The sequence below is a fragment of the Corallincola platygyrae genome, from assembly GCF_039544265.1.
GTDB classification, from domain to species: domain Bacteria; phylum Pseudomonadota; class Gammaproteobacteria; order Enterobacterales; family Neiellaceae; genus Corallincola; species Corallincola platygyrae.
Genome location: NZ_BAABLI010000010.1, coordinates 1 through 57671, shown reverse-complemented (window position 1 = coordinate 57671; position 57671 = coordinate 1). Strand labels below are relative to the sequence as shown.

41 protein-coding genes, 1 pseudogene and 1 riboswitch (1 of these 43 running past the window's edge) are annotated in these 57671 nt (G+C 51.3%); of the genes and pseudogenes, 29 read left to right on the top strand and 13 right to left on the bottom strand.

What is annotated here, in order from left to right; translation table 11 throughout:
• The 4 genes from lpdA to ABEA14_RS09120 form a co-directional block, all read left to right on the top strand.
• Window positions 1-733, top strand: the 3' portion of a protein-coding gene (lpdA, locus tag ABEA14_RS09135) for a dihydrolipoyl dehydrogenase (RefSeq protein WP_345339647.1). It extends 695 nt beyond the left edge of the window; the window shows 733 of its 1428 coding nt (coding positions 696-1428); its start codon lies off the left edge, out of view; its stop codon occupies window positions 731-733.
• A 356-nt stretch (window positions 734-1089) separates the two neighbouring features.
• On the top strand, window positions 1090-2451 hold the full coding sequence (locus ABEA14_RS09130; RefSeq protein ID WP_345339646.1) for a CmpA/NrtA family ABC transporter substrate-binding protein: 1362 nt from the start codon (window positions 1090-1092) through the stop codon (window positions 2449-2451).
• 80 nt (window positions 2452-2531) lie between these two features.
• Window positions 2532-3548, top strand: coding sequence for an ABC transporter permease (locus ABEA14_RS09125; RefSeq protein ID WP_345339644.1), 1017 nt, complete (start codon window positions 2532-2534; stop codon window positions 3546-3548).
• A gap of 108 nt (window positions 3549-3656) precedes the next feature.
• Window positions 3657-4583 (top strand): ABC transporter ATP-binding protein, encoded by a 927-nt coding sequence (locus tag ABEA14_RS09120; protein WP_345339643.1) that lies wholly within the window; start codon window positions 3657-3659, stop codon window positions 4581-4583.
• Between the two features lie 107 nt (window positions 4584-4690).
• Here the strand turns inward: ABEA14_RS09120 and ABEA14_RS09115 are convergent, their stop codons facing one another.
• Window positions 4691-5098 carry a CARDB domain-containing protein gene (locus tag ABEA14_RS09115; protein ID WP_345339642.1) on the bottom strand — a complete coding sequence of 136 codons (408 nt, stop codon included), beginning with the start codon at window positions 5096-5098 and terminating at the stop codon, window positions 4691-4693.
• Between the two features lie 536 nt (window positions 5099-5634).
• Here ABEA14_RS09115 and ABEA14_RS09110 point away from each other — a divergent pair.
• Entirely contained in the window at window positions 5635-7029 is a 1395-nt protein-coding gene (locus ABEA14_RS09110) for a cyanophycinase (RefSeq protein ID WP_345339641.1), read from the top strand.
• 71 nt (window positions 7030-7100) lie between these two features.
• Here the strand turns inward: ABEA14_RS09110 and ABEA14_RS09105 are convergent, their stop codons facing one another.
• From ABEA14_RS09105 to ABEA14_RS09090, 4 genes are all read right to left on the bottom strand, one after another.
• A complete protein-coding gene (locus ABEA14_RS09105) occupies window positions 7101-8189 on the bottom strand; it encodes a GGDEF domain-containing protein (RefSeq protein ID WP_345339640.1) in 1089 nt (362 codons plus the stop codon).
• Window positions 8190-8357: 168 nt separating this feature from the next.
• On the bottom strand, window positions 8358-8990 hold the full coding sequence (locus tag ABEA14_RS09100) for an exopolysaccharide biosynthesis protein (RefSeq protein WP_345339639.1): 633 nt from the start codon (window positions 8988-8990) through the stop codon (window positions 8358-8360).
• Between the two features lie 30 nt (window positions 8991-9020).
• Window positions 9021-9728: a tellurite resistance TerB family protein gene (locus ABEA14_RS09095; protein ID WP_345339638.1), complete on the bottom strand. Its 708-nt coding sequence runs from the start codon at window positions 9726-9728 to the stop codon at window positions 9021-9023.
• A 227-nt stretch (window positions 9729-9955) separates the two neighbouring features.
• Entirely contained in the window at window positions 9956-11602 is a 1647-nt protein-coding gene (locus tag ABEA14_RS09090; protein ID WP_345339662.1) for a SulP family inorganic anion transporter, read from the bottom strand.
• A gap of 298 nt (window positions 11603-11900) precedes the next feature.
• Between ABEA14_RS09090 and ABEA14_RS09085 the strand changes: the two genes are divergently transcribed.
• From ABEA14_RS09085 to ABEA14_RS09075, 3 genes are all read left to right on the top strand, one after another.
• Window positions 11901-12950, top strand: coding sequence for an efflux RND transporter periplasmic adaptor subunit (locus tag ABEA14_RS09085; protein WP_345339637.1), 1050 nt, complete (start codon window positions 11901-11903; stop codon window positions 12948-12950).
• Window positions 12947-16039: an efflux RND transporter permease subunit gene (locus ABEA14_RS09080; RefSeq protein WP_345339636.1), complete on the top strand. Its 3093-nt coding sequence runs from the start codon at window positions 12947-12949 to the stop codon at window positions 16037-16039. The genes ABEA14_RS09085 and ABEA14_RS09080 overlap by 4 nt, the downstream gene beginning before the upstream one ends.
• Window positions 16040-16186: 147 nt before the next feature.
• Window positions 16187-17239: an aldo/keto reductase gene (locus ABEA14_RS09075; protein ID WP_345339635.1), complete on the top strand. Its 1053-nt coding sequence runs from the start codon at window positions 16187-16189 to the stop codon at window positions 17237-17239.
• 89 nt (window positions 17240-17328) lie between these two features.
• Here ABEA14_RS09075 and pulA read toward each other — a convergent pair whose 3' ends face one another.
• The 5 genes and pseudogenes from pulA to leuA form a co-directional block, all read right to left on the bottom strand.
• A complete protein-coding gene (pulA, locus tag ABEA14_RS09070) occupies window positions 17329-24375 on the bottom strand; it encodes a pullulanase-type alpha-1,6-glucosidase (protein ID WP_345339634.1) in 7047 nt (2348 codons plus the stop codon).
• A 318-nt stretch (window positions 24376-24693) separates the two neighbouring features.
• Entirely contained in the window at window positions 24694-25299 is a 606-nt protein-coding gene (gene leuD / locus ABEA14_RS09065) for a 3-isopropylmalate dehydratase small subunit (protein ID WP_345339633.1), read from the bottom strand.
• 12 nt (window positions 25300-25311) lie between these two features.
• Window positions 25312-26712 carry a 3-isopropylmalate dehydratase large subunit gene (leuC, locus tag ABEA14_RS09060; RefSeq protein ID WP_345339632.1) on the bottom strand — a complete coding sequence of 467 codons (1401 nt, stop codon included), beginning with the start codon at window positions 26710-26712 and terminating at the stop codon, window positions 25312-25314.
• 2 nt (window positions 26713-26714) lie between these two features.
• Entirely contained in the window at window positions 26715-27815 is a 1101-nt protein-coding gene (leuB, locus tag ABEA14_RS09055; protein ID WP_345339631.1) for a 3-isopropylmalate dehydrogenase, read from the bottom strand.
• Window positions 27816-29380 (bottom strand): annotated as a pseudogene (gene leuA, locus ABEA14_RS09050) (2-isopropylmalate synthase); the annotation flags it as partial.
• A 365-nt stretch (window positions 29381-29745) separates the two neighbouring features.
• Between leuA and ABEA14_RS09045 the strand changes: the two are divergent.
• Window positions 29746-33996, top strand: a complete 4251-nt coding sequence (locus ABEA14_RS09045; RefSeq protein ID WP_345339629.1) for a PAS domain S-box protein — start codon at window positions 29746-29748, stop codon at window positions 33994-33996.
• Between the two features lie 48 nt (window positions 33997-34044).
• Here the strand turns inward: ABEA14_RS09045 and narL are convergent, their stop codons facing one another.
• Together narL and narQ are read right to left on the bottom strand one after the other, a co-directional pair.
• On the bottom strand, window positions 34045-34680 hold the full coding sequence (narL, locus tag ABEA14_RS09040; protein ID WP_345339628.1) for a two-component system response regulator NarL: 636 nt from the start codon (window positions 34678-34680) through the stop codon (window positions 34045-34047).
• Between the two features lie 302 nt (window positions 34681-34982).
• The gene (gene narQ / locus ABEA14_RS09035) at window positions 34983-36731 is read right to left on the bottom strand and encodes a nitrate/nitrite two-component system sensor histidine kinase NarQ (RefSeq protein ID WP_345339627.1); all 1749 of its coding nucleotides are present in this window, start codon (window positions 36729-36731) and stop codon (window positions 34983-34985) included.
• Window positions 36732-36831: 100 nt separating this feature from the next.
• Window positions 36832-37000, top strand: a riboswitch (molybdenum cofactor riboswitch).
• Here narQ and moaA point away from each other — a divergent pair.
• The 15 genes from moaA to ABEA14_RS08960 all read left to right on the top strand — a co-directional run bounded on the left by moaA (window position 36988) and on the right by ABEA14_RS08960 (window position 48338).
• On the top strand, window positions 36988-37968 hold the full coding sequence (moaA, locus tag ABEA14_RS09030; protein WP_345339626.1) for a GTP 3',8-cyclase MoaA: 981 nt from the start codon (window positions 36988-36990) through the stop codon (window positions 37966-37968). (Overlaps the previous riboswitch by 13 nt.)
• A gap of 272 nt (window positions 37969-38240) precedes the next feature.
• Window positions 38241-38417 (top strand): periplasmic nitrate reductase, NapE protein, encoded by a 177-nt coding sequence (locus tag ABEA14_RS09025; protein WP_377776236.1) that lies wholly within the window; start codon window positions 38241-38243, stop codon window positions 38415-38417.
• A 3-nt stretch (window positions 38418-38420) separates the two neighbouring features.
• Window positions 38421-38912 carry a ferredoxin-type protein NapF gene (gene napF, locus ABEA14_RS09020; protein WP_345339625.1) on the top strand — a complete coding sequence of 164 codons (492 nt, stop codon included), beginning with the start codon at window positions 38421-38423 and terminating at the stop codon, window positions 38910-38912.
• Window positions 38912-39229 carry a chaperone NapD gene (locus ABEA14_RS09015; protein WP_345339624.1) on the top strand — a complete coding sequence of 106 codons (318 nt, stop codon included), beginning with the start codon at window positions 38912-38914 and terminating at the stop codon, window positions 39227-39229. Before napF ends, ABEA14_RS09015 begins: the two co-directional genes overlap by 1 nt.
• Window positions 39226-41721, top strand: coding sequence for a periplasmic nitrate reductase subunit alpha (gene napA, locus ABEA14_RS09010; protein WP_345339623.1), 2496 nt, complete (start codon window positions 39226-39228; stop codon window positions 41719-41721). Before ABEA14_RS09015 ends, napA begins: the two co-directional genes overlap by 4 nt.
• An 11-nt stretch (window positions 41722-41732) precedes the next feature.
• Window positions 41733-42197, top strand: coding sequence for a nitrate reductase cytochrome c-type subunit (locus ABEA14_RS09005; protein ID WP_345339622.1), 465 nt, complete (start codon window positions 41733-41735; stop codon window positions 42195-42197).
• A 7-nt stretch (window positions 42198-42204) separates the two neighbouring features.
• Window positions 42205-42792: a cytochrome c3 family protein gene (locus ABEA14_RS09000; RefSeq protein ID WP_345339621.1), complete on the top strand. Its 588-nt coding sequence runs from the start codon at window positions 42205-42207 to the stop codon at window positions 42790-42792.
• A 205-nt stretch (window positions 42793-42997) separates the two neighbouring features.
• On the top strand, window positions 42998-43633 hold the full coding sequence (gene mobA / locus ABEA14_RS08995; protein WP_345339619.1) for a molybdenum cofactor guanylyltransferase: 636 nt from the start codon (window positions 42998-43000) through the stop codon (window positions 43631-43633).
• Window positions 43634-43674: 41 nt separating this feature from the next.
• A complete protein-coding gene (gene moaB / locus ABEA14_RS08990) occupies window positions 43675-44223 on the top strand; it encodes a molybdenum cofactor biosynthesis protein B (protein ID WP_345339617.1) in 549 nt (182 codons plus the stop codon).
• Entirely contained in the window at window positions 44205-44690 is a 486-nt protein-coding gene (gene moaC, locus ABEA14_RS08985; protein WP_345339616.1) for a cyclic pyranopterin monophosphate synthase MoaC, read from the top strand. Before moaB ends, moaC begins: the two co-directional genes overlap by 19 nt.
• An 82-nt stretch (window positions 44691-44772) precedes the next feature.
• Window positions 44773-45024, top strand: coding sequence for a MoaD/ThiS family protein (locus ABEA14_RS08980; protein WP_345339615.1), 252 nt, complete (start codon window positions 44773-44775; stop codon window positions 45022-45024).
• Window positions 45025-45026: 2 nt separating this feature from the next.
• The gene (gene moaE, locus ABEA14_RS08975) at window positions 45027-45506 is read left to right on the top strand and encodes a molybdopterin synthase catalytic subunit MoaE (protein WP_345339614.1); all 480 of its coding nucleotides are present in this window, start codon (window positions 45027-45029) and stop codon (window positions 45504-45506) included.
• Window positions 45497-46345, top strand: coding sequence for a molybdate ABC transporter substrate-binding protein (modA, locus tag ABEA14_RS08970; RefSeq protein ID WP_345339613.1), 849 nt, complete (start codon window positions 45497-45499; stop codon window positions 46343-46345). The genes moaE and modA overlap by 10 nt, the downstream gene beginning before the upstream one ends.
• 20 nt (window positions 46346-46365) lie before the next feature.
• Window positions 46366-47064 carry a molybdate ABC transporter permease subunit gene (gene modB / locus ABEA14_RS08965; protein ID WP_377776237.1) on the top strand — a complete coding sequence of 233 codons (699 nt, stop codon included), beginning with the start codon at window positions 46366-46368 and terminating at the stop codon, window positions 47062-47064.
• Window positions 47061-48338 (top strand): ATP-binding cassette domain-containing protein, encoded by a 1278-nt coding sequence (locus ABEA14_RS08960; protein WP_345339611.1) that lies wholly within the window; start codon window positions 47061-47063, stop codon window positions 48336-48338. Before modB ends, ABEA14_RS08960 begins: the two co-directional genes overlap by 4 nt.
• Here the strand turns inward: ABEA14_RS08960 and ABEA14_RS08955 are convergent.
• Window positions 48301-49761, bottom strand: coding sequence for a DUF2867 domain-containing protein (locus tag ABEA14_RS08955; RefSeq protein WP_345339610.1), 1461 nt, complete (start codon window positions 49759-49761; stop codon window positions 48301-48303). The genes ABEA14_RS08960 and ABEA14_RS08955 overlap by 38 nt on opposite strands.
• A 559-nt stretch (window positions 49762-50320) precedes the next feature.
• On the opposite strand from ABEA14_RS08955, the gene ABEA14_RS08950 reads away from it, so the two are divergent.
• The 5 genes from ABEA14_RS08950 (at window position 50321) to moeA (ending at window position 57529) form a co-directional block, all read left to right on the top strand.
• Window positions 50321-50902 carry a Rossmann-fold NAD(P)-binding domain-containing protein gene (locus ABEA14_RS08950; RefSeq protein ID WP_345339609.1) on the top strand — a complete coding sequence of 194 codons (582 nt, stop codon included), beginning with the start codon at window positions 50321-50323 and terminating at the stop codon, window positions 50900-50902.
• Window positions 50903-50999: 97 nt separating this feature from the next.
• Window positions 51000-51314, top strand: coding sequence for a hypothetical protein (locus ABEA14_RS08945; protein ID WP_345339608.1), 315 nt, complete (start codon window positions 51000-51002; stop codon window positions 51312-51314).
• 500 nt (window positions 51315-51814) lie between these two features.
• Window positions 51815-54931, top strand: a complete 3117-nt coding sequence (locus tag ABEA14_RS08940; RefSeq protein WP_345339607.1) for an amidohydrolase family protein — start codon at window positions 51815-51817, stop codon at window positions 54929-54931.
• A gap of 2 nt (window positions 54932-54933) precedes the next feature.
• Window positions 54934-56247: an amidohydrolase family protein gene (locus ABEA14_RS08935; RefSeq protein ID WP_345339606.1), complete on the top strand. Its 1314-nt coding sequence runs from the start codon at window positions 54934-54936 to the stop codon at window positions 56245-56247.
• 49 nt (window positions 56248-56296) lie between these two features.
• Window positions 56297-57529 (top strand): molybdopterin molybdotransferase MoeA, encoded by a 1233-nt coding sequence (gene moeA / locus ABEA14_RS08930; protein WP_345339605.1) that lies wholly within the window; start codon window positions 56297-56299, stop codon window positions 57527-57529.
• The last annotated feature ends 142 nt before the right edge of the window (window positions 57530-57671 follow it).

The following is a 57671-nucleotide window of genomic DNA, read 5'->3' as shown; positions in this document are numbered from 1 at the left end:
GATGCTTGAAACCAAGGTAACCGCGGTTGAAGCAAAAGAAGACGGTATCTACGTTAGCTTCGAAGGCAAAAAAGCTCCTAACGCAGCGATTCGCTACGATGCGGTACTTGTGGCTGTGGGTCGTACACCAAACGGCAAACTGCTGGACGCTGAAAAAGCCGGTATTCAGGTGGATGAGCGCGGCTTTATCAACACTGATAACCAGATGCGTACCAACGTGCCTCATATCCACGCCATCGGTGACATCGTAGGTCAGCCTATGCTGGCACACAAAGGTGTGCACGAAGGTCACGTAGCTGCCGAGGTGATTGCCGGTAAGAAGCACTACTTCGAGCCTAAGTTGATCCCATCGATTGCTTACACACACCCAGAAGTGGCGTGGGCCGGTCTGACCGAGAAAGAAGCGAAAGAGCAGGGCGTTAACTACGAAGTATCTGTATTCCCATGGGCCGCGAGTGGTCGTGCTATCGCCTCTGATGCCGATAGCGGCATGACCAAGCTTATCTTCGATAAAGACAGTGGTCGTATCCTGGGTGGTTCTATCGTAGGTGTTAACGGTGGTGAGCTGCTGGGTGAGATCTGTCTGGCTATCGAAATGGGCTGTGACGCTGAAGATATCGCTCTGACAGTACACGCGCACCCAACACTGCATGAGTCTGTTGGTCTGGCGGCTGAGATCTTTGAAGGTTCAATCACTGACCTGCCAAACCCTAAAGCTAAAAAGCGTAAATAAACGCTGTATTTTTAGCGTAAAAAGCCCCGCCCAAGCGGGGCTTTTTTGTGTCTTTTTCTTCCTCTAGCTCGCCTGATTCGTAACCTTTGTACCGCATCTTTGAACTGAGGTTTCCCCCCTTGCCACGCACCAATGGCGATCTGGCTCTACCCCTATCGAGATATCCATGGATCATGGCTGGTGCAACTCTCTACCCCTTTAGGGAAGGTTCTATTTCTACCGTTTTTTGTTGTTAAAGCTATTTAAAACAATGTGTTAACTATATTTTTACAAAGTTGGTACGCATTGTGTAATACCACTCCCCAGAAAAGGTTCTGCACTTTTAACTTTCACAATACCTTTTTGGGGAGAGCAAAATGTCTAAGCAAAAGTTGTTTGCAAAACTTGCCTCAGCAACCTTGGTATCCAGTGCGCTGACACTGAATGCTTTCGCTGCTGAGCCTGAAAAAGAAGACCTGAAATTCGGCTTTATTAAGCTGACTGATATGGCACCTCTGGCTATCGCTTACGAGAAGGGTTACTTCGAAGATGAAGGCCTGTTTGTTGAGCTCGAAGCACAGGCAAACTGGAAGGTATTGCTCGACCGCACCATTACTGGTGAGCTGGATGGCGCGCACATGCTGGCAGGTCAGCCGCTGGGTGCCACCATCGGTTACGGTACTGAAGCACACATCATTACCGCATTCTCAATGGACTTGAACGGTAACGGCATCACGGTTTCCAACGACGTTTGGAAAGAGATGAAGAAACACATTCCAATCGGTGAAGACGGCAAGCCTGTTCACCCGATCAAAGCTGACGCGCTGAAGCCTGTAGTTGAGAAGTATGCTGATGACGGTAAGCCGTTCAACATGGGCATGGTATTCCCGGTTTCGACCCACAACTATGAGCTGCGTTACTGGCTGGCGGCCGGTGGTATTCACCCGGGTTACTATGCGCCACATAAAGGTGACACCTCAGGTCAAATCGATGCTGAAGCATTGCTGTCGGTAACACCACCACCGCAAATGCCTGCCACGTTGGAAGCGGGCACCATCTACGGCTACTGCGTGGGTGAACCATGGAACCAGCAGGCGGTATTTAAAGGTATCGGTGTACCTGTTGTGACTGATTACGAGATCTGGAAGAACAACCCAGAGAAGGTATTCGGTGTTTCTAAGAAGTGGGCTGATAAGTACCCAGAAACTCACAAGCGTGTTGTTAAAGCGATGATCCGTGCTGCTATGTGGTTGGATGAAAACAACAACGCCAACCGTCCTGAAGCTGTGAAGATCCTGTCTCAGCCTCACTATGTGGGAGCGGACTACGACGTAATTGCTAACTCTATGACGGGCACATTCGAATACGAGAAAGGTGATAAGCGTGATGTACCTGACTTCAACGTATTCTTCCGTTACAACGCAACCTATCCATTCTACTCAGATGCTATCTGGTACCTGACACAGATGCGTCGCTGGGGTCAGATCTCTGAGCAAAAACCTGATAGCTGGTACATGGATGTGGCGAAGAAAGTTTATCGTCCAGACATCTACATGGCGGCAGCAAACGAGTTGATTAAGGAAGGCAAAGCGAAAGCCTCTGACTTCCCTGGTGCAGACGAAGATGGCTTCCGTCCACCGCAGACTCACTTCATTGACAACATCGTCTACGACGGTACCCAGCCTAACGCTTACTTGAAGAAGTTCGCGATAGGCCTGAAAGGTGACGTCCAGCTGTAACCACTCTTTCAAGAGTTGGGTGACTTATCTAAGCCTGTGGGGGCTGCAAAGCCCCCACATTGAATTGCAAGGGGGCAATCATGGCAACAGCAGTATTAGATAAATTGGAATCGATCGGTGGTTTTTCACCTCTGGTCAAACTGGCTCGCGGTCAACAGCCACTCGAGCAGATCAACACCATGTTTCGCGCTGTTGGTGTACCTATTCTCGCATTTCTCATCTTCCTGATGCTTTGGAGTGCAGCAGCCAGCCAGGTAAATACGAGCTTGGGACAATTACCAGGTCCTGCACAGGTTTGGCACCAAGCTGGTGGTTTATGGGAAGAGCATAAGGCTGAGCGTGCCAAAGAAGTCGCTTTCTATGAGCGACAGGAAAAACGAAACGCCGCTAAGCTGGAAAAGAATCCTGATGCGAAGGTTAAGTGGCGTACTTACAACGGTCGTCCAACTTACTTTGATCAGATCGTCACCAGCCTCATCACCGTGTTTACAGGCTTTTTGATCGCATCCGTTGTCGCGATCCCCATCGGGATTATCTGTGGTTTGAATAACACCCTGTATACCGCACTGAACCCGTTGATCCAGATATTCAAGCCGGTGTCGCCCTTGGCATGGTTACCTATCGTCACCATGGTGGTGTCGGCCGTTTATGTCTCTGATGACCCCATGTTTGATAAATCATTTCTGACATCAGCAATCACCGTGACCTTGTGTTGCTTGTGGCCAACGCTAATCAACACCACAGTCGGTGTATCGGGTATCGACAAGGACTTGATCAACGTTTCTAAAGTACTGCGCCTGAGCTGGTTTACCCAGATCCGCAAAATTGTGCTGCCTAGTGCCATTCCAATGATTTTCACAGGCCTGCGTTTGTCATTGGGTGTGGGCTGGATGGTATTGATTGCCGCAGAGATGCTGGCTCAGAACCCTGGCCTGGGTAAGTTTGTTTGGGATGAGTTCCAGAACGGTAGTTCCAACTCATTGGGCCGCATCATGGTGGCTGTATTCACCATTGGCTTTATCGGTTTCATTCTCGACCGCGGCATGCTGGCGCTGCAACGCTGGATCTCCTGGGATAAGAGCGCGGTCTTAAGGTAAGCGACTTACCAATCGGGATGAGTAAACGAACCATTTTTTAAAGATGCCAAGCCCCCTCAGGGATAGATGGCGGCACACGGAAGTGCCAACTTTAACGAGGACAGAATTATGAGCAGTGCATATTTGAGTATCGAAGGGGTATCCATTGAATTCCCCACACCAAACGGCCCGTTTAAAGCGCTGGACCATGTCGACCTGAAAATTAACAAAGGCGAGTTTATCTCTCTGATCGGTCACTCTGGCTGTGGTAAATCCACGGTATTGAATATCGTCGCGGGCCTTTATCAAGCTACCGAAGGCGGTGTGATCCTTGATGGCAAAGAGGTTAACGAACCAGGCCCTGAGCGTGCGGTGGTGTTCCAGAACCATTCGTTGCTGCCTTGGTTGACCGCTTACGAAAACGTAGAGCTGGCAGTAAAAACCGTGTTTAAAGGCAAGATGAGCAAGGCCGAGATGCGCGACTGGATCGAGCATCATATGAAGCTGGTGCATATGGATCACGCCATGCACAAACGCCCTGACGAGATCTCAGGCGGTATGAAACAGCGTGTGGGTATTGCGCGCGCATTGGCGATGCAGCCGAAAGTACTGTTAATGGATGAGCCATTTGGTGCATTGGATGCACTGACTCGTGCCCACCTTCAAGACTCGCTGATGGAGATCCAAAACGAGATCAACAGCACCGTTATTATGATCACCCACGACGTGGACGAAGCGGTACTACTGTCTGACCGCATCGTAATGATGACCAATGGCCCTGAAGCGACCATTGGCCAGATCCTTGATGTGGAACTGGCGCGCCCACGCGAGCGTCTGGTGCTGGCGGATGACCCTGAATATAACCATTACCGCGCTGAAGTACTGCGTTTCTTGCACGAGCGTCATGCGAAACCTGATGTGCCGGTATCCAAACCTGCGGCTGAGCCGAAAGAAGTAGTGGCTACGCAGACAGAAACTGTCGTTGAAAAGGAAGAAGGGCCACAGCTCAAGCTGGCAACCAGTGAAGGTAAGAGCAAGCAGGAAGAGGTGGCATAAGCAGCCTTTGAAAGGCGCTCTTCACCATGAGATCTGAATTATTGATATTCCTGGACTGATGTACTTTAAGCGCCCCGAGGGGCGCTTTTTTTTGTCAGCATTATAGGTCAGGTGATGCAGTGACCTTTTACTTCGTTGTTGCTTGGGTTTTTATCCTGAATGCCATTCACCGGTGTTGCCTTGGCAGTGAATGAAAAGTCACCTGCAGGTATCGAAGGGATGGTTACTTTTGTACTTCGTTTCTCACCCGCTGGAATCGTAACAGTGGTATTGCTTACTGGTGTCGAGATATGTGCAAACTTCACCTCAACCAATGCTGCGGAATCTTTGTCACCGTCATTTTGAACCGTGACTTTCAATTCCTTGCCTGTGCGATCACAGTAGTCGATGGGGTCGTTAAAATTGGCGGTTTTAGCGATGGTGAGATCCGGTAACTTCTCATCGCTATCAGAACATGATGCGAGAAACAGAAAAGCAGAGCAACAGATAAGTACAACATATTTTCTTAATAGCATGGCACACCTCCTTGATGTGTAGCCTTTGGGTAAAACTGAGCCTAATAAACATCCATTGCTGGCTCAGCGAAGAAAACAGTTGAGTGTGTTCTAGGTCTAGCTGATCGCGCCCAGATTCCCAGTGAGCATGGTGCTTTCGGTTGATGTAGGTCAATAGCTTGCTCTTAACCTGCGTCATTTATGTCCGTTGAGATTGATTGAAAAGCATTCGATTTATCTGTTCACATTTTGTTTACATATGCTATGTTGGAATTGTTGACCTGTTTTTAACTTGCAAAAACACTTTGTAAAACAGGGCAATGTTTCAATCACTTCAATTGATAGGGGGTTCTATGTTTGACAGCAAAGTAACACTCCCTGATAGCCTGCACACCTGCTCGGTGGACTTTCACCTCAGTGAATGGTTCGACGAATAGCCACACTCCTTAACACGTTTGTTTAGCTGAAATTTCACTTTTCACGCCAGCGATCCCTTTTTTGTTCAGCCATCAAGGCTGACATGGCGAACGCTGCAAACAGAGTTATGGGGTAACACCATGTTTAAACAAATCAAAACAGTTGCAGTTCTATTAGGTCTTTATCTTTTTACCAGCCACGCCTCTTATGCCGCTTGCCTTACCAGCGAAGTCGAAAGTAATGATTCTGAGTCGACAGCGAATAGCGGTATCTGCTCCGGTGTCAGAATCTCGGGCGATATGTCTCGTCGCGACACTGATTGGTTTAGTTTCACGACAAATGACAGGGCGGAGATTGCCATCTCTCTGATTCATCACAGCCGAGATGACTTTGATTGGGCACTTTATCGCGCTAGCGGTGGTGCACTATTAACTGGGGAAACCAGCACTATTCCAGAGTCTGGCAGCTACCTGGGCGATGCCGATACCTATTACCTCAAAGTCACTCGCTACAAAGGGAGTGGCTGGTACGATTTGACCATCGACTTCTCTCAAGCGGACGGTGGAACACCCGGCGGCAATGATTGCGGTTATGGTGTACGTCCTGCGCTACCGGCAGGGCTGTCACAGCTGATCTCAGGTTCAACAGACGACCAATGTGCAACATTAACCTCTGGCCAGGGTGCTGCACTGCTCATGGGCGGCGGTAGCGATGTCGATGATGCCTTTGCCAACCGGGTCAAACCTCATATTGGTGCAGGTAGTGATGTTGTGGTTCTGCGAGCTTCTGGTACCGACGCCTACAATGACTATCTGCAGTCACTGATAGCGGCTGACTCAGTTGAGACCTTGATTATCGATAGTCGCACACTGGCAAACAGTGATTACGTCGATTGGGTGATCCGCTCCGCCGAATTTGTTTTTGTTGCCGGTGGCGATCAGTCTGAGTATCTGAATCTTTGGCAGGGCACTAAGGTTCAAACAGCACTACAGAGTGTGTTTGATAAGGGCGGTGTTATCGGCGGTACGTCGGCTGGTATGGCTATTATGGCGGCCAGTGTCTACGACCCTGACGGTGTAGCTGGTGCGGTTTCCAGCGAAGTGGTGACCGACTTCTGTCATCAAACACTTAATTTCAGTTCAAGTTTTGTGTCATTGCCCATGCTGGCGAACAGCCTGACCGATACTCACTTCTATGAACGAGATCGCATGGGGCGTGCTGTCGTTTCCTTGGGGCACCACTCAACGCAACATTTTGCGATAGCGGCGAGCGAAGGAACTTCGCTTTTCGTTGATAGTTTTGGCGTGGGTGTCGTTGATGGTAGTTATGAGGTTTACGTGCTTCGTGAAACGGCGCAAACAGAACGAGTTGAGTTAAGTTGTGGCTTGCCTGTGATTTATAAGGGGATCGAGCGAATCAAACTGCTATCCGGAGACACTATCGATCTGAATGATTTCTCTCATTCTGGTGAGGTTCTGTCGATTGGTATCGATGGCAATAACAGCCAATTCTACACGCCAACAGATCCGTACTGAGGTTGATTGCGTTTTGGGTGCAGTGCTGGGTTGCTGCACCCGAAATTTGCTATCTGGCAAACCAGATCTATCTAAGGTTCATCGACAGGTTTTTTAGCGAGATCTGCTGATGCATCAGCATCCGACAGTTCAACCCTATTTCTCCCGCCTTGTTTTGCTCGATATAGCGCTTTATCTGCCAGTTGAAACAGGTGTTCTGAAGTGACCTTCTCTGCCGCAGATTCAATTGTCCCAGCGATGCCAAAGCTACAGCTGATGGAAAGCATCTTGTTCTTATGGGGAAAGCGATAATCCGCAATGGTGCTTCGAATCCGCTCTGCGACGGTGGCCGCCGCGTTTTGATCGCACCCAGGCAGTACGACAAGGAACTCTTCACCGCCATAGCGGGCAATCCAGTCGATCTCCTCGCGCAGGTGCTCTGAGGCGAGTTCGGCAAACTTTGCCAATACCTTGTCTCCTGCAGCGTGACCAAACTTGTCATTGAGTACTTTAAAGTGGTCAAGGTCAGCAAAAATGACGCTAATCGGGTAGTTCATCCGGTAGGCGCGAGACAGTTCGCTCGGTAGAAAACGATCGAGAAAACGCCGGTTTCTGCAGCCAGTTAGAGCATCTCTATGGGATAACTCCTCAACATCGCGTTTTGATTGCACCAGGCGTTTTGCCATGGAATAAGCAAATCCTGCGTACACACAGAAGTAAGCAGAGATGGTCGCTCCCGCAACAATTTCACCTATAATTCCCAGCGAGATGATTTCGATGGGGCCGAGTACCCAAACGCCAACGGCCAATGTTATAAAGCCAATAAATAGATTGATCACCAGCAGCCTGGGGCCGACCGAGACCAGACTATTCGCTGCCGTCGTCGATATCATGGCGGTAAACACCATGATTGCAGGGAAGGTGAGTGAGTAAAGCGCAAAAAAAACAGCATCAATAGAGAGCGAAATCTGTTCAGTGAGTCGTGAGCAAAATAGCTGCGGCATTATGAAACGGGCAACAAACGGCCAGAGCAGGCAAAAAGCAGGGATCCAGAAAAAGGTTTCACTAAGCAAGTGGTCGCCCAGTAGGTGCCAAGCCAATAAAAGCAGTACCAGATCGCCGAATAGTCGAGCTGGGAAATTGAACTTTACGATAGGGTGGAGCTTGTTTGCTGCGTTCACCGACCTCACTACTGCGTCAATAAGCGACCGAAATCGACTTTAAGACATTGCTTAATCGAAGCATATATCCCAGCACTGAAAAATTTTTTGATCGGACGCTTAAACCCGAAAACAGCCAGTGGCCCGAAGATGCTTAGGATCAATTTTCTCTGGGATTTTGACGTCGCCTTATGCTTGCAACATAGAAGAAATGAACTCTGTGCCCAAAACGGCCACTCCCGAGTAGAACAAGATGGCTACCGCACTGCCCAAAAGCGCAATGGAGGTGGTTAAACCATCTTTGGCCGCAAGCCCTGTGCCCAGGGTGAATATTACCAATGCCGGCAGAGTGTTGGTCATGGGGATGGGTATCAGCATTAAAGAAGCCATCAACATCACGTTAATGGCAAGCAAACGTTGAGCTGTTGAACTGTGGATAAAAACGCCTCTCGGCTTCACCACTCTTTCTATTAGCCTGAAAAAGCCTGTTCCCGTCCGCAACACTTTTTGGCACATTGAAGCACTCAATTTCACATTGGCGATGCGCTTAGGAACAGATAGATTTTCCCGGCATATGAGCATTTGAAAAGAAATCGCCAGCAAGCAAATACCAAATGGGATACTGTAGCCCGGCGCAGGAATGGGTAGTGCACTAGGTAGAGCAAGCAGCATAAGCAGCATGCCCATCCCCTGTTTGTCGGTCTGTTTTAGCAGCTCGCCAAAAGAGATGCCGGTTTGGCTACAGGAGCTTAGAAGCTGCTGCAGTTGACTGGAGACCGGTAGTGATTGTTTGACGGTCTGATTAACTTGCTGTTCTGCCATTTGTTTTGCTTTTGACTATCGAGTTGAGGCCTAGCCCGGCGTGCTTGCCAGTGCTTGCTGCGCTTCCTCTTGCATACATGTCGCCAGCTCGCTGGGAATGCCTAGGACGACGGCGAGCTTTTCCAGGTGCATTCGCTCAGCTTGATTATCGATATCAATGGCCAGACAAGATGCAACATATAGCTCTGTTTTCTGCTCTTCAGAAACCACTCCTCTTGCAAGTTCTCGCAGTGAGACTGGCTGATGGATCTGGTCCAACACGATGGCTTTGGTTTCGGGGCTTAGCTCCATTCGCTCGATGGCTTTGTAAAGCCGTGCTTGCTCAGTGCTATCTATATGTCCATCGGCTTTGGCTGCGGCGATCATGCCTTTAATAAGGGTGACTTGAAAATCGGCTGTCATCACCTCAGGCGACTCATAATCGCTGGCGCTGCTTTGCCAACTATTTTGCGTACCACCGCTCTGCGGTTGGTTTTGCTGGTACTTCTTGATCGCGTTGTAGGCCAGACCACCCAACATGGCGGCACCGCCGTAGACAGCGGCTTTGGATGCAAACTTCTTAGTTTTCTTGTTGCCTGCCAGCAGTGCCATGACGCTTCCAGTAACGGCCCCACTGGTGAGTGCGCCTGACTGTTGACTGCTTTGTGACTGTGGGTTATTACCCTGTTTTGACGTTTCTGGAGATGACAGGCTGCTGGCCGCGCCAAGAAATTGATTTAACAGGTTACCTAAGCTCATGGGTTGGGCTTCCTTTTTACCGCGGAAATGGTGCCGTTTTTCCTATTAATTATGAAACGATTAGCGGCAGGTAGGGGATCATATTCTGTAAATGAATATATCTGAGAGAGCGCTTGGTTTTCGGAAACTAAGTGAGTCGTACTAAAAAATGTAAATGTACTGAGAGATAAAAAACGCCACCAGCGCCTTGGCTGGTGCTGGTGGCCTGGCACTGACGGCATAGAGGCTTATATCATAACGCTATCATCAGCCGATTGTGTGGTGACATCCGCCAAGCCTTTCTGCAGGGCTTCAAGACGGGTTTCCACAATATGATCGTCGTCGATCCAGTCTCGGATCTGGAGTTTTTCCAGCTGTTCCATGGTCTGTTCGTTGGGGCTGTAGAGATAAACCTGACAGCCGGCATCCAGTGCATCGCGCATCGCATTCTCTAGCGCCAACGCTACGGTCACATCAATCATGGGTACGGCGCTCAGGTCGAGCACCATGGCTTTGTATTGCTCAACAGCCGCGTGCTGTCTCGCGATGGCCTTGGATACACCAAATATCATTGGACCGGAGAGGTAGAAGAACAGCAGCTGACCTTTGGCTTTATCAAGCAGATCACGCTCTTCTGTCGTCAGAGGTACACCGTCGTCGGCATCCGAGATCGCTTTAACGTTCTGCTCCTGGACCCGACTTAGTTTCTCAATGGTGATCACATTGGCCAGGAACACGCCGATGCCTACCGCATAAATCAGGTCAACAAACACGGTTAGGAATAGCACGCCATACATGATACAGGTGGGCACCAAAGATACGGTGTGAGCGCGTTTGATAAAGCTCCAGTCAAGAATATTAATCCCTACAAACAGGGCTATACCAGCGAGTACGGCAAGCGGGATCGGCTGGGTCAGAGGGGCAAACCAGAGCACTACCAGCAACAGGATCACCGCACGAACAATGCCTGACAGTGGCGACCGGGCACCGACCTGCACGTTGACTACGGTACCCATGGTGGCGCCTGCGCCCGGCAGACCACCGAACAGACCAGATACCGTGTTTGCAATGCCCTGGCCCATCAGTTCGCGATTCGAGTCATGTTCTTTACGGGTCAAGCTATCCGCGATCACGGCGGTCAGCAGGGTATCGATGCAGCCCAGTGTGCCCAGGATCAGCGCGTCGGCCAGCATTTCGCTGATTAGGCTCCATGAAAAAGTAGGCCAAACAATCGAGGGCAGGCCGCTTGGGATCTCGCCAATACGGCGGATGCCTTCGTCACTGAAAATCAGCATGGAGATTAGAGTCACTGCCACCAGTGCGACTAACTGCGGGGGAACTTTCTGCTTGTATTTCTTGGGCATGAAAAACAGCACGCCCAAGGTCATCAGGCCGAGCAGGAACTCGCCAAAATCCATATTGCGGATCAGGTCAGGTAGAGCCAAAAGCGTACCCATTGCGCCACCGGAAGGCGTTGCCTGGCCGAGAAATGGCCCAAGTTGCAGGATAACCAGGATCACACCGACGCCGGACATAAAGCCGGAGATTACGCTGTAGGGCATCAGGGTGATGTATTTGCCAAGCTTGAGGGCGCCGAGTGCCACTTGAAACAGGCCCGCCATCATCACCACTGTAAACGCCATTGCTAGGCCGTTTTCCGGGTGCCTGGCCATCATAGTGGTAAGGACCGCAGCCATCACTACCGTCATCGGACCGGTGGGTTCGGAGATCAGCGTTCGGGAACCGCCAAACAGGGCGGCGAACAGCCCGACCAGGATAGCACCCCATAAACCGGCTTCTGCCCCTGCGCCTGATGCCACGCCAAATGCCAGTGCCATCGGCAGAGATACGATCGCCGTGGTGACCCCACCAAACAGGTCACCTCTGAGGTTCATCTCTTCAAACTTTCCTGCAAACAAGTTTGCTCTCCTCTAATTCGTCCGGCTCGATTCTAATGATATTTCAATTAATTAGAACCGCCAGAATGTAAGGATAACTTATTCTGAACCAGTGGTCGGTGGAGTGAAACCAAAACAGTTGCCTTTACAGCGTACTCTTCACTCGTTATTTAACAAAATAGATCAAAAGCTTAACCACTGTCTGCACGAATATTAACCAGCACCTCTGCTACCATAACGCGCGCGTCAAAGTGCGCTTTTGATTTGGTGTTTTTCATCCGTAGTAGGGCAGTAGATGATTCGGATCGCAGCGGTAGTGTTGGGCATTTTGGTAGCCGCCGGAGCCATGTTCTTACTCGATAGTGAGAATGCACAGGCATCTCATGACGAAACTGCACCTGCCATCAGTGTACGAGTTGAAAAGCTCAACAAAGCCTCTATCGCCGAAAGCGTGCCTTTACAGGGCACGGTGTTTTCCCACCATGCAGTGAACATTACGCCGGAAGTGGATGGTCGTATCACAGCCATCTATATCGAATCTGGTCAGGAAGTGGAACGGGGTCAGTTGTTATTGCAACTGGATGATCGTCATGAGCAAGCGACCGTGCGTCGTGAGCAGGCCAAGTTAAAAGATGATATTCGTCGTCAGAAGCAGATCCACCAACTTGCCAAACAACATGCAGTTTCTACGTCAGAGGTTGATGCAGCTGATGCGCAGGTGGCCATTCAGCAGGCTGAACTCGCTTTAGCCAAGGCGGCGCTGGAAGACCGTGCTATTCGCGCGCCGTTTCGAGGCAATGTCGGGCTGGTTGATTTAAGTGTGGGTAAGTTGGTTAACAGCGATACTGTGCTGACCACGCTGGACGATACCTCGCAGCTGAAGATGAACGTGTCAGTCCCTGCAAAATATCAACACCGTATTCAAAAGGGCACCGCGTTTGCTTTAAACGCTGATGCGCTGCAAGCACGCTCCGTGGTCGCCAAACTGGCTTACATCGATAGCCGCGTTAGCGACCAGACCTTGAACATGCGGTTACAGCTGACCATAGATAATCATGACAACCTGTTGTTGCCGGGTACGTTTTTAACTGGTGACTTGCCGTTGGCGAAAGAAACCGTGGTTAGCCTACCGCTGCAGGCGGTGGCATATGAAGGCCACCAGCGTTTTGCTTACCGTTTAAATGGCGATCATGTTGAAAAAGTCGAGATTGAACTCGGTGCCCGTAACAGCGATTTTGTTGAAGTGGTTACCGGCCTGAAAGCTGGGGATGAGATCGTCACCGAGGGCTTGGTGAAACTGCGTGATGGTGTTCGCGTTCAGGTTATTGAGCATCCTCGCGCATGAGGCTTTCTGATCTCGCCATGTACCGGCCAGTCTTGGCCATTGTGATCAGTGCCTTGCTGGTGGTGTTTGGCTTTGTCTCGCTTTCACTTTTGCCTGTACGGGAGATGCCGGATATTGATAACCCGGTGGTTTCTATCGGTACCGCCTATCGCGGCAGTGCCTCCTCTATCGTTGAAACCCAGATAACCAATCCGATCGAAGATCAACTCAGCGGCATTGATGGCATTGATTACATCTGGTCCTCCTCTTGGGATGGCTGGTCTGGCATCACCATCACTTTCAAGCAGGGTCACAACATGCTTGAAGCGCTCAGTGATGTGCGCGATGCGGTAAACCGCGCTCGCAATGATCTGCCTGATGACGTCGACGAACCGATTATTCGCAAAGATGATGGTGATAATGCACCGATCATGTGGCTCAATCTGACCGGATCTGCGCTGGACCGCGTTGATATGAGCGACTTTGCTGAGCGGGTGCTGGTTGAGCGACTCAGCCTGTTGCCCGGCGAGAGTGCGGTCAATACTTCGGGTGTTGTTGAGCGGGTGATGTATATCGAGCTGGATCCAGAGCAACTCGCTGCTCGAGGATTAACGACTCAGGACGTGATTGATGTGCTGCGACAGGAAAATGTCCAGCTACCTGCTGGTTATATCCGCAATGAAAGTCTAAACCGCGTTGTGCGGGTTGATCGTCAATACCAAGACCAACAAGACTTCGAAAACATCCAGCTGATGCGAGGCGAGGGCGGTCCAGTCTACCTTCGCGATGTCGCGCGGGTATATGTCGGCGCCAAAAAAGATACCACCACCTTTAAGGCTGACGGTGTTGATAGCTTTGGTCTGGGTATTGTGCCCATGTCACAAGCCAACCCATTAGAAGTGGCTGATGAGGTGCGCAGGCAGCTTCCCTATCTGCAGCAGTTTCTACCCGATGGTGCAGAGCTGTATATCGATTACGACAGCACCAAGTTTATTCGCGCTGCTATTTCTGAGGTGTACTCCACGCTGGCTTATGTTGCTCTGTTTGTGGTGTTGGTGCTGTATCTGTTTTTGGGCCGTATCAGCTCGACGCTTATCCCTGCGGTTACCGTGCCTATCTCATTGATATCGGCATTTACCGTTGCTTATCTGGCCGGCTTCTCCATCAACTTGATCACCCTGATGGCGATGGTACTGGCGATCGGCCTGGTGGTGGACGATGCAGTCGTGATCACCGAAAACATTGCCCGCCATCGTGCTAATGGCGAGTCACCTCTGGTTGCTGCCTTTAAAGGCGCCCGTGAGCTGAATTTTGCCGTGATTGCCACAACCGTCGTATTGGTGATGGTGTTCCTGCCACTGCTGTTTATGGATGGCAAAATGGGCCGACTGTTTACCGAGTTTGCGGTTTTGTTATCGGCCGCCGTGGTGGTTTCCAGTTTGGTGGCATTGACCCTGGCACCTGTGATGGGTGGAGCTGTTTTTCACAAAGCCAAGTCCACACCCAAGGGCCCGCAGGCTGTTATTGATCGCGGACTGGAACGACTGCGACAAGGCTACGGACGCTGGTTAGATAAGCTGCTGAATCACAGTTGGCTTGCGGTAGTGATAGTGTTGGCGGCACTGACTGCTATGGTGTTCAGTTACCAGGCGCAAAAGAAAGCGTTTGCGCCAAAGGAGGACCGCGGCACAGTAAATGTGTACGTGGCAGGTGTCGAGGCGACCAGTTACGACCGCATGCTTGAAAGTATGTCTGCGATTGAAGCGCGTCTGATCCCGCTACGAGATAATGGTCCTATTCGTTCTCTTAACTACTCTGCGCCGGCATTTGGATCCTGGGCCGATCATCAGGGATTTTTCATTATTCAGTTGGAAGACTGGCAGGACAGGGAAGAGAGTGCTCATGATGTGGTGGAGATGATCCGTGCTGCCACCATCGATGTGCCTGACGTAAAGGTGATCCCCTATGTGCCGGGTTTTGGTGGCCGTATGGGCGAGCCTGTGCAGTTTGTCCTGCAGGGCGAGGATTATCAGCGGTTATGGCATTTTGCTCGGGAGTTGGCAGAAAAAGCCGAGCAAAGCGGCTTGATGGAAGGCGTGGATCTGGATTACAACCCGACCACACCGGAGCTGATCCTTACCATTGACCTGCCGGTGGCTCGTCAACTTGGGGTGTCGGTACAGGATATTGCATCAACGTTGGAAGTGCTGCTGGGTGGCCGCAACCAAACGCGCTTCGAGGAGCGCGGCGATGAGTATGATGTCTATCTGAAGGCGGATGAAAGCCAGTTCATGTCCGAGTCCGATCTGGCTAAAGTCTATGTGCCCAACGACAAGGGTGAACTGATCTCCTTGAACACCCTGATTATTGCAGAGGAGCACGCTTCAGCACGCGGGCTGTTTCATTATCAGCGTAAAAAATCTATCAATATCAAAGCCAATCTGACCGCCAAAGCCACCCTGGGCGAAGCGCTCGATTTTCTTGCCGATGAAGCGAGACCTATGCTGCCACCGGGATACACCTTCGATTATGCCGGTGAGTCAAAGGAGTACTTTGATAGCCAACGTGATGTGGTGCTGCTGTTTGGTTTGGCATTGCTGGTGTGTTACCTGGTACTGGCCGCCCAGTTTGAGAGTTTTATCAGTCCAAGCATTGTGATGATCACCGTGCCTTTGGGATTAGTGGGGGGCTTGGGGGCGCTGCTGATCTCCGGTGAAACCTTCAATATCTACAGCCAGCTTGGACTGTTGATGTTGATAGGCATGGTGACCAAAAACGGCATCCTTATCGTTGAGTTCGCCAATCAGCTTCGCGACAAAGGTTTAGATCTATTGGACGCGACCCGTCAGGCGGCAAGTTATCGGCTGCGTCCGATCCTGATGACGGCATTTACTACGTTGTTGGGGGCATTGCCGATGCTTTATGCCAGTGGCGCGGGTGCAGAAAACCGCTTTGCCATTGGTGTGGTGATCTTTGGTGGCATGTTGGTGTCAACGCTGATCACTCTGTTTGTGGTGCCCTGTCTCTATTATCTGATTGGACGGTATAGTCGCTCGCCACAGGCACGGCAGCACAAGTTGGAAAGAGAGTTGGCCAAGTCCCGGTCTTAAAATGACATGACAGGGCTGGGTGAAACCTCTTTTATCGCCGCCCTAATTTGTTCTCCCGCTTGAGAAATTGTCCTTAAGCGCATATATCTAGTTTTCTTCTTTCATGAGTTTGAACGCTCATATTCATCATCTTTAGTGGGGTACAGAATGCGATATGCCAGATTGGGAAGCAGCGGCATCGAGGTGTCACGAGTGTGTCTTGGCAGCATGACCTGGGGTGTTCAAAACAATCAGCAGGATGCCAACCAACAGATCGAATATGCGTTGTCCCGTGGTATCAACTTTATCGATACCGCCGAGATGTATGCGGTACCTCCAACGCCGGACACCTACGGCAAAACCGAAACCATCATCGGCAACTGGTTAGCCGCCAATCCACAACGTCGCAAAGAGATTGTACTGGCGACTAAGATCGCCGGTGGTGGCTTGGGCTGGATAAGAAATGGCAGTGAGATCAGTGGTGAGACGGTGATCCAGGCGGTGGATGGGTCCCTTGAGCGACTGCAAACCGACTATATCGATCTGTTTCAGCTGCATTGGCCAAACCGCACGTCTCCCCATTTTGCCAAACATTGGCCTGGACAAATCGGCTTCACAGATGTCGACGGCGAGGCGCACTCCAACCAGATGCTGGAGATCCTACAGGCGCTGAACGAGTGTGTGAAAGCGGGCAAGATCCGTTACTGCGGACTGTCGGACGACACGCCTTGGGGGATCAATGAATATATCCGCCTAAGTGAAAAACATGCGTTGCCACGTATGGTGTCGATTCAGAATGAGTTCAGCCTGCTGCACGCCAAAGACTGGCCTTATCTGATCGAAAACTGCGTCCATGCGGATGTTGCGTTTTTGCCATGGTCTCCCTTGGCTGGTGGTGCGTTAAGCGGCAAGTACCTGAATGGTGCCCGGCCGGAGGGTAGCCGCTGGACTATCTCTCAGCGCAATGGCCTGTTCCGCGATAACCCAGCCTCCGAAGCTGCCGTGACTGCGTATGTCGACATCGCTAAGGCACACAACATAACGCCTTCCCAACTGGCGCTGGCCTGGGTTGACCAAGTCGATGGTGTGGCATCCTCCATTATCGGCGCTACGTCTATGGCGCAGCTGGAAGAAGATATTGATGCCTTTGATATCACCCTGAGTGATGAAGCGCTGACCCAGATTGGCGCGGTATTTAAGCAGTACCCGGTACCGTTTTAGCTTGTGCAATATGTAACGCAAACAGGCATTGCAAAAAAGAAGGCCGCGTCAGCGGCCTTTACCTTTTGTTGTGAGCTATCAACTAAACACTAGGGCAGGTCGCAGCTATCTGTCCAACCGGTATCAACGCTGTAGCAGCCGTTGGCGGTCCGGAATAGATCGCTGGTTTGATTACCTGTGCCGTTGGCATCACTGAAGATCAGGTTGGTAGAGCGGACGCCATCAGGCATCTGGAAGAAGAACCAGCCGTTACCTAGATCCGTCATCAGCTGACCTGGCCAGCCTGGACCGTCTACTGCAGCACCCCAGAAGTAGAGATACACTTCGTCGGTCCAGTCAGCGGGCTTTTCAAACCAGAAGCTCAAACCGGGCAGAGCGCAGCTGTCACTCCAAGTGTCGTTCTCATAACAGCCTTCGCCTTCACGATACAGGTCGGTGGTTTGGTTACCATTACCATCATTGAAGATGATATTGGCGCTCTGCACACCTGCCGGCATTTCAAAGCTATACCAATCATCACCCAGCGGCAGCATAGGTGCGCCTGGCCAATCAATGGCGTATGACTCCGGTGCCGTGTTCCAGTAATAGGCATTTGGCGCAGCCCAGTCGGCAGGCTTCTTGAAGTAAATCGTAAAGCCAGGTTCAGTGACAGCACCGTAGCTTGGGTTACATGGGAACTCGCCTTGGGCCGCAGCCTGGTCCTGAACAAACACCGCAGCGGTTAAGGCTGGCAGCGTATAGGTCTCCCCATTCACTGACGCTGTCTTAACAACAGTGTCAGCGCCATTCTGCTGAATGCTGTGAAGGCTGAGCCCACCCAGTCCGGTCAAAGTAATATCGCGGCTAACGCGGTCAGCATTAAACAGCACCAGGATACCGTCATAGGCGGGATCCAAGTCATCACCGGCACAAACGCCATCACTGACACTCATGGCGATGATACCTGCTGCCTGGTCTGGGCCAGTGTTCCAGTATGCCAAGCGTTGCTCTACCTGATCGGCGGTATCGAGACGGAATAACTTGCTGTCGTAGCGCAACTGAAGTTGCTGCTGGAACAGGGACGTAGCCATTTCGATATTCGCAGCCTGTGCCACAGTATTACTGTTGCTCATCACTTCACGCATACGATCCCAACGTACATCGTTACTTTCTGCTGGAGGTAGGCCTACCGCCCAGTTATTGCTTTGCTTAGTGAAGTCGATCTTATTGAACCAATCGCCTGAGTCGAACGAGTTGCGGTCCATCGACTTAGAGCGTGCCAGATCAGAAGCCATCTGATGGAACGGTATACCCTGGCCTAAGTTGACGAACGATTGGCTTAGCGCGTGCACGCGAATACGTTCAGCAATAGTCAGATCATCAGGCAGTTTAGGTTGCGTGTTATCCCACAGAGTTTCGTTATCGTGCTTGTCGACGTAGTTGACTGCTTCCTGTGGATCCAGGTTGTAGCCAACCCCGCTATAGCTCAGGCCGTCAGTGGTGGTACCTGAGTTATCAACAAACGGATAAGTCTGCAGGTTACCTGCCATACCGATACGGATACGGTCAGCTTGGTCAACAAGACTGGACGCGCCTGGTGCTCGGCCGTTCCAGAACAACTCGTTGCCGTTACCGAAACCCTGAGCATCGCCACGGTCAGTGAAGTTGCCACCACGAACCGCATCGCGCAGACGGTCATTAAAGGTACCTATGCCGGTACCCGCCATGTTGAACTGAGTGGCTTGCTCAAAGCGCTGGTTACCCGCCACTTCGCCGAAGTCCCAACCTTCGCCATAGAGGTAGATGTTGGCACCATCGACACCGTCATTGGCAAGGGTCAGGCTTTGCAGTTCTGCCTGGGCTTCGACCATCACAGCTTTTGGAATGTGGCCCATCAGGTCGAAACGGAACGCATCGATCTTATACTGCTTGGCCCAGTGCACCAGCGTATCGGTCAGCAGTTTGGCCATCATTTCGTGCTCTGTGGCCGTATTGTCACAGCAGGTGCTCATCTCAACATCGCCGCTGTAGGCGTTGCGACGGTGATAGTAACCTGGAACAACTTTGTCCAATACCGACTGCGTATTCAGACCTGAAGCGAAGGTGTGGTTGTATACAACGTCTACCACCACATTGAGTCCCACTTCATCAAGCGCTTTCACTAGTTCTCGGAACTCGGTGATGCGCGCTGTGCCCTGAGGATCTGTCGCGTAACTGCCTTCGACAGCGTTGAAATGGTAAGGGTCGTAACCCCAGTTAAAGCCGTCTACGGAAACCGCGGCGTCACTGCGAGGTTCGTACAGGATCGCTTGGATCTCAGTACTAAGCGGATCTGCGTCTTTCAGTTGTGTCAGCGCTTCACCTAAGGTCAGCGTATCAAAGTCACCACAGCGAGCTTGGACAGCGTCTGTGGTCACCAAGCTGCATAGTTGTGAGTATGGGTCGTCCAGATCGGCACGCATACTTTCATCTTCGATGATGGAGCCAAGATCGTTGACCGGCAGAAGGTGGAAGTGACTCAGGCCAGCAGCTTGCAGCGCTTGCAGATGTGCCATACCCGCTGACAGTGGTGCGCCGTCTACGCCGTTGTAGGTGAATGCCAGATATTTGCCTCGATGCTCCGCGGGTACCGAGGTGTCGAAGGCGCTGAAGTCACGCACATGTCCTTCGTAGACCGTGATATCGCTGTGAGGTGGCAACGCTTTCTGAATAGCGTCCCAACCCGTTGGTTTGAGGCTGGCATCGTTCAGGTTAACTACCTGACTATAACGACTGTTTGTACTCAGGCTGACTGAGTAGGGGTCAGTCACGCGGAAGGTTTCCAGCTGATCACTCAAGTGGTGGAAGACTGCGATTTCAAACTGGTAATACATCAGATTCCAGCTTTCATCACCAACGAAGTGGTAAACACCATTGCTGACAGATGTTGCTGCAATAGGTGCAGTGTCAGACAGTGCATCACTGGAGAGGATCAGCTGAACATTTTGAGCGGTTGGTGCCCATACCGAGATATGTGGTTGACCCGCTTCATAATAAAGACCCAACTGACCATTGTAAGCATAGAGCTCGTCCAAGAGCCAAGGTGTTTGCACGCGTGTTACTTCAAGTAAGAAGTCGTTGCTGTCATAGGCTGCCAGTAGCAAGTGTCCCTTAAGCAACTGGTCTGCTATCGCCGCATCAATGCCGTCAACCGACCAGGCTGCAAGCCCTGTCAGGTGAGGTGCTTTTTCTGCAATATCGGCAGGAATAGATGCGCCCGAACCTAAACCAACTGAGACTTCGACATTTTCGAGTTGGTTATCCGTTACGACAATCGATTGAGATTGCGCTGATACCAGTTCGACGCGAGCCCAGCGGTTGTCTGAAGGAGTCCATAGTAAACTGTTGAGAGCGACCCAGTGTGCCGATGCATTCTGGATCTCGACATCAGTATTCGACTCCGGCGTGATACAACTGTTACGCCAGTCGTCGCTGAACTCACCGAAGCAACCGTCAGCATCGCGGAACAGATCCGTGGTTTGGTTGCCTGAGCCGTCATTGAAGATCAGGTTGGCACTATCGACACCTTGTGGGAATTCGAAAACGTACCAGCCATCGCCAAGATTGGTCATCGCCGTACCAGGCCAGTCGACCGCTGGCGCTGGATCTGCCTGCCAGTAATAGAGGTTGATGTTGTCACCCCAACCATCTGGCTTTTTGAAATAGAGTTTCAAGCCGGGTTGTGGCACATCACAGCTGTCTACCCAGCTTTCATCTGCCAGGATGTAACACCCATTCCCTTCTCTAAACAGGTCGGTGGTTTGGCTGCCTGAGCCATCGTTGAAGATCAGGTTGGCGAACTGAACGCCCGCTGGGAATTGGTAGCTGAACCAGTTGCTGCCAAGATCCGCCATCGACTCGCCAGGCCAACCTACATTGGGTGCATCTGTTGGGCCAGGGCTCCAGAAGTAGAGGTTTGGATTTTCCCAGCCATCCGGTTTTTCGAAATAAACCGTGAAGCCAGGAATGGCGCAACTGTCGCTCCATTGCTGGGTTTCTATGTCGTAGCAACCATCGCCTTCACGGTAAAGATCTGTGGTTTGATTGCCTGTCAGGTCGTTGAAAATAACGTTGGCAGCGGAGACTCCATCGGCAAACTGATAGCTATACCAGTCATCTCCCAGCGCAGTCATCTCTACCCCTGGCCATTCAGGGTCATTGCCTGTTCCCCAGAAGTAGATGTTAGGCACATTCCAGCTCAGAGGGCGACGCACGTAGACGGTGAAGCCCGGCTCTGAGCCTGTGATATCACAGGTGTCAGTCCATTCTCCGTCGGCATAACAGCCATCACCTTCGCGGTATAGGTCAGTAGTTTGGTTGCCTGAACCATCATTAAAGATCAGGTTAGCCATGGTGACATTCAGTGGCATCTGGTAGCTGAACCAGTCATTGCCTTCATCTGTCATGGCTGCACCAGGCCAGTCTACTGCGGGGGCAGGATCTGCGTTCCAATAGTAGAGGTTGATGGAATCAGCCCAGTCGCCAGGCTTTTTAAAGTAGAGTTTGATTCCGGCCTGAGGTGGTACACAGTCCACCAGCCAGTCTCCGTTCTCGAAACAGCCATCGCCTTCGCGGTATAGATCAGTGGTTTGATTACCATTGCCATCGTTGAAGATGAAGTTGCCCATCTGCACATCGGTAGGCATCTGATACTTGTACCAACCTTCACCAATCAACTCCATGGCGACACCTGGCCAGCTTGCGTCATCTGCCGGTGCGGCGTTCCAGTAATAGAGATTTATGGTATCAGCCCAGCCATCAGGCTGTTTGAAGTAAAGAGTCATGCCCGGCTGAGGCAGGTCACAGCTGTCTTGCCAGCCGCCTTCGATGGTGTAACAACCGTCGCCTTCACGATAGAGGTCTGTGGTTTGTTGACCTGCACCATCGTTAAAGATGATGCTGCCGCCAGTGACGCCGTCATCAAACTTAAACTGGTACCAGTCACCTATGACTGGCTCCATCGCTACACCCGGCCAGCTGGTGTCAGGCTGTGGCGAGGCTGCCCACCAATAGATGTTGGCGGCTTCCCAATCTTCAGGTTTTTGGAACAGGATGGTCATGCCTTCCACTGCGCCGATCTCTGTGGTGACTTCAACCACACTCTCCTCAGGCACATTGGTGGCTGTAGCGCGGAAGCTGACAGGGGTGCCATCTTCCAGGCCTTCAGCATCATAGAACACGCGATAAGGTGCGACCGCATCATGACCGATAAAGGTCCACTCGCCGCCGTTAATACTGACTTCGAAGTCCACGCCATAAAGCGCAGGATAAGCGGGCTCGATGTCATGAGCCATGGCAACCTCTACTTCAACACGGTCCATCACTTTAGCTCCGTCGGTCAGGCTGCTGAAGCTCAAAGTTGGAGTGTCTGTAGGATCTGAAACCTCCGATTGAGCAACATATACCAGTGCAGACAGTGCAGGTACATCCAGAGCAATAGCACCTTCAGCATCTGGTTTCAGAGATGTAGGCGAAAGCTGATTCCGGCCTTGAGAGACAAAAGTGGGCCAGATGCGGATGTAGCGATTCGAATCAACAGTAGTTTCGTACTGCTGCGTTTCGGTTGAGGTGTTTAGTACAACCAGGTATTCAGTTTTGTCGTCACGATCCAAACGAGAAAAAGCAAATATGCCCGGTTCGGCACTGCTATATCTTGGGTACTGATCACCACGGCGCAGACCAACGTGTTGGTCCAGCAACTTGGAGAGGCCCTTGACATTTTTATACAGTGGGTGGCGTTTGTTGAAGTTGTCTTCAGCTGTGGTGTCGTCGGTACCAATCAGGTCATTGTCATTAAACTCAGCTACCTGGCTGGGCATCATGTCTTCACGAGCGTCTGCATCGTTACCATCACCTGTGAAGCCCTGTTCGTCACCGTAGTAAACCACTGGAATACCGCGGGCCAGGAACAAAATGCTATTGGCTAACTCTGCACGAGCAAGGCGCTCTTCTTCTGATGCATCAGGATTGAAGATATCAATCTGTTGACCAATACGACCAACATCGTGGTTACCTGAGAAGGTAAGTAACTGAGCCGCGCTGCTGTCAGCATCTGTGTAGTAATCATCACGCTCAAAGATCCACTGCAGGCGATCTGTGCCCTGATGATCTGCGACTACATCACGAATCGCATAATAAAGCCCAAAATCGAGAACCGAGGGCAGGGTTCCCTTAGTGGAATAGACACTCAAGTCTTTTGGGTGTCCTTCAAACACCTCACCGAAGACAAAGAAGTCATCCAACCCTTCGTCTTCTGCATGGGCCATGATGGCTGGTGTCCACTCTTGCCAGAACTCGATATTTACATGTTTCACTGTATCAACACGGAAACCATCCATTCGGTATTCACTGATCCAAAACTTGAACAGCTCAACCATGCCGCTAACCACATCTGGGTGTTCTGTTTTCAGGTCATCCAGACCATAGAAGTCGCCATTCAGTGAATTCTCGCCACTAAAGGTACTGTCGCCCTGATTGTGGTAATACTCAAAGTCGTTTAACCACGCAGGCACTTTGGCATCTTCCAAACCTGGCAACGCGAACGGTGTGTAAGGATTCGTTTCGATCTCTTCCAGAGAACGGTAAGGGCAACCTGCGTCTGGGTCGATCAGCGAGCCATCCGCGTTGTGGCATTCCTGAAAGCGGATTACGTCTGCGGTATGGTTGATGACGATGTCGAAGAATACTTTGATATCACGCTTGTGAGACTTCTCAATCAACTCCTGCAGCTCTGCGTTGCTGCCCCAGTGCGGGTCAATCTGGGTGTAATCGATCGTCCAGTAGCCGTGATAACCCGCAGAATTATCGACTGCAGGCATATTCTTAAAGATCGGGGTCATCCAGATAGCGGTGACACCCATTTGATCCAAGTAGGGCAGCTTTTTAATCAACCCTTTGAGATCGCCACCGTGGTAGTAACGCTTATCGGTGGGATCAAACCCATGGTCATGCTTATCACCATCGATGCCGGCAGTATCATTGCTGGCGTCTCCGTTGTGAAAGCGGTCTGGCAGCACAAAATAGAACACTTCGTCTTCTATTTTGCGGTCCTTACAGGCGGAAAGCCCGACTGCGAGCAGCAGCACAAGCAACGCCTTTCCTAGCTGTGACCAAATCATCCTGATGGTTCCTTTGTGTTTTTTTAAAGTAAGTTTTTAAACGTAATGTGTATTTAAAAAATCAGTAAATTAGCGAGAATTTGATTATTGAATTTGTATATTTGTTGGTCGATGCTACCGACTAAAAATTGACCTGTCCGTCAATCTTCTGTCATTTTGCAAGCGGGGTCACAGGCGACGTTTTTTTTGTAAAGAAGGGCGACAAAAGATTGATTGGTTATAAAACAAGCGTTTGAAATGAGGGGGGTTGATAGGGCCGTTTCCAAAAAAAAGGCTTCCAATTGGAAGCCTTTCAAACATGGTTCTGGTTAAAAAATCCTAACGGCGCCAACCAGGAATGTTTTGTTCATACGCGCTGATCTGCTGCTCGAATTGCAGCGTCCAGCCGATGCTATCTAACCCTTTCATAATGCATTCACGGTGGAATGCATCTATGTCAAAGCTGAAGCTCGCACCTGAAGGGCTGATGACGGTCTGAGCCTCCAAATCAACGGTGATCTGGCTGCCTTCCGCAGCAACGACTTCCTCAAACAGTTGCTGAACTTCAGCTTCGCTTAAGCGGATCGGCAACATGCCATTGTTGATGGCGTTACCATAAAAGATATCCGCGAAAGAGGGGGCGATAACCACGGTGTAGCCCATCTCTTTTAGCGCCCATGGCGCGTGCTCACGGGATGAACCACAACCGAAGTTTTCTCGCGTCAGCAGTATCTCTGCATTGCGATAGCGCGGCGCGTTCAATATGAAGTCAGGATTTTCCTGAGTGCCAGCTTCATCAAGATAGCGCCAGTCATGAAAACAGTGCTGACCAAAGCCAACACGTTCTACCTTGGTTAGAAACTGCTTCGGGATGATCTGGTCAGTATCGACGTGCGAATGATCTAAAGGCGCCGCCAAGCCGGTGAGTTGTGTAATACCTGCCATTTTCAACGCCTCCTATTTAAAGTCTCGGATATCAACAAAGTGACCGGCTACCGCGGCAGCAGCGGCCATCGCAGGGCTGACCAAATGAGTGCGACCACCGCGGCCCTGGCGGCCTTCGAAATTACGGTTTGAGGTAGAGGCGCAGCGTTCGCCATCACCCAAGCGGTCGTCATTCATTGCCAGGCACATGGAGCAACCCGGCAGACGCCATTCGAAGCCTGCTTCGGTGAAAATTTTGTCCAGACCTTCTGCTTCCGCCTGCTCTTTAACCAAGCCTGAGCCCGGAACCACAATCGCTTCGATACCGGAAACAACCTGTTTGCCTTTGGCAACTTCCGCTGCAGCGCGCAGATCTTCAATACGGCTGTTGGTGCAGGAGCCGATAAATACCTTGTCCACTTTCAGGTCGGTCAGCTTCTGACCTTTTTCGATGCCCATATAGGCGAGTGCTTTGCGGCAAGAGTCAGCTTCAACTGGATCTGAGAAGTCTTCCGGCTGAGGAATAGGTGCATTGATGCCAGTGACCTGGCCCGGATTAGTGCCCCAGGTTACCTGAGGTTCGATATCGGCAGCGTTTAGCTCTACCACGGTATCGAACTTGGCATCCGCATCTGATTCCAGTGACAACCAGTAAGCAACGGCCTCATCCCAATCGGCGCCTTTTGGCGCAAATGGGCGGCCTTCGAGGTAATCGACAGTGGTTTGGTCTGGTGCTACCAGGCCCGCTTTACCACCAAACTCGATGCTCATGTTGCACAGCGTCATGCGGCCTTCCATGGTCAGAGCTTCGATCGCCTCACCACAATATTCAACCACGTGACCGTTGCCGCCTGCCGTGCCTACCTTGCCGATGATCGCTAGGATAATGTCTTTAGCAGTGATACCCGGGCCGGCTTTACCGGTGACCTTGATCTGCATAGTTTTGTATCGCGGCTGCTTCAGTGTTTGTGTTGCCATCACGTGCTCAACCTCGGACGTACCGATACCGAAAGCGATAGCACCGAACGCGCCGTGTGTTGCTGTGTGGGAGTCACCACAGACAATGGTGGTGCCGGGCAGAGTCAGACCCTGTTCAGGGCCCATTACGTGGACAATGCCCTGGTTGATGTTGCCGATTTCGTAAAGCTCTACGCCAAACTTTTCGCAGTTGCCCGCGAGTGTGCGCATTTGCGTTTCAGACTGCGGGCCACAGGCGTCGATCGCCAACGAGCGGGTAGACACGTTGTGGTCCATGGTGGCAAAGGTTTTACCCGGCTGACGAAGTGGGCGACCAAATGCTTCCAAACCTGCAAAGGCTTGCGGGGAGGTGACTTCGTGTACCAGATGACGGTCGATATAGATAACGGGTGTTTCACCCGATTCTTCACGCACCACATGGGCGTTATAGATCTTTTCGTATAAAGTCTGGGCCATGGTTAGCTCTCCAACACGGCTTTGGCGATAAAGTCGCCCATTTCACTGGTGCTCTTGGCTTGGTCACGCTGCTCTGGTGGCAGCAGTTCGCCAGTCAGGTAGCCTTGGCTCAGTGCTTTTGATACCGCAGCGTCGATAGCATCGGCAGCCGCTTCCTGTTTCAGACTAAAACGCAGCAACATAGCGGCAGACAGGATCTGTGCCACAGGGTTAGCAATGCCTTGACCAGCGATATCTGGTGCACTGCCGCCAGCTGGCTCGTAGAGACCGAAGTCCTTGGCGTTCAAACTCGCAGAAGGCAATAAGCCCATAGAGCCGGTGATCATTGCCGCTTCGTCAGAAAGAATGTCACCAAACAGGTTACCGCAAAGCAGCACGTCAAATTGCGCCGGGTAACGCAGCATCTGCATGGTGGCATTATCAATATAGAGATGGTTCAGAGTCACGTCTGGGTATTCTTTAGCGACCTCTTCAACCACTTCGCGCCACAAAATAGAGGTGGCTAGTACGTTGGCTTTATCCACTGACGTCACTACACCACGGCGGCCACGAGCAGCCTGGAATGCGATATGAGCGATGCGGCGCACTTCGGCACGAGAGTACTTCATGGTGTCAAAGCCTGTTTCCTGCTCGCCTTCACCGCTACGGCCTTTGGGTTGGCCAAAGTAGATGTCACCGGTTAGCTCACGGACGCAGAGTACATCGAAGCCTTCTGCGGCAATATCAGCACGCAGAGGGGCCAGCGATTCCAAACCTGGGTGAATTTTGGCCGGGCGCAGGTTACAAAACAGTTCAAAATGGCTACGAAGGGGCAAGAGTGCACCACGTTCGGGCTGTTTCTCTGGTGGTAAACCCTCCCATTTAGGGCCGCCAACAGAGCCAAACAAGATCGCATCGGCTTCCTCACAGCCTGCCAATGTCGCTGCAGGCAGAGGTTCACCATGGTTATCAATAGCGATGCCGCCTACGTCATAGTGTTGATAGTCGAGGGTAAAACCAAACTTCTCTTGTACTGCACCCAGCACCTTGATGGCTTCTGCCATCACTTCAGGGCCGATACCATCCCCTGGCAATACCGCAATGCGGTAGCTCTGCTTACTCATTTTTCCCCCGATACTTTGATTTCTTGAATCGCTTGTTTCTTGGCTTCGACCGCCTTGGCGCGGTGGATATGATTCAACACATGCACCATGGCCTGCGCCGAAGCCTCGATAACGTCTGTTGCAAGGCCCATGCCGTGGAAGCGGCGGCCATTATGCAGGGCGACAATGTCGACCTGACCTAGTGCGTCTTCACCGGCACCTTTGGCACCAATGTGGTAATCCTTCATTTCGAACTCGATACCTGTCGCACGGCTGATCGATTGATAAACTGCATCAACCGGACCATTACCCGTGGCTGCTTCACACACGATGTCGTCACCCACTTTCAGTTTGACGCTGGCTGTACTCATAATGCCGGTGCCAGACTGCGCTGACAGGTAGTCCAGATAATAGAAGTCATCGGCTTCATGCATATTGGTGAAAAACACCAAGGCTTCCAAATCGTAATCGAATACCTGGCCCTTTTTGTCAGCCAGTTTCAGGAAGGCGGTATAAAGCTCATCCATGTTGTAATCGTTTGGGCTGTAACCCATCTCCTCCATGCGGTGTTTAATCACATGTCGGCCTGAACGGCTTGTCAGGTTCAGCACATTTTTGCTTAAACCGATGCTTTCTGGCGTGATGATCTCATAGGTGTTTTTCGCTTTGAGCACGCCATCCTGATGGATACCTGAGGAGTGGGAGAAGGCGTTGGCACCGACAATAGCTTTGTTGGATTGCACTGGCATATTGCACAACTGGCTGACCATCTGGCTGGTGCGGTAGATCTCTTTGGTGTTGATGCCGGTGGTTACGTTCGGGAACATATCTTTGCGGGTGTTGATAATCATCGCCACCTCTTCCATCGAGCAGTTGCCCGCTCGCTCACCGATTCCGTTGACGGTACATTCGATTTGGCGCGCACCTTGTTGTACTGCGGCAATCGAGTTGGCAACGGCCAGGCCAAGGTCGTTGTGGCAATGCACCGAGATAATTGCTTTATCAATATTCGGTACGCGATTGAACAGTGTTTCTATAATGCCGCCAAACTCACTTGGAATGGTGTAACCCACGGTATCTGGAATGTTGACCGTGCTGGCACCGGCATCAATCGCTGCCTCAACCATGCGGCAAAGGTTATCGATGGGCGTTCTGCCTGCATCTTCACAGGAGAATTCAACATCGTCAGTATAGCGCCGTGCATGTTTGACCGCGTTAATGCCCATGTTCAACACGTCATCAAAGCTGCGTTTCAGTTTGCTCTCAACGTGAATTGTTGATGTGGAGATAAAGGTATGGATGCGGCCCTGAGCGGCTTTTCGCAAAGCTTCACCTGCCGCATCGATGTCTTTCTCCACTGCTCGAGACAAGGCACAGACACGGCTGTTCTTAATCGTATTTGCGATAGTCTGTACTGATTCAAAGTCGCCCGGTGAAGACACCGGGAAGCCGACTTCCATCACATCCACACCCAGTCGCTCAAGGGCTAGCGCGATCTGTAGCTTCTCTTTCACCGTCAGACTGGCAGACAGCGCCTGTTCGCCGTCCCTAAGTGTGGTGTCGAAGATGATCACTTGATCGCTCATGGTGCCCCCTAATTGGCATGTGTTCGCGTAAACCAATAAAAAAACCCGCGCTTGTTAGCACGGGTTTTTTGTTCTGTCCGGTCGTTCTAAACGTTCGGCACGACAAACCCGCGCGAGCATGAAGCTAGCAGTAGTAGGTTAAGTCGTAGGATAAGCCGAAAAATAATCACGTGACCGTTCGTTTCGTAATGTCAATATCACTGTTGATGCTATGTGTACTTGCTAGGCGGGGTTTCTGTCAAGAGAAATTTCCATTGGTCAGAGCTTTACTGCGTGCGTAGAGCGTGCGCTAAGCCCCATATATTTGCGCCAACGATTTGTTGTTGTTCGCCTTTTTCGTTCCGTTTGCTAGCATGGAAGTTGCCGTGCGATTTCGCACAGGGAGCTTTCTTCGGCTGGGTATCGGCATTATGAAACTGCGGAATATATTCCTGCTTGGTGTTGGTAGCATTGTGTTGCTGACATTGTTGTTGGTGGGCGTGCTTACAGTGGCCATCTATCGTGAGGCGCTGGACGAGCAAACGGAACTGCGCCTGAGTACGCTGGCTGACTCTCAAGCTAAGCGGATTGAAGCGTTTCTGCGTCAAAAGCGTGAACGCATTGCACTGATTGCCAGTCGAACCCAGTTGAGGCTGTCTACTGCTGCTTATCTTAGTGGCGACATCGCTGAACTTGACCGCATTATCCTTATCCTTAAAGACGCTCAGCTAACCCTTCCTGATCTATTTGCCGTATCCATTATCTCACCCAGTGGTCAAATCTTTGCGAGCTCCAATGCGGGGCTTATCGGCCGAGACATGAGCGATAAACGCGCTTTTATTGTTGGTTCATCAAGAGTGCAGACCGGGACTTATGAAAGGGAAGGGGGGCTGATCATCAACTTACTCAGCTCACCTTTGGTTGCTGACGGAAAGTTTGTTGGTGTACTGCTTATTCATAGTCGTGCAACGGGTATTTTTGACGTTACCAGCGATTACAGCAACTTAGGGGAGAGTGGTGAAACCCTGTTGATTAGTTATGACGAGGAAAACAAGCCTGTCTATCTGGCTCCGCGACGGTTTGTACCAAATAAGGTGCTGGTTGAGATCGTCAATGAAGACCCCAATTCGCCGGAGTTGGAGGCACTGGCCGGTAACTCCATATTTATCGGCGATGCAACAGGCTATAACGGAGAACGTATTGTCGCAGCTACACGCTATTTGGCCGAAGCAGACTGGGGGTTAGTGGTTACGTCGAGCCACTCGGAAGTTTACGCAGCCTACGAGAAGATTAAGCAGCGGCTTATCTGGGTAGCGGTATTAATCTTTCCAGCGACCTTATTTTTAGTGTTGTTTGTCCTCCGCCGAGTGACTAAACCTTTGGTTGATTTAACTAGGGTCGCCGCTGGCATTAAGTTGGGCAATTACGAACAGCGAGTTGACCCCAAAGGTTCCCTCGAAATCCGCCTGTTTGCTGAAACGTTTAACCAGATGGCGGATTCTGTACTTAGCCTGAACCGTGAGTTAAACGCCAGCAACCAACAGTTGGAAGACATGGTGGGGCAAAGAACCTTAGAGTTGGAGCAGGTGCGTCGTTCAGAGCAGCAGAGCCGTGCTTTGTTGGAAGCGTCGCCTGACGCGATCCTGGTGGTGAACAGCAACAGTAAGATTCTGGTAGCCAACGAGAGTGCTGAAAAGCAGTTTGGCTATTCCCGGAACGAGCTAATAAACAGCAGCGTTGAAAAGCTGATCCCATTCAGCAAGCGTGATCAGCATGGCGGCTGGGTATACAAGTATTTCTCCAATCCCCATGTTCGCATGATGGGGCAGGGACTAGATATTGAAGTCATGCGCCGCAACGGCAACTTATTCCCCGCTGAAATCAGCCTCAGCCCTATCATGATCGAAGAAGCCAACATGGTGCTGGTTACGGTCCGGGACGTGACCGAGCAACGCCATTCGCAAAAGGCGCTTCAAGAAAGTGAACACCGACTTAATCTTGCTATGACCGCCTCGAACGATGGTATTTGGGACTGGAATGTCACGTCGGGCGAGGTTTATTACAGCCCGCGCTGGTTCAGTATGTTGGGTTATCAAGCCGGTGAGTTGCCTGCAGTGATGGAAACGTTTGCTCACCTGCTCTATGACGAGGATAGAGAAGCCACCATCGCTGCGGTGCAGGCTGTGATTGAAAATCCAGATCAGCAAAGCTACCAGCGTGAATTTCGTATGCGAACCAAGCAGGGCGGATTTCGTTGGGTGCTCGCCCGTGGCTCGGTTACTGAGCGAGACGAAAAGGGTATGGCTTTACGTATGGTCGGTACCCATATCGATATCACCAGCCGAAAAGCAGTTGAAGAAGCGATGCGTGAGAGTGAGCGCAAGGTTTCGATGTTGATGAATAACCTGCCAGGCATCGCTTATCGTTGCTCCAACGACGAAAACTGGACGATGGAGTACCTTAGCCCAGGTTTTGAAAAAGTGACCGGTTTCGCCACGGATCGATTCGTGATGGGAGGCGATAGGAGCTTCAACGATATCGTTCATGAACAGGACCAAGAGCGTGTGTGGGAGCAGGTTCAGGCGGCAGTTGGCCGACGCCAGCAATATACCGTGGAGTATCGCATTCAGCATGCTGATGGCAGCTATCGTTGGTTGTGGGAGCAGGGCGCTGGCGTGTTTGATAGCAATGGACAGCTACAGGGCCTAGAGGGCTTTATCATGGACGACACATTGCGTCGTCAGGCTCAGGACCAGCTGACCCGACTCAATGAGGAGTTGGAAGATCGTGTGAGGTTGCGAACCGCCGAGCTGAAACACACCAATGAAGCTCTGATGGGGGCTAAGCAAGACGCGGAAAAAGCTAACCGCGCCAAGAGTGAATTTCTGGCTAATATGAGCCATGAAATTCGTACTCCAATGAATGCCATCTTAGGGTTGTCGCAATTAGCTCTGGGCACGGAGTTATCAATTCAGCAGCAAGACTTCATCGAAAAGATCTGGACGGCGTCGAATAGCTTGCTCGATATCATCAATGACATCCTCGACTTCTCCAAGATTGAAGCGGGCAAAATGGACATCGAAAACACCGCCTTCTATCTGGATGACGTGGTTAAAAACGCCAGCAGTGTTGTGCAATTGAAGATCGAAGAGAAAGGGCTGAATTTCGATGTCTCGATCGAAGACGATGTGCCTGAGCGACTGATGGGGGATCCGCTGCGGATAGGACAGGTCCTGATCAACCTGATTAATAATGCCGTGAAGTTTACCTCAGAGGGCGGCATCAGTATTAAGGTCACCAATTTGAATCGTAGTCAGAGTGACGAAACCTACCTTCAATTCTCTGTGACTGACACGGGGATCGGCATCGCCCCTCAAAAGTGTGAGCAGTTGTTTACCGCCTTTACTCAAGCCGACTCCAGTACCACACGTCAATACGGCGGTACTGGGTTGGGTTTGACCATCAGCAAACGACTGGTTGAGATGATGGGCGGCGAGATATGGGTGCAAAGCCAGCTAGGTTCAGGTTCGACTTTCTTCTTTACCCTTCGTTGCAGTACAGAAGTTGAAGTGTCTGAGATTGATGAAACCGCCTATGTTGATGGCAGTGTTCTGAGAGAGATACTGAAAGAGCGACAGGTACTGCTGGTAGAAGACAACCAAATTAACCAGCAGGTTGCCAGAGAAATGCTGCGTTTAGTTGGCATCGACGTCACCATCGCCAATCATGGTCAGGAAGCGCTTGATACGCTTCAGAACCATCAGTTTGATGCAGTTTTGATGGATGTTCAGATGCCAGTACTGGATGGCTACGAAACGACTCGGGCATTGCGTAAGGATCCGCGCCTTGTCGATATGCCTGTGATTGCTATGACTGCGAACGCGATGGCGGGGGATAGAGAAAAGTGCCTGGCCTCTGGCATGAATGATCATATCTCCAAGCCGGTGTTGCAGGAGGACCTGTATCGCACTCTGGCGCTATGGATTGATAAAGAGCGAACGTTGGCAGGCTCCGAGCAGGTCAAAGAACCGGCGAGGAAAAAAGCTGCGATTACATTAGATCACGACATGCCGCTTAACGCCGAGTTTGGCCGTAAACAGATGTCTGGCAGTGAGAGTGCCTGGCGCTCTGCGCTTGAACTGTTCCGGCGTGACTACAGAGGGTTTGTCAGCAAGTTGGACCACGCTCAGCAAGCCGGTGATTGGGATTTAGCTGAGAGGTTGGCGCACACTTTGAAAGGTGTTGCCGCTAACCTGGGGATGCCAGCCTTGGGTGACCTGGCGAGTAGCGCTGAAGTGAAGCTGGCCGGGCAGAACCAATTTGAGCCTGAACAGTTAGAACAGATGCAGGCACTACTGTCACAAGTACTCTCAGCTGTAGATTCAGAGCTTGAATCCTTGAACATTGCTGCTGAGCCCCAGGAGCTGGCGGATGATGACCCAAGAGTTGAGCTGGATACGTTAAAGCAGAAATTAGCGAACAACGACTTTATTGATGATGAAGAGCTGAATGGGCTTTCATTGGCACTGCGCGCGCATGCAGAGCAGTTTGAACAGATAAGGTCCGATATTGATAGTTTTGACTACGAAGCTGCGTTGGAGAAAGTAAAAGCACTGCTGGCAATGCTTAACCAATAATGGCTGGGGCTGCTGAATCAAATTGGATTATTGCAGCCCCGAAAGACCTTAACTTAGGTACCAGACCGCTGCTTCAACGCGGCTCTTCATGCCTAGCTTCTTCAGCAAGCTTTTCACATGCACTTTCACAGTACCTTCAGAGATATGCAGTGTTTCACCAATCTCGCGATTACTGTGCCCTTTGGCGATGAGCGCCAAGATCTCTGTTTCACGACGAGTAATAGCGCTGAGCTTTTCGTCTTTTGGCGTTTGTTCGGCTTGAGGACGTTGCAAGAGGTAACCAGCAATCTCTTTACTTAGCACCTGCTCACCGTTGGCCGCCAGACGCAGCGAACTGAGCATATTTTCCGGCTCCATATCTTTTAGCAGATAACCATTCGCGCCCTGGTTCAGCATCGCAATCACGTCTTCGTATGCATCGGATACGGTCAGGGCGATGACGTGACAATCGACACCTTCGGCACGCAGCTCTTTCAGCGTTTCCAGGCCATCCATACCTTTCATGTTGAGGTCTAACAGGATCAAATCTGGACGACGATGCAGCGCCAGCGCAACGGCTTCTTCACCATTGCTGGCTTCGCCAACCAGCTGAAACGATGGATCCAATGCCAAAAGCTGAATCACTCCCTTGCGCATCAATGGATGATCATCAACAACTAAAACCCTGTGTACTTGACTGCTCATTTGCTCTCCCTGGAAATTAGGCTGCGCTATGACTAGGGTCTGTTGACCTTTAGTGTATGGATTTTGTTCGAATGAAACACGTTTTGAGCAAGAAGTGAGCTACGTAACTTAGCGATCTAAGTAAGTAGCGAATGACGCAGCTCAGAACGTGTTTCAATGAACCCCATTTCCTTCAAAAGAAGGGGCAGCATTTGTTGGCGATTTATGCTTCGTTATCGGCTATTTATTGAGGGCCACTCAACTTCACAGCCTCTGCCTCGCCTAAATCACCAACATATTGCTACAAAAACAAACAGCAAAGGTCAACAGGCCCTAGCTATTGGAAAACGCAGCGTCACTAAGGTACCACCGTCAGGCTGATTTGCAATTTCCAACTCGCCGCTTAGCGACTCGGCGCGCTCTTTCATGATTGCTACACCGTAGTGGTGAAGCTTTTGCGGCACGTCGCCGATCCCTTTGCCATCATCCTCGACAGTAATATCCACATCTCCCCGGCTGTCATAACAACAGTTCACTTTTATCTCGCCAGCGTCGGCGTGTTTAATTGCGTTCAGTGCGGCTTCACGGACGATCTGCAGCACGTGAATGTATTGATGCGGCGGCAATGGGCGATCGGTTATCTGGTAGTTAAGCGTTAACTTAGCTTTGGTTTGGGGCTGAAGCTGTGCCAGCACTTTTTCAATAGCGGTATTGAGATTGTCATCTTTCACCGACAGACGGAAGGTGCTGAGTAGCTCCCTCAACTGGCGGTAAGCGGAGTTGAGTCCGGTATCCAGGTCTACCAGGATGTCACTGTTCGGAGCGTCCGCGTTTTGACTGGCCCGTCTCAGCAAAGCCAACTGAATTTTCAGATAAGAGAGTGATTGCGCCAATGAGTCATGCAGCTCTCGGGCAATAATAGAACGCTCTTCCAGAAGAATAAGCTGTTGCTCTTGCTGTAGTAGCAGCTCAACATGCAGGACTTTTGATATCAGGCGGCTAAAGGTCGACATCAGTCTGAGCGTGTTGTCATTCAGTTCATGCTCAGAGTGCAACTCTAGATGTCCTAAAGCCACGTCATTGATCGTAAGGGCAAAGCAGGTGTGGTAAGCCGTACCTCCTTCGTCTCCAACCATAAAGTCTGGCTTGAGTGCATTGCTGAGTTTGGGATCCAGTTTCGCTTGCATGGCTGCGATAGGTGTGTGGTCAACAATGCGCTGCATCAGTTCGGTGATCTGGGCATCGTCAATATGGCTGACATGCACAGCTTCTGAGCATTGGAACAGTACTGAGAGCGTGTTATTGGCCAGGTGCAGCTCTTCAGTTTTTTCTGACACCTTCTGATTCAAGTCGTCATAGAGTTTGGCCAAGTCTGCAGACATATCATTGAATGCCTCAGACAACATGCCGAGCTCGTCTTTCTTCATGGTAGGCACCACAGAGGAAAAGTCCCCTTGCTTCACTTTCTGGGCCGCCGTCATCAGGAGTTTAAGAGGGTGTACTACCTGATGGCTGACAAACCGAATCGCAAAGCCTGCGGTGGCTAGCAATACCAAAAGACAGATGGCCTCAAACAGCACCAACATGGCAACCTTGTCTTCCAAATGGCTTTGCAGCAGAAACACCAGCTTATCGATGCGGTCCACAAAACTTTTTACCTGACTTAGGTAAGCATGACGCTCTTCAGGGGTCTGCAGATGAGTTTTAAGCTGAGCCCACTCATCGACAATTGCCTGGTATTTGCGTTTCAGTTTTGGAGGGGTATTTCGGTCTAATAGTTTGCCCAGCGCGGGTTCGAATAATGAGCTTTCAAACGCAGCGATTTTTTCTCGAATCTCGGCTTCTGGCGCTTCGGTCTCAATGGCATAGGCCATGCGATAGTTTTGCATTCGCAGCGAGCCAGACACGTTGATCGCCCTGGCATCCGAGTGACTTTGTAACAGCGTCAGAATAGAAACGGAGATGGCGAGCGCTGCCATGACAACCATCAGCGTCATGGTGCGTGATATCACTCTAGTTAATGAGTGTCTTGGGGTTTCCGGCAACTGCTGGCTGGCATCTATGGAGGTCATCCGATTACCTGATATAAATCAATAAGTCGAAGCAATACCTGCCAAATTACCACTAAGGAGTGATTGTTACTAATCTGTATAAATGGGTTAGACTGGACTTATTAGTTGTAGACACCGAGCTCCTCATACCTACGTTTGCTGGTTCTAACATGAATGATGCAGATAGGGTGGTTGAGCCGTGAAGTGGGCCATAAGGCTATGCTTCACCAGGGTTGCTTCAGAAATGGAACAGCCTCCCGTACTTGGAAAGGTGGCCATGAAACAGTTGCAAGACGGCTTTGGCCGTAAGTTTTACTATCTTCGATTATCTGTCACGGATGTGTGTAACTTCCGTTGTCAGTATTGCCTGCCTGATGGATACCGTCCTAATGGTCGCCAGCAGTTCCTGACTCAGCCAGAAGTGGCTCGGGTAACACGTGCATTTGCCGCGCTTGGTACCCAAAAAGTGCGGCTGACAGGTGGCGAACCGACACTTCGCAAAGATTTCTGCGAGCTGCTCAGCAGTGTCGCTGAGACCCCTGGCATAAAAAAAGTCGCATTAACCACCAATGGTTATCGTCTCGCCAAACACGCAAAACAGTGGCGTGATGCGGGGCTTACACACTTGAATGTAAGTGTTGATAGCCTTGACCCTCGCATGTTTCATCAGATAACGGGTGAGAACCTTTTCCATCAGGTGATGGCGGGAATTGATGCGGCACTGGATGCGGGCTTTGAATCTATCAAAGTGAACAGTGTGCTGTTGAAAGGGCTCAACGATAAAGAGCTGGTTGGCTTTTTGGACTGGGTGAAGCAACGTCCGGTAGAAATGCGTTTTATCGAGCTGATGCAAACCGGTGAGATGGACAGTTATTTTCAACAACACCACCAGCGCGGTGAAGTGATCAAGCAGCAGTTACTGCAACAGGGCTGGCAGCAAGCGATCCGTGAAAAGGACGCGGGCCCAGCAGAGCGATTCTGGCACCCAGACTATGAAGGTGGCATCGGTCTGATCATGCCCTATAGCAAAGACTTCTGCGCTGGCTGTAATCGTCTTCGAGTATCGGCGTTGGGCAAATTACACCTTTGCCTGTTTGGTGAAGCGGGGGTTGAACTGCGTGATCTGCTTGGCGCCGACGAGCATCAGGCTGAATTAGTGGCTCGCCTGCAATCCGCGCTACAAACGAAACGTGAAACACACTTCCTTCATGACGGGGACAGCGGTGTCACCCCGCACCTTGCATCTATTGGTGGCTAGGGTCTATTTACCTAACTCTTTGCCACCAATAAATTTATGACACCTTAACTCTCCGCCACTCTTCTCCTCATGGTCTAGACTTGATCGGGATCAGCTTGGTCGTATTGGTTCACATTTTGTGCAATCGGCTGATCTCCGAAATCCGGATGTTGATGGAAATCAAAGAACAGATAACCGGCTGAAATATTGGCTAAAAATTATCCCTTTGGGGATAGCGGCAAATCCGGAATTCCTGATTAACCTTGTTAGCAAATAACAAAGAGGCAGGCAGTGTGACCGATCCCCAACCTACATCAGAGATCACGCCGGAACAGGAAAAAAAGTGGGAACTTAGAATGTTCCTGTTCCTTACAGTCGTCTTGGCTCCGGCCATTACGGTCGCTCTCGTGACCGTCTACGGATTTGCTATCTGGTTTTCCCAATTGATTATGGGACCACCAGGCAGCTAGATAATGACTGTTGTGAACCTGTCGCGACGAAACCTGTTTCGTCCTGACATAAAACAATCTGCGCCCTTGAGGCCGCCGTGGAGCCTTGCTGAAGCTGATTTCACTGAGGCGTGCACCCGTTGTGGTGATTGCGTAAACGCCTGTCCTACCAATGTCATCAAAGTGGGCAGTGGTGGTTTCCCCGAAATTGATTTCAGCCAGGCCGAATGCACCTTTTGCGACAACTGTAGTACGGCCTGCCCGTCAGATGCGATCAATAAACAAAGTGAAAAATCACCCTGGCAGTACGTTGCCAAAATTGAGCAGAGCTGCCTGTCACTGCAGGGGGTGTTTTGCCGCAGTTGCGGTGATGTTTGTGAGCATCGAGCTATTCGCTTCAAGCTGCAGGTTGGAGGGCGCGCCAGCCCTGAATTAGATATTGATGCATGTACCGGTTGTGGTGCGTGTGTAGCGCCTTGTCCGAGCCAGGCGATCGTTATAGAGGAGAAGCTGTGATGACAGCTGAGCAACTAGAGAACGCCGACGTCGTGCACATTTCCAGCCTGGTAGTGCATATGCGTCCCGACGTGATGGCTGATGTGACTGACTACCTGGATCAGAAGCCTGGATTGGAAATTCAAGGCGGTAATGAACAGGGCAAGATGGTGGTGACCCTCGAAACCCTGACCGAACACGCAGTACTGGATGCAATCAGTGAGATTAATTACCTGCCGGGCGTGCTAAGCACCAGCCTGGTGTTTCATCAGATTGATGATGCCCGTGAAGAGCAAACAGCTCTTACGCCGGCAAATGTGGGAGTAGAAGCGCTATGAAAGTGACACGTCGTTCGTTTATCAAAGCTAATGCCGCCGCTACGGCAGCTGCGGTGGCTGGCGTCACCCTGCCTGCGGGTGCCAGCAATCTGATCACGGCCTCAGACCAGACCAAGCTTAAGTGGTCGAAAGCTCCGTGCCGTTTCTGCGGCACAGGGTGTAGCGTGAATGTTGCCACCCGAGGTGAGCGCGTAGTCGCTACACACGGGGATATCAATTCGCCGGTGAACAAGGGCCTGAACTGTGTCAAAGGCTACTTCCTCTCAAAAATTCTGTACGGCAAAGATCGCCTGCAACAGCCGTTGCTGCGCAAAAAGAACGGCAAATACGACAAGCAGGGTGAATTCACCACTGTGAGTTGGGATGAAGCGTTCGATGTAATGGCGGCACAGTTTAAGAAGACGCTGAAAGAGAAAGGCCCAGAAGGTGTCGGCATGTTTGGATCCGGTCAATGGACCGTGATGGAAGGCTACGCCGCATCAAAGCTGATGAAAGCTGGTTTTCGTTCCAACAATATCGAGCCGAATGCGCGTCATTGCATGGCATCTGCGGTGGCTGGATTCATGCGTACCTTTGGTATCGATGAGCCGATGGGCTGTTATGACGATATGGAGTCCGCAGACGCGTTTGTACTGTGGGGCTCAAATATGGCCGAGATGCATCCGATCCTGTGGACTCGGGTCACTGACCGCCGCTTGAGCGCGCCACATGTGAAAGTGGCAGTGCTATCAACCTTTGAGCACCGCAGTTACGAGCTGGCCGATATCCCGATGATATTTACGCCGCAAACGGACTTGGCGATCCTCAACTATATCGCCAACTACATTATCCAAAACGATAAGGTGAACTGGGAGTTTGTGGATAAACACACCAACTTCCATATGGGCAATGACGATATCGGTTATGGCCTGCGTGATGAGCATCCGTTGCAGAAGAAAGCAAAAAATGCAGGTAAAGCGGGTGGCTCAGAGAAGATCACTTTCGAAGAATACGCTAAGTTTGTCAGCAAGTACGACGCCAAATATGTCTCTAAGTTGTCTGGCGTACCTGAGTCACAGCTCAAGCAACTGGCAGAGCTTTACGCCGATCCTAACCGTAAAGTGACATCATTCTGGACCATGGGTTTTAACCAGCATACCCGTGGCGTATGGTGTAACAATCTGGTCTACAACATTCACCTGTTAACAGGAAAAATTTCCACACCGGGTAACAGTCCATTCTCACTGACCGGGCAACCTTCCGCTTGTGGTACCGCCCGTGAAGTCGGTACTTTCTGCCATCGTCTGCCAGCAGATATGGTGGTGGCTAATCCCAAGCACAGAGCCATAGCTGAGAAGATTTGGAAACTGCCTTCGGGCCTGATCCCGCCAAAACCGGGGTTTCATGCGGTCCAACATAACCGTAAGTTGCGTGATGGCGAGATGAATGCCTACTGGATCCAGGTAAACAATAACCTGCAGGCAGCAGCCAATATGAACGAGGAGACGTATCCGGGGTATCGCAACCCGAATAACTTCATCGTTGTGTCTGATGCTTATCCTACAGTGACTGCTGAGGCGGCAGATCTTATTCTCCCCACGGCGATGTGGGTCGAGAAAGAGGGCGCTTATGGTAACGCCGAGCGACGCACACAAACTTGGTATCAGCTGACTAATGCTCCCGGTGAAGCACGCTCAGATACCTGGCAGCTGATGGAGTTCGCTAAGCGTTTCACCACTGACGAAGTGTGGCCTGCGGATATTCTGGATGCGAACCCAGAATATAAGGGCAAAACTTTATATGAAGTGTTGTTCCGCAACGGCAATGTCGACAAATTCCCACTGAAAGATATCAACCCGGAATACGAGAATCAGGAATCCAAACATTTTGGATTCTATGTTCAGAAAGGGCTGTTTGAAGAGTATGCGACCTTTGGTCGTGGTAAGGCCCATGACCTGGCCGACTACGAAGTCTATCACCAGACCCGAGGTCTTCGTTGGCCAGTGGTTGATGGAAAAGAAACGCTCTGGCGCTACAAAGAGGGTTCTGACCCTTATGTGAAACCAGGTACGGGTTTTGAGTTTTATGGCAAACCTGATGGCCGCGCGATTATCTTCGCACTGCCTTATGAACCCGCTGCAGAGGCACCTGATAAAGAGTATCCATTCTGGTTATCAACAGGCCGGGTACTGGAGCACTGGCATTCAGGCTCGATGACACAACGGGTACCTGAGCTGCACAAATCCTTCCCCAGCGCAGTTTGCTTTATTCATCCTGATGATGCGTTGGCACTTGGTGTGCGCCGAGGAGATGAAGTGAAGGTGACCTCCCGGCGTGGTGAGATTAGAACACGGGTTGAAACCCGCGGACGAAACAAGCCACCGAAGGGACTGGTATATGTGCCTTGGTTTGATGCCACTCAGCTGATTAACAAAGTGACGTTAGATGCCACCGACCCGATATCCAAGCAGACAGACTTTAAGAAGTGTGCCGTGCGGATTGAGAAGGTATAGGAGTGCAAACAATGAAAACGATAAAACTCATTACAGGCTTGTTTGTTCTACTGATAACCACTGTTGTTTGGGCTCGAGTTGAAGTCGCCACGTTGCGTGGCAACACGCCCCTCAATGAAGAGGGTAAGCCGCCAATGATGGCGCAGGTGGTCAATGATGATGAGAAACTGCAGCGTGCTTATCCGATGCAGCCGCCCATCATTCCTCACAAGATTGATGGCTATCAGGTTGATATGAATACCAACACCTGCCTGAGCTGCCATTCTCGTAAGCGCACGCCAGAAAGCCAGGCGCCCATGGTCAGTGTGACCCACTTTATGGACCGGGACGGTAACTTCCTGGCTGATGTTTCGCCACGACGCTACTTCTGCCAGCAGTGCCATGTGACGCAGGATAAAGTACGCCCATTGGTCGAAAATCAGTTTAAGGATGTCGACCTGGTGCTCAAGGAAGAACAAGCCAAACAGGTCAAGTGAGGTCACGATGAAGAAGTTTATTAAACAGTGCTGGCGGGTACTGACGCGCCCCAGCGTGCACTTCAGTCTTGGCTTTTTGACCGTAGGTGGCTTTGTGGCAGGTATTATTTTCTGGGGTGGCTTTAACACCGCGCTGGAAGTGTCTAATACCGAGGCCTTCTGTATCAGTTGTCACGAGATGAAGGACAACGTGTATCAGGAGATGCGTACCACCATCCACTTCAGCAACCGCTCCGGGGTCAGGGCAACCTGTCCAGATTGTCACGTGCCGCATAATTGGACTGACAAGATAGCGCGGAAAATGCAGGCCAGTAAGGAGTTGTGGGGCAAGATATTTGGCACTATCAACACCCGGGAGAAGTTTGAAGCCAAACGGCTGGAGCTTGCTCAACATGAGTGGGCCCGCTTAAAGGCAAATGACTCGCTGGAGTGTCGTAACTGCCATAACTTCGATTACATGGATTTCACCAAGCAGAGCCAAAGGGCTGCGGCTCAGCACAGCACGTCATTGGCATCAGGTGAGAAAACCTGTATCGATTGCCATAAAGGTATCGCTCACCAACTGCCTGATATGGCTGGCGTCGATGGTTGGTAAGAGCCTGGTTGGTAATAGTCTAGGTTAGTAAGTCAGATCTGAATCGTTGGAGCAGGCAGGCACCTGCTCCAAGTTCTTTATCTTATCCCTTTGATTTATTACACATCTCTATACACTGATGCATTATGAATACAGGGCTTTCTCGGGCGCGACGCAAAGGAACACTGCTGACACGGCCAAAGCCGCTGCAGCAAGCGCTTATGGCATGACCGACACAAATAAGACCGATAGACATACGATCGACATAAATGCGCTCGGTAAAAAAACGATTGGTATCGTACTCGCCGGTGGTCGCTCCTCCCGCATGGGCACGGATAAAGCTTTGTTGGCGTTGAATGGCCAAACTCTGCTGCAGCAAAGTATCGATCGGCTGCAACAGGCAGGTTGTCAGCAAGTGTATGTCAGTGGCGACTATCCAGGCACCCTTTCGGTTCCTGACCAGTCAGCTAATCGAGGTCCATTGGCCGGGCTGCAGGCAGTATTAAAGGATGAGCGCATTCAACAGTGTCAGGGGCAAGCCTTGGTTGTGATCCCTGTTGATATGCCAACCTTGCCAGCAATCGAAATCAAGCGAGTGGTTGAGCATAGGGAGGACTTTGTCGCATTTAAAAAAAGCTTCTTTCCGTTAAAACTGAAATTGAATACCCATTTGGTTCAGGTAGTCGATGACTTATTGGCCAACGAGGATCGACGCCTGCATTCAATCAAAGCCCTGCTTGAGCATCTGTCCACCCTGTGGTTACCATTGCCTGAACAGGCATCACTATTTGCTAACGTCAACACGCCCGAACAATGGCGTGCATTGTTGAGACATAAATCGGCACAAGCGCCGTCAAAATAGCCGTCATCACTATTTTATTTTGCAAGGAAAGAACCGCTGTTATGAGTCACTTATCTGGTCCGTTCCAATCTCTTAACGTTGCCGTGCTTACGGTTTCTGATACTCGCACCCTGGAAACCGACACCTCGGGGCAATTGCTGGTCGATTCGGCCACTGAAGCTGGCCATCAGGTCGTTGCCCGTGAGATCGCCAAAGACGATATCTATCAACTGCGTGCCATTGTTTCTCAATGGATCGCATCAACCAATGTGCAGGCGGTGCTGGTGACTGGCGGTACAGGCTTTACCGGTCGAGATACCACGCCGGAAGCGTTAACCCCGCTGTTTGATAAGCCGGTTGAGGGCTTTGGTGAGCTGTTCCGCGCCATCTCTTATACTGAGATTGGTACGTCGACAGTGCAGTCCCGCGCGGTTGCCGGGTTTGCCAATGGTACGGTGATCTTCTGTATGCCGGGCTCAACCAATGCCTGTCGCACTGGCTGGACCAAAATTATTGCTGAACAGCTCGATGCCAGCCATAAACCCTGTAACTTTGTGCCTCACCTAAAAGTGGTTGATACAGAGGTAGCCCCATGTCCGACTCGCAGTTAACTCACATAAACCAAAGTGGTGAAGCCCACATGGTCGATGTGGGGGAAAAAGCAGTGACGACCCGGATCGCCCGCGCCCAAGCAACCATTACCATGGCGCCTGAGACCCTGGAATTGATCCTTTCCGGTCAACACCACAAGGGGGACGTGTTTGCAACCTGTCGCATTGCGGGCATTCAAGCGGCGAAACGGACCTGGGACCTGATCCCGCTTTGCCATCCGTTAATGTTGAGTAAGGTTGAGGTAGACCTGATCCCTGATACGGAAAATCACTGCGTGCGAATTGAAACTCTGTGCAAGCTTAGCGGCAAAACCGGCGTGGAGATGGAAGCACTGACAGCGGCGTCAGTCGCGGCATTAACCCTCTACGACATGTGTAAAGCGGTACAGAAAGATATGGTAATTTCAGAGGTGAAATTACTGGAAAAGCAGGGTGGTAAGTCCGGTCACTTTAAAGCAGAGAGTTAACCCAGGCTTGGGCGATTTGTTTGGGTAATTAGTGTCAGCGATGAGTCATAGAGGCGACTATAAAAGCGGTAATAGGAGAGTTATGAAGGTTTTGTTTTTTGCGTCACTCAGAGACACGTTGGGCACCTCGGAACTGCAGGAACCATTGGCGACGGGTGAATCACTGACTGCCGATGGCTTGCGCGAACGATTAAAGTCTCGTGGTGAGGCGTGGCAAAAGGCCCTTTCTCAGCCATCACTGCTGGTGGCTGTCAATCAGGCCATGGTGCCCTGGGATACGCTGCTTTCTGATGATGATGAAGTGGCGCTGTTTCCGCCAGTGACGGGTGGCTAGTGATGGTTCAGACGCAGACAGAGATCCGGGTACAAACGCAGGATTTTGATCTTGGGGCTGAGTACCAACAGCTTGCCAGTCAGTCCGATTGCGGCGCTGTGGTGACCTTTACTGGCTTGGTGCGGGATTATACGGATCCCCAAAAAGTCACATCCCCAGCACCCGTATCCGAGCTGTTTCTCGAACACTACCCTGGCATGACCGAAAAAGCGCTGGCATCCATTGTAGAGCGTGCGCGAGCGCGTTGGCCGCTGGGCCCTGTCACCGTGATCCATCGCGTTGGCGCGCTGCCGCTCAATGCTCAGATCGTTTTTGTAGGGGTGGCCTCAGCGCATCGTCAGGCGGCATTCAGCGCTGCGCAGTTCATTATGGATTACCTGAAAACGGAAGCGCCTTTCTGGAAAAAGGAAACGTCGGGTGGCCAAACCCAGTGGGTAGATGCCAGAGAAAGTGATCAACAGGAGCGTCGTCGATGGGAGTAGACCGCGCTTGGCACGTCAGATTCCTCACTTTCACCTTCTTCTTTCTGCTGAACAGTCTGTCTAGCACCAGTCTGGCTGACCCTCGGCCACAGAATACGTCTCGCCAGACCTTGCCCCAAACTCTGACCATTGCTGTTGCCAATAGCTTTAAGCCGGTGGCCGAGCAGATCGCCGCTGAATACTCCTCAGAAACCGGCGTTGCTATTCGGATTGCATCTGCCTCCAGTGGTGTTCTTGCCAACCAACTGCTTCATGGCGCGCCATTTGACCTGTTTTTGTCTGCTGACAGTGAGCGCCCAAAGTTACTGGTGGAGCGCGGTATTGGATTGGCAGATAGTCGCCTGACGTATGCGTATGGCCGATTGGTATTCTGGTGGCCGCCGGGCGGCGCGCACCAGGGAGGCTTGCCTGATCTGGATAAACTGAATCAGGTGTCGCGCCTGGCGATTGCCAACCCGAGAACCGCACCCTACGGTGAGGCTGCTCAGCAGGTGTTGGAGTCTCTTGGGTTGTGGCAAAAGATGCAGAGCCAGTTAGTGCGTGGTGCAGGCGCGTCACAGGCGTATCAATTCGTTGCTGGTGGCAATATTGCCGCCGGTTTGCTGCCGCTGTCGTTACTCATTCAGGGCGGTATCGAAACAGATTATCTGGAGTTGCCCAGTTACCTTTACCAACGGATGGCGCATCAGGCCGTGGTGATTAGCCGAGGTAATCAGGCTCTGGCATGGGCGTTTCTTCGTTACTTGATGGGGCCTGGGCAGCAAGCTGTAAAAGCGCTTGGGTTTGAAGCGGCAAGTGTAGAGCCTTCGGTGATTGAAAGTGTTGGAGGACAATCGTGAGTTGGTTGTCTGGCCCTGATATGGCTGCGCTCTGGCTGACGCTCAAGCTGGCAACGGTGACCACAGTGCTTTTGTTGCTGCTATCACCGCCATTAGCCTGGTGGTTAGCGCATTCCCGTCGTCGTTGGCGTCCTCTGATTGAGGCAACCGTTGCTTTACCGCTTATTCTCCCTCCCACCGTGTTAGGTTTTTATCTGCTGGTTGGGTTTGCGCCGCAAAGCCCTCTGGGACAGGCGTGGCAGGCGGTATTCGGTTCACCACTGGCATTTAGCTTCTCTGCGCTGGTGATCGGCTCCATGTTATACAGCCTGCCGTTTATCGTGCAGCCGCTACAAGCCGCTTACCAAGGGCTGGACCATAGTCAGTTGGAAGTGGCGCGTACTTTGGGGTTATCCCGTGTGCAGCGCTGGTTTAAATTGATCCTGCCGCAGACACGTAGAGCGACCGGGGCTGCTGCGGTATTGGGTTTTGCCCATACCGTTGGTGAGTTTGGTGTGGTGTTGATGATAGGTGGCAATATCCCAGGCCAAACACAGGTACTTTCGATCGTTCTGTTTGATCATGTTGAGTCGTTGGACTTTGCATCTGCTCACTGGTTGGCGGGCGGCCTGTTGCTGTTTTCATTAATGGCCTTAACTCTTACCTATACCTGGCTGAGAGCTGGTAGCGGAGATGATCATAAAAAGCGGCCTGAAGCTTTTTTTAGAGGTGAAAAATGATCCATTTTTTACTTTATAAACATTGGAATAACTTATTTTCATCTCAATCCGTTGAGCTGGCCTCAACAGGTATTACGGGCATTTATGGACGTTCAGGTGAGGGGAAGTCAACCTTGCTTCGATGGCTGGCTGGGCTGGAGTCGCTGGAAGGGCAGATTGAGTTTTTTGGTGAGTGTTGGCAGCGCTCAGTTCGCACGCAGACTATTCACGGCATTTGCGCGACGGGTTTGCATGAAGATTGGGCTGCAAGCGTGGGAAATGCTGAGAGCGCCGCTGGTGCAGAAAGTGCTGAACACGCAGAAAGTGCAGAAAGCACAGAAAGCTCGTCGTCCCTTCACAATCAACACAGTGAAACTCAAGCATGCCCAGCCCTAAAACCAGAACTCAGGCAGCTGGGTTATGTGCCTCAGCACAGCGCACTGTTTTCCCATCTCACCGTCATTGAAAACCTGAAACTGGCCAAGCCTTTTCCCAATCCAGAGATCGCCAGTTTGGAGCAGTTGATCGATCTACTCTCGTTAAGATCGTTGCTGGATCGCCCGGTTGCCGTGCTTTCAGGGGGCGAGCGTCAACGCGTGGCGTTGGCCCGAGCGATCTGTGTCCGTCCCAGTGCACTGCTATTGGACGAGCCATTTTCTGCAATCGATGAAGGCCATCGTCATATCATCGCCAGTCAATTGAAAATATGGGCAAAAAAGCTGCCTGTGATATTGGTAAGCCATGCACAGGAAGAGCTTGGCGCCCTCTGTGACAAGGTTCTGATATTAGATAAGGGGGCAGTCGTTGCCCAAGGCCAACCCGGCGATGTTTTCTCCCGCCCTGATCTGCTGATCTCTCACCGTGATAATGCTGCCTCTATTCTGATGGCAGACTTTCTTGAGTACGACCACAACCGTCGGCTCCGCCGTTTTATGGTTGAAGGACAGCCAATGGCTTTGCCAATGGATTCGGCTCATTGGGACGAGGGCGGACAAGCGGCTGAAGAGGGGCGAGTGGCGCTACGATTGTTGCACCGGGATATGATATTGAGCCGTGGACCGCTAACGGGCACCAGCTTGCGCAACGGTTTTGAGGTCACTGTCCTAGCGCTGCATACAACGGCAGAAAGCCAAGTCTTGGTGAGATTGGGGCTGGGAGAGCAGAAACTTTTGGCTCGCATCACACAGTGTTCAGCTGAGGAGTTGCGGTTATCTGAGGGTGAGCAGATCTACGCCTATGTAAAGGCGGTTAGCCTGGTCACCCACGCAGATGCGCTTTCACCGCCAATGTACTGATCCGTCGCAACATGCCCCAGAACAGGAAGGTGTGTGGACGCATCATGGCGTACCAGTAGAGTTGACCCCAGAAGCCGGCGGGGTGCCAATAAGCGATCATTTTTATCCGTGTACCACCACCGGGGAGAGGCTCCAGTCGGAACTCCAGGTTGCCGGAACCCGGTCCTTTCATACGGAAGCCAAGTAGGACTGATTTTTCATCTTCCCTGGATTCATCCACGCGAAGGATCTCCCAGGAGTCCATGCGTTCGCCAACGATAAACCTGTCTTCGGTGTCGCGCCCCAGCTCCCGTCCCGGGCCTCCCACACAAAAATCAATCCACTCCCGGATCGCCCAAACCCAGCTCATAAAGAAGAAGCGCTGTTTGCCACCAATTTTGCTGAGTACCTGCCAAATGGGCGCTGCGGGCAGTGCTGACTCGTGGCTGACGATCAGGCTGTCACCGTAAAAAGCGGCATTGGGCCAGCCTTCTCGGAACGCCATATTGCCCTGAAACCAGTTCAGAGGCGCCGGCGCGTCACGTTCATCTTCCAGCGCTTTTTCAACTGCCTGATCGTAGGTTAATAAGGTTTGCGGGATCAGCTCGCGGATCGGCGCATCATTGGCTGGAATATTGTCTTTTAATCCGCCCAGTAACGCCTTAATCACGCCTTTGGGCGCCGAGCTAAACAGCGGCATGCCCAAACGGACCATGCCTATGGTGATGAATGGCAGCGGTAGGGCTTTGAACCGTTTATCTGTCGCCCATGCGAACCGCTTAATCTGCTCCAGATAGCTCATACGCTCTGGGCCGGCGACATCATAGATTTGCTGATAGCATTCAGGCCGCTGCTGTACTTCGAGTAAGTAGTGCAGCAGGTTATCTAACGCGATGGGAGCGCTGGTGTTTTTCACAGCCGAGGGCAATACCATAGCGGGTAGATGATTCACCATATCCCGGATCGCTTCGAACGGCACAGAACCGGCACCGACAATAATTGGTGCTCTTAATTCGGTCACCGGCGTAGTGAAACCCCGCAGTGCTTCGCCGGTTTCGGCGCGGGATTTTAGATGTGTTGACTGGGTATTTTCTGGCGTCAAAGCCCCCAGATAGATGATCTGTTTGAGTCCGGCTTTTTCCGCTTCTCTACCAAAAATACGCGCCGCACGAAGATCCCGCTCGGCAAAGTCAGCCCCTGCCTGCATCGAGTGAACCAGGTAATACGCAATATCAATTTGTTCACAGACCTGCGTCACTTCGATCGGATGCAACAGGTCCATCGGACAGAGTTCAACGCTACCGTCCTTGAGTTGCGGTTCGAATACCGCTTCCATTTCTGGGCGTCTGCGGGCACAGGCGCGAACCTGATGACCTTGCTCGACCAAAGCGGGGACAAGATGCCTTCCAATATATCCACTGGCGCCAACAACGAGTATTTTCAAACTATCACTGTTCCCTTTCTAATTTATCGAGACTCTATTCAGAGAAATCGTTTTTAAGGAATCCGTTACTAGGGTCTGTTGACCTTTCGTGTATGGATTTTGTTCGAATGAAACACGTTTTGAGCAAGAAGTGAGCTACGTAACTTAGCGATCTAAGTAAGTAGTGAACGACGCAGCGCAGAACGTGTTTCAACGAACCCCATTACCTTCAAAAGAAGGGGCAGCATTTGTTGGTGATTTATACTTCGTTATCGGCTATTTATTGAGGGCCATGCAACTTCACAGCCTCTGCCTCGCCTAATTCACCAACACATTGCTGCAAAAACAAACAGCAAAGGTCAACAGACCCTAATAAGAGTCAGTTATTCTAAGAATCAGGCTAGCATAGGAAGCTCTGCTTCGGAGTGAATTCATTATGCGGGTGATGGTGTTAGGCAGTACAGGATTTATCGGCGGCCTCTTAGTTAAGCAGCTTAAGGCCGACGAAAATATTAAACAGATAATATGTCCTGTGAGACAAGAGGTTACAACTAGGCCAGATCTGGCTCCCGGTAATAAAGTGAGTTATCCCATCATAGATTTTGAAGCCCTAGATTTTGAAGCGATAGGGCATGGGAGCTGTGATGAGCTGTTCCTGCCTACTTGTGACTGGATCTGTTTATGCCTAGGCACACATTCCGGCAAGCAGGGCAGTTATGAGCAAGTGGATTATGGCTACACCATCGCTGCCGCCAAGCTTGCCCGAGGAGCTGGTACGCCAAACGCTATGTTGATCTCCTCTACGCTGGCGAGCGCGCAGTCACTCTCACCTTATTTACGTTGGAAAGGAAAAGCAGAGCAGGCGCTGGAAGCGCTGCAATTCGAAAAGTTGGCCATTTTCAGGCCGGGTCCGCTATTAGGGCGTATCGAGGTTCGTCTCTCAGAGCGATTGGGTAACCCACTACTGAAACTTCTCGCTGCCATGATGGGCGGCAAACGCTCCCCAATTGCGCCGGTGGATGGATCTGATCTCGCGTCGCTAATGGCAAGGCAGATAACCGAAGATGCTACAGAAAATACCTCTGGCGAAGACTGGCAGGGCCTTAAACGGTTTTACGCAGGCGATATCGCCAGTTCAGATCTGGCGCGTCAGGAAAAATAAAAAAGAGTGATTGAACTGGAGTTGATTTGCCAGTCTGCAAATGGCCCCCAATTTTGCTATTCTGCGCCGCAATTCGATCCAAAGAAATAGACACAGCATGAGTTACGTAGGAAGAGTATGGCGCGGTGAACTGCCGTTGGCAGTGACCTTTTTTGCATTTCACCTTGGCGGCTGGGCGGCGCTATTTGCATTGGGCCACCTGTTCTCCCGTATCTTGCCGCTGACAACGTATGCCTGGGTATCGACCATGTTGATCCCAATCTGGCTGTGTTTCTTTGTCTGGACGCTCACCGCTATTTGGCGATCTTCAGACCTTGCCAGCAAGTGGCCCAAAATGCTGGCTCGTGGCTGGTGTATTGTTGTTTTCACCACCTTGGTTCAAACCATTATTTTGCCTATCTTTTTTGGCTAACAGACGATATTCACTTTTTGTTGTGGCCCGTTCTGGGCCGCGACTTGCTGACACCCCCAACACGTGACTAATACCAATCCGCATAAAAATATGGTCAACCAGGAAGCCTGGGCAAGTTCAATTCAAGGCGCAGTCATGCAGCAATGGTTGCTCCCTTGCAAATGGCTGCAAAGCAGGAATGGGCTTTCCCAGACTTCCGCGTAGGGCGGGTTTTAAATCACTTTATGCTGCGTTAGTTGATTTCGGCGTAGAACAACTATGCCTTCAATCTCCTGCCTTGCTTAAAGTGATTTAAATTCCCGCTGGTAGATCATATTCTTATTCGGATTGGTATAACATGTGAGCACTGAATTTGCTCAGTTATTCCCATGCCTTCAGTACCGAAACAGGTTGTCACGCAGTATCGATGGCTGCGAGAGATTCGTTCTGGGAGTAACCGTTAGCCCAGTCATTACAAGCCCACAGGGCAACTATTACAAATTAACCAGAGAGAGAACGAGATGTTCCCAGAGTTCAACCACTCGCGCCGTATCGCGTGGATGCTTTGTGGAGTCGTTTCGGCGCCATTGGCGTATGCCGATCAGACCACGCCTAATCAAGGGCTTCACAAGTACACCCCCGATCTCACTGCGCTGGTCAACGCCACCGTGGTTACCGAGCCCGGTAAACGTATTCCAAATGCCACACTGATTATCGAACGTGGTCGTATTCAGCGCGTACTGGAAGATGGTGACGTGCCTGCTGGGGCTAAGGTGATCGATCTAAAGGATCATTTCATCTACGCCGGCTTTATCGACTTGTACACGCAGTACGGTGTTGATGCCTACGATGGCAACGGCCATCACACAGAAGAGCCTATTTACGACAACAAACGTGTGGGGGGCAATTACAGTAACGCTGCTATTCATACCCAGACGCGCTGGGTGGATAGTTTCGAGCCTTCTGTCAATTCTGCAGATAGCTGGGTTCAGGACGGCTTTACCTCGGTGCAAAGTGCCCGCTTTGACGGCATTCTGCAGGGGCGGGGGATGTTGGTCAGCTTGGCTGAGGGTGTGCCTAATGACCTGATTTATCGCCCAACCACACAGTATTTTGGCAGCTTCGATAAGGGCAGTTCTGATCAGGCATATCCTGGTTCTCTGATGGGCAGTATTGCTCTTATCCGCCAAACCTTGGCTGATGCGCAATGGTATGCCAACAGTGAGGGTATGAATCGCACAGAGTTCACGGGTGAGCGCGAATACAATGTTGCCCTTGCCGGATTGGCAGAGGTCAAAGCCAGTGGGGTGATGTTTGCGGCCGATGACGACATGATGCTGCTGCGGGCTGCCAGTCTGTTCAATGAGTTTGATGTACCGTTGACCGCACTGGGCAGTCATTACGAATATGCGCGACTGCAGGAGATTAAGGCCAGCGGGGCGCAGTTAGTATTGCCACTGAATTTTCCGGAAACACCAAAAGTTGAGAGCCTGGATGACGCGGGTGATGTGTCACTGGCGACACTTCGTCACTGGGAGCGTGCGCCGGCCAATCCAGCGGCGGTGGCTAAAGCAAATATTCCATTTGCACTGACTCGCCATGGTAGCAATGGCAGTTTCTGGGACAATCTGGACAAGGCGATGAGCTACGGCCTGTCCGCCAAAGATGCTCTGGCTGCATTGACCACCACGCCAGCCAAGTTTACCGGAGCTTCAGATCAAATTGGGCGTGTGGCTCCGGGTTATCGTGCCGATTTGGTGATCAGCCACGGTGATCTATTTACGGGGGGGGAGTTGCGTCAGGTATGGCTGCAGGGACAGCAGAAGGTATTGGACCCAAATAAGAGCTATCAACTTGCGGGAAGCTACCGACTGGAATTAAAAGATAAACCCATCACCATGACCCTGGATTACGACACAGGCAGTCTGCAGGGAGAGCTGGAGTTTAATGGCGATGTTGTGGCGTTAAACGGGCTGACTGTACTCAGTGACCGCATCAACTTCCGCGTTGAATTGGAGGCGTTGGGTTTGCCAGGCGTCAGCCGGGTAGCGCTCCAGCGTCATAACGAGAAACTTTTGGGACAGCTGATTGACAGTGAAGGTAAACAGTATGACTTGGTAGCGGTCGCTGGAGGGGGTAAGCAGGTAGGCGACATGGAACGCCCCGCAGCTGTCGAGCCGTTTATTGGTCAGTTGACGTACCCCAACCGTGCGTTTGGCTTCGGTCAGTTACCGAGTAGTGAAAAAGTACATATCAAGAATGCGACCATCTGGACTTCGACAGAAAAGGGAATTCTCGAAAACAGCGACCTGCTGATATCTGATGGTGAAATTGAAGAGATAGGCAAAGACCTCGACACGCCCAGTGGCTATCTGATTGTTGATGGAACAGGTAAACATGTCACTGCGGGCATTATTGATGAGCATAGCCATGTTGCTATCAGCCATGGTGTGAACGAACCGTCTGATGCGATTACCTCTGAAGTACGAATCGGTGATGTGCTCAATCCGGAAGACCCAAACATCTATCGTGCTCTGGCGGGCGGTGTAACAACTGCGCAGTTGTTACACGGTTCAGCTAATCCGATTGGTGGCCAGTCAGCGATAGTTCAGCTGCGTTGGGGTGAAACCGCCGAAGGTTTGAGGTTTGAAGGTGCGCCGGGAAGTATTAAGTTTGCCCTTGGTGAAAACGTGAAACAGTCAAACTGGGGAGATCAGTTTGATATCCGCTATCCACAAAGCCGTCTCGGCGTTGAAGCGATCATGCGAGACTACTTCCAGGCCGCTCGCGAGTACGAGGCTCGCCACAAGGCCTACCAGGAGCTTGGCCGCCGCGCTAAGCGAGACACGGTACCGCCGCGTATCGATTATCGTATGGAAGCGCTGGTGGAGATCCTGAACAGTGAACGCTTTATTCATGTTCACTCTTACGTTTCTTCCGAAATGATGGCCTTGATGGAGTTGGCAGACGACTTTGGGTTTACGGTACAAACCTTCACCCATGTACTTGAGGGTTATAAGGTGGCTGACGAATTGGCTGCGCATGGAGCGACAGCGTCAACCTTTGCTGATTGGTGGGCATACAAGTTCGAGGTGTATGACGCTATTCCTCAGAATGCCTGTTTGATGGCGGAGCGCGGCGTTAACGTCAGCATTAACTCTGATAGTGAAGATCTAATTCGCCGCCTCAATCAGGAAGCGGCTAAATCCATGATGTACTGTGATATGTCTCCGGAGCAGGCTTGGAACATGATTACCATTAACCCTGCTATCCAACTGAAAATCGACGACAAAGTCGGTTCGTTGGAAGAAGGTAAACAGGCAGATGTCGTGTTGTGGAACCATGCACCAATGTCAGCCTATGCCCGTGCTGAAGCAACCTGGATTGAAGGTAAACGCTACTTTGACCGTCAGCGTGATTCATTGATGCGCCAGCAGCAGGGGTATGAAAAGCAGCGCTTGATCCAGAAGGTGCTGAGCAATGGCGCCGCGAATGGTGGCGAAACGGCTTATGGTGATGAATCCGCAGAGGCGGCGGGCTATAAGATGGACCAACCAAGCTGGCATTGTGACACCCAATTCGATGTTTGGAATCACGAGCATCATGCTCACCATGCTCATCACGCAGGAGGCCACTAGTCATGAAGAAGTTAACTAATGTGTTGGCACTGCTACTGTCTCTTTCCGCTGTTAGTGGGACCAACCTGCAGGCACATACGCAGGTGCCAGGTGCACCTCAAAGCCAACCTATCCTGATCCAGGATGGCACAGTCCATACCGGTGATGGCGAGGTACTTAAAGGATACGATCTGCTGCTGGAAAATGGTGTTATCTCTCAACTCGAACAGCAGATCCCTGTGCCGGAAAATGCCAAAGTGATCTCCGCGGTGGGCCAGTCGGTGTATCCAACCCTGATTGCACTGGATACCACCCTCGGGCTGTTGGAAATTGACGCGGTTAGAGCGACCGATGATGAAGGCGAAGTGGGTAGCATCAACCCGAATGCCCAAGGTTATATCGCCTTTAATGCGGACTCTGAATTATTACCACCGACGCGCAGCAACGGTATTGGTTATGTTCAGGTTGCACCAAAGGGGGGGCTGCTTAGTGGTACTTCCAGCCTGGTACACCTTGATGGGTGGAACAATGTCGATTCACTGTTAATCGATGACCTGGGCGTGCACCTGCGTTGGCCAACAATCAAATTGCGTCAGGGCTGGTATGTATCGCAGGACCCTGAGAGTCAACGTGAAGATTACGCTGAAGACCTGGCTAAACTGCACAAAGCCTTTGCCGATGCTAAGCGTTACAAATACGCGAAAGAGGCTGACCAACTGGCTGCGACGGATCAGCGTTGGGAAGCGATGTTGCCAGTGCTTCGTGGCGAGCAGCCTATCTACATCCACGCTGATGATATTCGAGATATTGTTCAGGCAATCGCTTTTGCACAGCGAGAGCGTCTGGCGATGATACTTGTCGGAGGCGCGCAGGCTGACCAGGCGATCAATAGCCTGTTAAGGTTCAATATCCCGGTAATTTATACCCATAGCGTGGCGCATCCCTTCACAGAAGATGATGGTTATGACAGCGCCTTTTCCGTGCCGCTTAAGCTACAAAAAGCGGGTGTGAAGTACGCGCTGGCATTCCATAACGAAGGCACGTGGGATGTTCGTAACTTGCCGTTTGCAGCGGGACAGGCGGTGGGCTTTGGCCTAACCAAAGAGCAAGCGCTAACGGCCATCACGCTCACTGCGGCGGAAATTTTGGGAGTCGACGAAGAGTTGGGCTCGTTGCGTCCGGGCAAGCGTGCCAGCCTGGTGATCGCACCGGGCGATATTTTGGATTACAGCGGTCACCCGATCAAAGCGATGCTGATTGATGGCCGAGAAGTAGATCTGAATAATCGCCAGAAGCAGCTCTATCAGAAATATCAGCAAAAGCCGGCGGCAAAGTAGCGCTTGTAAGCGCAATATAAACCTGAACCGAGTTTAAAAGAGGAATTCGATGGATTGTTGTGACGCACCAGGCTTGATGCCGGTCGAACAAGCGCTGACTCAAATGGCACAGACAGTTTCTGCTGTCGCTGAAAAAGAGCAGTGTGATTTGGCTGACGCCTTTGACCGGGTATTAGCGGAAGATGTCGCCTCGCCATTGGATATTCCTCCTTTCGATAACTCGGCGATGGATGGCTATGCGTTCCGTTTTACTGATTGGCAGGCAAACAACACCATGCCGTTGGCGGGCAAAGCTATGGCAGGTCAGCCTTTCACTGGCGATGTACCAGTGGGTCACTGCGTGCGCATCATGACTGGTGCGAAAGTCCCTGAAGGGCTGGACACTGTGGTGATGCAGGAGAAAGCGGTGGTCAGCGAGGATGGCGCCAATGTTAGCTTCGCCGAGGTAAAACAATGCAGCAATGTGCGCTACCGTGGCGAGGATGTGAAAGCCGGAGATGTTGCTTTGTTTGCCGGAGATCGATTGTCACCTCGTCATATCGGCCAGCTGGCGTGCTTGGGTATTGGTAAGGTGCCGGTTTGTCGTAAATTGAAAGTTGCGATCTTCTCTACCGGAGACGAGCTTAAACTGCCCGGCACTCCGCTCTCTGAGGGTGAGATCTACGATTCCAACCGCTTTGCAGTCAAAGCGATGTTGTCCCGACTGCCGATAGAAGTCAGGGATTTTGGTGTGATACCAGATGATGAAGCCCAACTACGACAGGTGTTTGCTGACGCTGATGCATGGGCTGATGCGGTGATCTCCAGCGGTGGTGTGTCGGTAGGTGATGCTGACTATACAAAGCAGATCCTGGATGAAATGGGCGATATAGGTTTCTGGAAGCTGGCGATTAAACCGGGCAAACCCTTTGCCTTTGGTAAGCTGCCGCACAGCCAGTTCTTCGGACTGCCGGGGAACCCGGTATCTGCTGTGGTGACTTGCGACCAGCTGGTGATGCCAACCCTGCAGAAGATGATGGGCTGGAAAGCTGAGCCTGCATTGGGATTTGAAGCGGAGCTTACCGCCAGGCTTAAAAAGCGTCCCGGCCGCAAAGATTACCAACGTGCAACCGCTACGCTGGTCGATGGTCAATGGCAGGTGGCAGGGACCGGCAATCAGGGGTCTGCTATCTTCAGCTCGATGATCAGTGCGAACGGTTATGCGCCGTTAGCGGCTGAGTCCGCCGGCGAAGAAGCAGGTCAAAGGGTTTGGTTTGAACCGTTTGCGGAGTGGTTGAAGTAGCCAGGTCTAGTCCGAAATATCCCCTCACCCCAGCCCTCTCCCTCTGGAGAGGGGGATAAAATGTGCAACCGGAACATAGGTAACACTTTAAACCGGCAACATGGGTTACACCTTTTCAAAGGTTGAGCAACGCCATTCGGTC

What these genes read in the sequence shown, in the direction of transcription:
- ABEA14_RS09130 (WP_345339646.1), top strand. Translation starts at nt 1,090, where the DNA reads ATGTCTAAGCAAAAGTTGTTTGCAAAACTTGCCTCAGCAACCTTGGTA.
- ABEA14_RS09125 (WP_345339644.1), top strand. Translation starts at nt 2,532, where the DNA reads ATGGCAACAGCAGTATTAGATAAATTGGAATCGATCGGTGGTTTTTCA.
- ABEA14_RS09120 (WP_345339643.1), top strand. Translation starts at nt 3,657, where the DNA reads ATGAGCAGTGCATATTTGAGTATCGAAGGGGTATCCATTGAATTCCCC.
- ABEA14_RS09115 (WP_345339642.1), bottom strand. Translation starts at nt 5,098, where the DNA reads ATGCTATTAAGAAAATATGTTGTACTTATCTGTTGCTCTGCTTTTCTG.
- ABEA14_RS09110 (WP_345339641.1), top strand. Translation starts at nt 5,635, where the DNA reads ATGTTTAAACAAATCAAAACAGTTGCAGTTCTATTAGGTCTTTATCTT.
- ABEA14_RS09100 (WP_345339639.1), bottom strand. Translation starts at nt 8,990, where the DNA reads ATGGCAGAACAGCAAGTTAATCAGACCGTCAAACAATCACTACCGGTC.
- ABEA14_RS09095 (WP_345339638.1), bottom strand. Translation starts at nt 9,728, where the DNA reads ATGAGCTTAGGTAACCTGTTAAATCAATTTCTTGGCGCGGCCAGCAGC.
- ABEA14_RS09090 (WP_345339662.1), bottom strand. Translation starts at nt 11,602, where the DNA reads ATGAACCTCAGAGGTGACCTGTTTGGTGGGGTCACCACGGCGATCGTA.
- ABEA14_RS09085 (WP_345339637.1), top strand. Translation starts at nt 11,901, where the DNA reads ATGATTCGGATCGCAGCGGTAGTGTTGGGCATTTTGGTAGCCGCCGGA.
- ABEA14_RS09080 (WP_345339636.1), top strand. Translation starts at nt 12,947, where the DNA reads ATGAGGCTTTCTGATCTCGCCATGTACCGGCCAGTCTTGGCCATTGTG.
- ABEA14_RS09075 (WP_345339635.1), top strand. Translation starts at nt 16,187, where the DNA reads ATGCGATATGCCAGATTGGGAAGCAGCGGCATCGAGGTGTCACGAGTG.
- pulA (WP_345339634.1), bottom strand. Translation starts at nt 24,375, where the DNA reads ATGATTTGGTCACAGCTAGGAAAGGCGTTGCTTGTGCTGCTGCTCGCA.
- leuD (WP_345339633.1), bottom strand. Translation starts at nt 25,299, where the DNA reads ATGGCAGGTATTACACAACTCACCGGCTTGGCGGCGCCTTTAGATCAT.
- leuC (WP_345339632.1), bottom strand. Translation starts at nt 26,712, where the DNA reads ATGGCCCAGACTTTATACGAAAAGATCTATAACGCCCATGTGGTGCGT.
- leuB (WP_345339631.1), bottom strand. Translation starts at nt 27,815, where the DNA reads ATGAGTAAGCAGAGCTACCGCATTGCGGTATTGCCAGGGGATGGTATC.
- narL (WP_345339628.1), bottom strand. Translation starts at nt 34,680, where the DNA reads ATGAGCAGTCAAGTACACAGGGTTTTAGTTGTTGATGATCATCCATTG.
- narQ (WP_345339627.1), bottom strand. Translation starts at nt 36,731, where the DNA reads ATGACCTCCATAGATGCCAGCCAGCAGTTGCCGGAAACCCCAAGACAC.
- moaA (WP_345339626.1), top strand. Translation starts at nt 36,988, where the DNA reads ATGAAACAGTTGCAAGACGGCTTTGGCCGTAAGTTTTACTATCTTCGA.
- napF (WP_345339625.1), top strand. Translation starts at nt 38,421, where the DNA reads ATGACTGTTGTGAACCTGTCGCGACGAAACCTGTTTCGTCCTGACATA.
- ABEA14_RS09015 (WP_345339624.1), top strand. Translation starts at nt 38,912, where the DNA reads ATGACAGCTGAGCAACTAGAGAACGCCGACGTCGTGCACATTTCCAGC.
- napA (WP_345339623.1), top strand. Translation starts at nt 39,226, where the DNA reads ATGAAAGTGACACGTCGTTCGTTTATCAAAGCTAATGCCGCCGCTACG.
- ABEA14_RS09005 (WP_345339622.1), top strand. Translation starts at nt 41,733, where the DNA reads ATGAAAACGATAAAACTCATTACAGGCTTGTTTGTTCTACTGATAACC.
- ABEA14_RS09000 (WP_345339621.1), top strand. Translation starts at nt 42,205, where the DNA reads ATGAAGAAGTTTATTAAACAGTGCTGGCGGGTACTGACGCGCCCCAGC.
- mobA (WP_345339619.1), top strand. Translation starts at nt 42,998, where the DNA reads ATGACCGACACAAATAAGACCGATAGACATACGATCGACATAAATGCG.
- moaB (WP_345339617.1), top strand. Translation starts at nt 43,675, where the DNA reads ATGAGTCACTTATCTGGTCCGTTCCAATCTCTTAACGTTGCCGTGCTT.
- moaC (WP_345339616.1), top strand. Translation starts at nt 44,205, where the DNA reads ATGTCCGACTCGCAGTTAACTCACATAAACCAAAGTGGTGAAGCCCAC.
- ABEA14_RS08980 (WP_345339615.1), top strand. Translation starts at nt 44,773, where the DNA reads ATGAAGGTTTTGTTTTTTGCGTCACTCAGAGACACGTTGGGCACCTCG.
- moaE (WP_345339614.1), top strand. Translation starts at nt 45,027, where the DNA reads ATGGTTCAGACGCAGACAGAGATCCGGGTACAAACGCAGGATTTTGAT.
- modA (WP_345339613.1), top strand. Translation starts at nt 45,497, where the DNA reads ATGGGAGTAGACCGCGCTTGGCACGTCAGATTCCTCACTTTCACCTTC.
- modB (WP_377776237.1), top strand. Translation starts at nt 46,366, where the DNA reads ATGGCTGCGCTCTGGCTGACGCTCAAGCTGGCAACGGTGACCACAGTG.
- ABEA14_RS08960 (WP_345339611.1), top strand. Translation starts at nt 47,061, where the DNA reads ATGATCCATTTTTTACTTTATAAACATTGGAATAACTTATTTTCATCT.
- ABEA14_RS08945 (WP_345339608.1), top strand. Translation starts at nt 51,000, where the DNA reads ATGAGTTACGTAGGAAGAGTATGGCGCGGTGAACTGCCGTTGGCAGTG.
- ABEA14_RS08940 (WP_345339607.1), top strand. Translation starts at nt 51,815, where the DNA reads ATGTTCCCAGAGTTCAACCACTCGCGCCGTATCGCGTGGATGCTTTGT.
- ABEA14_RS08935 (WP_345339606.1), top strand. Translation starts at nt 54,934, where the DNA reads ATGAAGAAGTTAACTAATGTGTTGGCACTGCTACTGTCTCTTTCCGCT.
- moeA (WP_345339605.1), top strand. Translation starts at nt 56,297, where the DNA reads ATGGATTGTTGTGACGCACCAGGCTTGATGCCGGTCGAACAAGCGCTG.